The organism is Kribbella sp. NPDC048837 (genome assembly GCF_055586945.1).
The window spans coordinates 621,625-676,442 of the sequence record NZ_JBVJHF010000003.1 but is presented as its reverse complement, the minus strand read 5'-3'; the positions used below and the strand labels follow the sequence as shown (position 1 = coordinate 676,442).

Genomic DNA, 54,818 nt, shown 5'->3' with positions numbered 1-54,818 from the left:
GTCGGTACTCGTCGCAGCGCTCGCCGACGGCTCGATCGAGGTGGTGGATCTGACGTCGCCGCTGTCCGCGTCGACGCCGGTGATCCAGCTGCCGCCGGAGTTCGGGCAGACGGCGCGGTTCGCACTCGACGAGATCAGCAGGTACGACGACCGCGGGCCGGCGTGGTACTGGAACAACTTCACCAGCGGCGAGCACACCGGCACCCACTTCGACGCGCCGAACCACTGGGTCACCGGCAAGGACCTCGCCGACGTGGCGTCGGTCCCGGTCAACCGGTTGATCGCGCCGGCCGTCGTACTCGACTTCACCGCCGAAGTCGAGAAGAACCCCGACTTCCTCGTCGAGGTCGACCACCTCAAGGCCTGGGAGGCGGAGAACGTCCCGCTGCCCGATGGTGGCTGGCTGTTCGTACGCACGGGGTGGGATGCGCGGTCGCACTCGCAGGAGGCGTTCCTCAACGCCGACGAGACCGGGCCGCACACGCCGGGCCTGTCGCCGGAGTGTGCGCGCTGGGTCGCGCAAGAGTCGCCCGTCCTCGGCCTCGGTGTCGAGACCGTCGGCACCGACGCCGGGAAGGCGCACTCGTTCGACCCGCCGTTCCCGTGCCACTCCTACCTGATGGGCAGCGACAAGTACGGGTTGACGCAGTTGCAGAACCTCGCCGCGCTGCCGCCGACCGGCGCTGTCGTCATCGCCGGACCGTTGCCGATCGTCAGCGGTTCCGGCGCTCCCGCACGAGTGCTCGCGCTGGTCGAACGCCGATGAACGTCGCGGTCGCCGTCGGTCGCGCGCTGGCGGCCGCCGGCGTCCGCCAGGTGTTCGGCGTGATCGGGTCGGGCAACTTCCACCTGACGAACGCGATGGTGGCCGGCGGCGCGCGGTTCGTCGCCGCGCGGCACGAGGGCGGCGCGGCCACGATGGCCGACGCGTACGCGCGGATGAGCGGGACGGTCACCGCGCTCTCGGTCCATCAGGGCTGCGGCCTGACGAACGCGATGACCGGGATCGCCGAGGCCGCGAAGAGCCGGACGCCGATGGTCGTCGTGGCGGCCGACGTCACCGAGCCGCGGTCGAACTTCTACGTCGACCAGGACGCGCTCGCCCGTTCGGTGGGTGCGGTGCCGGTGCGGATCACCTCGGCGGAGACCGCGGTGGCGGCGGCGCAACAAGCGGTCGCGACGGCCGTTCGTGAACGCCGTACGGTGCTGCTGAACGTTCCGCTTCCCGTGCAGGCGTTGGAGATTCCCGCCGAGGCAACGGCCGTCGAACCGCCGGTACGCGACGCGGTCGTGCCGGACGCCTCCGAGGTCGCGACCCTGACGGACCTGCTGCGTCGCGCGGAGCGACCGGTGTTCGTCGCGGGACGCGGGTCCCGTGGACATCGACAGGCCCTTGAATTGCTGGCGGAACGCTGTGGCGCGCTCCTCGCGACGTCGGCCGTCGCGCACGGTCTGTTCAACGGCAACCCCTGGTCGCTCGGGATCTCGGGAGGCTTCGCCTCGCCCCGGACCGCCGAGCTGATCCGCGAGGCCGACCTCATTGTGGGTTGGGGATGCGCGCTGAACATGTGGACGATGCGGCACGGTCAGCTGATCGGACCCGACGCGACCGTGGTGCAGGTCGACGACGACGCGTCGGCGCTCGGCGTGCATCGCGAGATCCAGCTGGGCGTCACCGGCGACGTCGAGCTCACCGCGACGATGGTGCTCGACGCGTTCGGCGAGCAGCGGGTGGGCTTTCGCACGACCGAGCCCGGCAGTGTGCGCTGGCGGGACGTCGCGTACGACGACACGAGTACGGCGGAGCGGATCGACCCACGGACGCTCAGCATCGCGCTCGACGACCTCCTGCCGGCCGAACGCGTCCTCGCCGTCGACTCGGGCAACTTCATGGGCTACCCGAGCGCCTACCTCTCGGTGCCGGACGAGAACGGCCTCTGCTTCACCCAGGCGTTCCAGTCGATCGGGTTGGGGCTGGCCACCGCGATCGGTGCCGCGCTGGCGCAGCCGGACCGGCTGCCCGTCGCCGCACTCGGCGACGGCGGTGCGCTGATGAGCGCCGCGGAGCTGGACACCGTCCGCCGGCTCGGCCTGCCGATGCTGGTGGTCGTGTACAACGACGAGGCGTACGGCGCCGAGGTGCACCACTTCGGTCCCGGTGGGTACCCGCTGGACACGGTGACGTTCCCGCCGACCGATCTCGCCGCGATCGGCCGGGGCTACGGCTTCAAGGCTGCGACCGTACGCACCGTCGGCGATCTCGCCGCGGTCACGGAGTGGTTGGACGGACCACGGTCGGCGCCGATGCTCGTGGACGCGAAGGTCGTCGCGGACCACCCGTCGTGGTGGCTGGAGGAGGCGTTCCGCGGCCATTGACGCCCTCCGGGCTACGCTGGCTTGACCTTGACCCTGGGGTCAAGGTTTAGCGTCGGGGTGAAGGAGGCGGGATGCGGATCAGCGATCTGGCGGCCGAGGCCGGAGTGACGGTCAAGGCGGTGCGGTACTACGAGTCGCAGGGGCTGCTCAAGCCACGCCGGGAGGCCAACGGCTACCGGTCGTACGAAGCGGACGACGTGGTCGTGGTCCGCGAGGTGAAGGCGCTGCTGAGCCTCGGGCTGACCGCGGAGCAGACGTACCCGTTCATCGAGTGCCTGCGGGCCGGCAACGAGCGGGCGGATGTCTGCCCGGCGTCGCTGACGGCGTACCGGACCCGGATCGCCGACGTGGACCGGCGGATCGCGGAACTCACCGACCTGCGGGCCCGGCTGACCGACCTCCTGACCGATGCCGAGAGCTGGAGGACGAACCAACGATGAGTGATCTGCGGACGGTCGACGAGTCGACCTTCGACGAACTGGTACTGCGCGCCGACAAGCCAGTGCTGGTGGACTTCTGGGCCCAGTGGTGCCCGCCCTGCCACCAGATCGCACCGGTGCTCGCCCAGATCGGTGCCGAGCGCAACGATCAGCTGACCGTGCTGAAACTGAACTCCGACGAGAACCCGGCCGTCTCGGCCCGCTACCGGGTGATGGCACTGCCGACACTGATGCTGTTCCACCGCGGCGAGGTGATCTGGTCCGTCGTCGGCGCCCGCCCGAAGCACAAACTCCTCAAGGAACTCGACGACGCCCTGCTCGCCGCGGTCTGAGTCGACCAGCCGACGGCGATCAGCGATCGCCGTCGGCTGTTGACGATTAGCTGTCTAGGATGCTAGCAATATAGCCATGGTGAGTGAGCGCGACAAGAAGGTGCAGTTCAACGTGTACCTGCCGCCGGAGCTGGTGCGGCGGGTGAAGCACAAGGCGATCGACGAGACGGCGAGTCTGTCCGCGCTGGTCGAGCAGGCGCTGACCGAGTTCCTGGACAAGCATGGGGAGGCCCGAGGATGAACGACGTGGTGATCAGGCCGTTGCGGTTCACGGCGGACGTGGATGCGATGCGCGCGTTCCTGGAGACGCTGGGGCTGCGGTCGCGGATCGAGTCCGAGCGCGGCGGCTGGACCGTCCTGCTGGCCGGCCGGGGAGCGGTCTCGCTGCACGATGCCGCCACCAGCGACACCCGCAGTCCGTCCGGGCGGACCAACCTGACGTTCGAGGCGGCGGACATCGACGAGCTGAAGGTGACCCTCGAGAGCGCCGGGTACGACGATGCGACGGTGTGGGACGAGGCGTTCGGGCGGGTGCTGTCGGCGACCGGACCGGACGGGACGAAGTTATGGATCGACGATCGCCACGACGACCTCTACGGTTACAAGGTGCATGAGACCGCCCCGGACAAGCGGTGGTCGGTGACTCCGCGCCTGTCCGGCGCCGACCAGGCCGCCTGGGAGCGGGTCCTCGAGGTGATCGGGACCGACCAGCGGGTCTACTTCGGCCCGGGTACGGCGTACGCCGTCCGCCTGGAGCTCACCACCACCGAGGATCTGGACGACGTCCTGCGGCGACTCGTCGACGCCGGGTACGCCGCGAACCGGACGGGCGACCGGCTGGAGATCGTGGATCCGGACGGGGAGACGGTGGTGGTGCACGGGTGATCGAGGTACGAAGGGCCGAGCTCTCCGAGGTCGAGGCGGTGCGGCACATCGGGGTGACGACCTGGCCGGTCGCGTACGCCGGCCTGGCGTCCGAGGAGTTCATCAACCACGGAGTCACCCAGTGGTGGTCGCCGGAGGCCGTCGAATGGGGGATCCGCAACGGGATCACCCTGGTCGCGGCCGACGGCGACGACCTGGTCGGGATGGTCGGTCTCGGGCGTGAGGGCGACTCGTGGGTGATGTGGAAGCTGTACGTGCTGCCCGAGCATCAGGGCAAGGGCGTCGGCAAGGCACTGCTCGACGCCGCGATCGCCGCGCTTCCGGACGGTACGACGCAGCTGCTGCTGGACGTCCTGGTCGGCAACGAGAAGGCGATCGGCTTCTACCGGGCCCACGGGTTCACCGAGGCCCACGAGACACCGGACCGGGATCTCGGCGTCGAGCTGATGTGGATGGTCATTGACCTCCACCGGACGTGAAGTTGGAAGATTCCGCCATGACGAGGCTGCGCGACGACCCGGACTTCCGGCGGTACTGGCTGGCCCGGGCGCTGTCGATCACCGGGTCGATGGTCACCGCGATCGCGTTGCCGGTGCTCGTCTACCGGTTGAGCGGTTCGACCCTTCTGACGGCGTTGGTGACCGCGCTCGAATCAGCGCCGTACCTGCTGACCGGTCTGTTCGCGGGCGCCCTCTCCGATCGGTGGAACCGGCGCCGGGTGATGGTGACCTCGGATCTGGTCAACGCGGTGCTGATCGGGTCGATCCCGGTCGCCCACCTGCTCGGCGTGCTGACCGTCGCGCAGGTGCTCGTGGTCGCGTTCACCGTGCAAAGCGTCTACACGTTCTTCGACGGAGCGAACTTCGGCGCCCTGCCGGTGCTCGTCGGCCGGGCCAAGGTGGCGCAGGCGAACTCGGCGGTCTGGACGGCCTCGAGTCTGATCGAGTTGTTCGTCCCACCGCTGACAGGCTTGACCTTGGCGGTGCTGAGTCCGGCCACGCTGCTCACGCTCGACGCACTGAGTTTCGTCGCCTCGGCCCTCGCCGTACGCGGGATCATCCGCGCCTTGTCCGAGCGGCGCGACGGACTGCCGCCGCTGCGTCCGCGAGTGGTCCTGGCCGACATCGCCCAAGGCCTCCGCTACCTGGTCCGGCATCCGGGCGTGCGGACGATGACGCTCGTCGGCAGCCTGCAGTCGTTCGGCGGCGGTGGATTCATGGCGCTGATCGTGGTCTGGTGCGACCAGGTCCTGCACGTCGGTACGTCGGGACTTCGGTTCGGACTCGTGTGGGGCACGTGGGGGATCGGCGGCCTGATCGCAGCCGTCGGCCTGCCCAAGTTGCTGAAACGGCTGCAGCCGGCGGCGATCACGCTCTACGCGCTCCCGGTCTCGGCGCTGGCCGGCGTCCTCTCGCCGTTGGCGCCCGGGTGGATCGCGGCCGCGCTCGCGTTGCTGGTGTGGGGATCGGCGTACATGTTGGTGATCGTCAACGCGATCTCGTACCGGCAGCAGGTCACTCCGGAGCAGTTGCTCGGCCGGGTCAACACGGCGGCGCGGATGTTGTCGTGGGGCGTCGGCTGGACGCTCGGCTCGGTGCTCGGCGGCATCCTCGGCAAGCAGTTCGGTATCCGGGCCGGCATGGTGCTGATGGGGCTGGCCGGCTTCGTCGCCGTACTGGTCGCGTGGACCTCACCACTGCGACGTGCCGCCGGCGGACTCGATCCGGAACCCGACCAGGCCGCGGTTTGACCGGCCCCTTGCATGCCCGGACGGTGAGTATCCGCTAGGTTCTGCGCGTGGGCGTACGGGTTCTCGGTCCTCGTGACCTCGCGGCGGCGCGTGCGGTCATCGCCCGCGACCCAGTCGTGAACGTGTTCGTGGACAGCCTCGTCCAGGCGTCCGGACTCGACCCGCGCCGCGGCGCGGAGGTCTGGGGGTACGTCGAGAAGGGTGCGCTGGAGGCCCTGTGTCACGCCGGCGGCAACATGGTGCCGGTCGGCGCGGACGATCCCGCTCTGCGCGCGTTCGCGGCGTACGCGCTGCGCCGGGGCCGGAACTGTTTCCAGATCCTCGGCCAGGCACACGCCGTCGACCAGTTGTGGCGCATCCTCGAACCGCACTGGGGACCCGCCCGCGAGGTACGGGACAGTCAGCCGTTCATGGTGATCGAGGGCTCGCCGCTGATCGAGCCGGATCCGCTGGTGCGCGCGGTCGAGCCGGTGGAGCTGCCGGTGCTGTACCCGGCGTGTGTGGCGATGTACACCGAGGAGGTCGGCGTACCGCCGCAGACCGGGCCGGACGGGACGTTCTACCGGTCGCGGGTGGCCGAGCTGATCCGGGCCGGGCGGGCGTTCGCGCGGATCGAGGACGGCCGGGTGGTGTTCAAGGCCGAGGTCGGGTCGGTCGGCACCGGGGTCTGCCAGATCCAAGGGGTCTGGGTGGATCCGGAGTTCCGTGGCCGCGGGCTGGCCGCGCCGGGGATGGCGGCGGTGGTCGAGCTGGCCCGGCAGATCGCGCCGGTGGTGACGCTGTACGTGAATGGGTTCAACCTGCCGGCGCGGGCGGCGTACGAACGCGTCGGGTTCCGCACCATCGAGACGTTCGCGACGATTCTTTTCTGACTACCGGCGAGTAAGCTCCGGCGCATGGCGTCTCGGAGCAAGACCACCACCGGCCTGGCCGTCCTGTTCGGCGTTCTCGGCACCTTGCATTTCGTGAAACCGCGGCCGTTCGAGCAGATCGTGCCCAAGGCGTTGCCCCGGAAGAAGGAACTCGTTTACGCCTCCGGCGTGGCAGAACTGGCGTGTGCGGCCGGTTTGCTGCACCCGCGCACGCGACGGGTGGCGGGGCTGGCCAGCGCGGGACTGCTGGTGGCGATCTTTCCCGCGAACGTGCAGATGGCTGCTGACCTGCAGCGCAACGGATCCCCGGCCGCTCAAGCGATCGCTTGGGCCCGGTTGCCGTTGCAGATCCCGTTGATCCGCTGGGCGCTGAAGGCCGCCCGCGAGGGCCGGGCCGCGTGAGGCTGTGGATAACGTGGTGAGAGCATTACCGCCGGGCCGATATTCTCTGTTCCGTCCGATGTTGTTTTCCTGACCCCTTGCACGCTTGGAGACTCCCGTGATTCTGCGCCTGTCGTCGCTGTTCCTTCGCACCCTTCGCGAGGATCCGGCGGACGCGGAGGTCCCGAGCCACAAACTGCTCGTCCGCGCCGGGTACATCCGGCGGGCCGCGCCCGGCATCTACACCTGGCTGCCGCTGGGTCTGCGGGTGCTGCGCAACGTCGAGCGGATCGTGCGCGAGGAGATGGACGCGATCGGCGCGCAGGAGCTGGTGTTCCCGGCGCTGCTGCCCCGCGAGCCCTACGAGGCGACCGGCCGCTGGACCGAGTACGGGCCGAACATCTTCCGGCTGAAGGACCGCAAGGGCGCCGACATGCTGCTCGGTCCGACGCACGAGGAGATGTTCACGCTGGTCGTGAAGGATCTGTACTCGTCGTACAAGGACCTCCCGCTGTCGATCTACCAGATCCAGAACAAGTACCGCGACGAGGCGCGGCCGCGGGCCGGCGTGCTGCGCGGGCGCGAGTTCGTCATGAAGGACTCGTACTCGTTCGACGTCGACGACGAGGGCCTCGCCGCGTCGTACGAGCTGCACCGCGAGGCGTACATCAAGATCTTCGACCGGCTCGGCTTCGACTACGTGATCGTCAAGGCGATGTCCGGTGCGATGGGCGGCTCGCGGTCGGAGGAGTTCCTCGCGATCGCCGAGAACGGTGAGGACACCTTCGTCCGCTCGCCCGGTGGGTACGCCGCCAACGTCGAGGCGGTCGTGGTCCCGCAGGCCGCGCCGGTCGACGCGTCCGGTGTGCCCGCGTCCGAGGTGGTCGACACTCCGGACACGCCGACCATCGACACCGTGGTGGACGCGCTGAACGCGAAGCACGCGCGGACCGACGGGCGTGAGTGGACCGCCGCGGACACGTTGAAGAACGTGCTCGTCATGCTGGTGAACCCCGACGGCACGCGTGAGCCGCTGGCGATCGGCGTACCGGGGGACCGGGCGATCGACGAGAAGCGGCTCGGTGCGCAGGTGGAGCCGGCCGAGGTGGTGGCCTTCGAGGAGGCGGACTTCGAGAAGTACCCGTCGCTGGCGAAGGGCTACATCGGCCCGGGCGTGCTGGGATCGGAGAACACCTCCGGCATCCGCTACCTGCTCGACCCCCGGGTCGCCGAAGGGTCCGCCTGGGCGACGGGTGCGGACAAGTCCGGCTTCCACGTGATCAACCTGGTGTACGGCCGCGACTTCACCGCCGACGGCACGATCCAGGCCGCCGAGGTGCGCGACGGTGACGAGGCGCCGGACGGCTCGGGTCCGCTGGCGAGCGCGCGCGGGATCGAGATGGGGCATATCTTCCAGCTCGGCAGGAAGTACGCCGAGGCGCTCGACCTCAAGGTGCTCGACCAGAACGGCAAGCTCGTCACGGTCACGATGGGCTCCTACGGTGTCGGCGTCACCCGCGCGGTGGCCGCGATCGCCGAGGGCAACCACGACGAGCTCGGCCTGGTCTGGCCGCGCGAGATCGCGCCGGCCGACATCCACCTTGTTGCCACCGGCAAGGACAGTGAGGTGTTCGAGAAAGCGGCGGAGATCGCGGCCGAGCTCGAGTCCCGCGGGCTCAGCGTGATCTACGACGACCGGGAGAAGGTCTCGCCGGGGGTGAAGTTCAAGGACGCCGAGCTGCTGGGCATCCCCACGATCGCCGTCGTCGGCAAGGGTCTCGTCGACGGCACGATCGAGGTCAAGGACCGTCGCTCCGGCGACCGCGCCGACATCCCCGTCGCCGACATCGTCGACCACTTGGTCAGCACCGTCCGCGGCTGACGTCCGCTTCGCACTGCAGCAGGCCGTTCTCCTGAGGGAGGACGGCCTGCCGCCGGTTTCAGGGGCGGACCCAGACGGTCCAGCGTTCCAAGCGGAGGTAGTCGAGGCGTTGGTAGACGGGCTGGCCGTCGTCGGAGGCGATCAACGCCGCGGGGTGGTCGGGGTGGTGGATGGTGGCGGCCCAGGTGACGGCGGCGCCGGCGCCGCGGCCGCGGGCGGCCGGCATCACGGCGACGTTCTCGACGATGGTGAGGCCGGCGGCGTGATGCCCGGTCGAGGTGGCGAGCGGTACGTCGCCGTCGTAGCCGACCCAGACATCGGAGCCTTCGAGGAAGGACGCGCCATAGACGGCGCCGGGCTGGAAGGGCTGGAGCTCGGGCAGTGGGTAGCCCTCGACCAGGACGCGCTCGGCGTCGGCGAGACCGGCGGCGTCGGTGACCTGGCGGATCTCGAGATCCGTGATCGGGGGAGCGGTCGTGCTGACCGGGAAGCGGACCATCAGCGGCGGGTGGCCGGCCAGCGCCAGACCGTGCTCGCGGAGATCGCGGGTCGGCCAGGCGCTGACGAACAGGTACGGCACGTTGTTCGGGAGTTCGCGGTTGGCGTCGGCGATGATGTCGGCCGGGTCGACGGGCTGCTTCGGGACGACCCAGTTCGTGAGCGCTCCGCGGTCGCCGAGGATGCCGCCGGCCCAGGTGTCGCCGTCGTACCACGGCTTGCCGGCCCGGCGCGGGCCGTCGACCGCCCAGGACGCGTGCGCCAGGACGGCCTGGCGGACGAGCGAGTCAGCCTGATCGAGGTCCGGTTCCCAGCCGGTGGCGAGGGTCTCGCCCTCGGGTGGCAGGATCGACGACGCCATCTGCCCACTGTGGCACCGGCGACGTGGTTTGTCTCTCATTCCACCGTGTAAGGGTTGAGCGGAATAATGCCCTTACCTGATCATCGGGGCGTGAGGATCTCCCGCCGTGCCTGATGTTTCGTTGTGGACCCTGCTCTTCCTGGTGATCGCGGCCTTCGCGGCCGGCTGGATCGACGCGGTGGTCGGAGGCGGCGGGTTGCTCCAGCTGCCCGCGATGCTGCTCGGCCTGCCGAACGCGTCCCCGGCGCAGATCCTGTCGACCAACAAGATCTCGTCGTTGTGCGGTACGGCGACCAGCGCGGTCACGTTCGGCGTGAAGGTCCGCCCCGACAAGAAGACCGTCGTACCGATGGCGATCCTGGCCGGGCTGGGAGCCGCGGCCGGGGCGCTGGTGGCGACCAAGATCCCGATGTCGTGGTTCAAGCCGATCGTGCTGGTGCTGCTGATCGCCGTCGCGATCTACACCGCGCTCAAGCCGTCACTGGGTGCCCGGACGGCACTCCGCTTCGACGGTCGGGACCACTACGTCGCGGCGAGTGCGGTCGGCGTATTGATCGGCTTCTACGACGGCGCGGTCGGCCCGGGCACGGGGTCGTTCCTGATCTTCGCGCTGGTCGGCTTCCTCGGTTACAACTTCCTCCAGGCCAGTGCGAAGGCCAAGATCGCGAACGTCGCCACCAACCTCGGCGCGATCATCATCTTCGCGCTGCACGGCTCACCGCTGTGGCTGCTCGGCCTGATCATGGGCGCGGCCAACATGCTCGGCGGGCTGCTCGGCGCCCGGACCGCGGTGGCGCGCGGCAGCCGCTTCGTCCGGGTGATCTTCCTGGTCGTGGTCTCGGCCCTGATCCTCCGCCTGGCCTACGACGTCTTCCACGGTTAGTGCTTGCTGAACGTGGGCGCCCATGGAGCGTTGTCGAGGCCGATGCGCCGGATCGCGGTGGCGGTCCGGGCGGCGAGGTCCTGCAGCGCGGCGATCTCGTCCGGGCCGGGCTGGTAGCGGTGGGACCAGTACGCGCCGATGGCGGCGACCGGGGTGGGCGACCCGACCGGGACCATGACGAGACTGCGGACGAACGTCGGGAGGTAGGCGTCGAGCGGGATGCGGTCGTCGACGGTGATGTCGGGGACGACGGCGGTGGCCTCGTGCAGCATGGCCCAGCCGCTGATGCAGGCGGTGATGGGGAACCGCTGCCCCTTCCACAGCGGCGCGATCGCGTCCTCGTCGGCGTAGAAGCAGCGGTCGTCCTCGCGGAGGACGAACGTCGCTCCGTGCGCGCCGGTCCGCTGCCGTGCCTCGACCCGGACGACCTGTCCGACCTCGTCGAGTGATCGGGCTGTTTCGAGCCCTATCAGTTGCGTCATGCCGCCATTCTGCGGCGGTTCCGCGCCAGACGGTAGGGTCCCGGCATGGTGGACTACAACGGTCGCATGGGCAGCGTGTACGTCGCCGGCCGGGGGATGGCCCCCGACGAAGTCCGGCGGTGGTCCGCGGCGCTCGCGGCGTACCTCCCGGCGGAACGACCACTTCAGATCCTCGACCTCGGCAGCGGGAGCGGCCGCCTCACTCCCGGACTGGCCGAGGAGTTCCACGGCCCGGTGTACGGCGTGGAGCCGTCGGACCGGATGCGGGAGACGGCGGAGCGGACCGCGGCGCACCCGGCGGTGACGTACCTGAAGGGCAGCGCCGAGAACATTCCGTTGCCTGAGGCAACGGTCGACGGGGTGCTGATGTTCCTGTCGTTCCACCACTTCCCGGATCAGTTGAAGGCTCTCCAGGAGGTCCGCCGGGTGCTGCGACCCGGGGGAGTGGCGTTCCTCCGGAGTCAGTTCTCCGACCTGATGCCGGATCTGTTCTGGTACGACTACTTCCCGTCCGCGCGGACGGTCGACGCCGGCATGTACCTCTCGGTCGCCGAGGCCCAGGCGCTCGCCCGTGAGGCCGGTCTCGAACCGGCCGAGGATGTCGTCAGCGTGACCGCCGATACTCCGCGGACGCTGCGCGAGAGCTACGACCGGCTCAGCCTGCGAGCGCTGTCGACGTTCGAGTACCTCCCGGAGGACGAGCTCGAGCCCGGCTTCGAGCGCTTCGCGGCCGACGCCGAGCGTGACCCGGACCGTCTGATGCCGGTCCACTCGGCCGCGATGCTGGTCCTCACGCGTCCCAGCTGATCACAGCGCCGCGCCGGCTTCGGTGACGCGCAGGGCCTCGGTGACCGGATCCCCGAGGAGTAGGCGGGCGCCGGCCCGGTCGGCCAGTGCTTGGCTCGCGCCTGCTCCCGCCAGGGCGAGTGGCGCGGCCGACGCGAGCCGGCGCAGTTCGCCGACGATCGGGGTCAGCCGTTCCGGGACGGTGGCCGCGATGACGACCAGGTCGGGGCCGGTGTCGGCGGCGATCCGGATCAGGTCGGCGATCGGGGTGTTGGCGCCCAGGTAGCCGATCCGCCAGCCGTTGCGCGCGAGCACGATGCCGAACACCATCGGCGCCAGGTCGTGCAGCTCGTCCGGCGGGCACGCGATGAGCGCCAGCGGTCCGCGCCCACCACCCCAGCCCCGGGCCAGTCCGGCGAGCCGCCCGCGGATCACGTGGCTCGCGAAATGCTCCTGCCCGACCCCGACGACACCCTGCGCGACGCGCTCACCCAGGTCGTGCAGGTAAGGGATCACGACCTCGCGCAGCACGGTCTCGACGGTGAGCTCGTTCAGCAACTGATCCAGCGCACCCTGCGCACCGGGCTCGTCCATCGCATCGAGCGCCGCACCGAACGCCGCGGAAGCCGGGTACGACGATCCGCCCGGCACCTCACGCATTTGCTCGAGGACCGGGTCCTCCGCCAGGGCCACGCGCGCGGCCTGAGCTGCCGAGAGTCCCTTGGCCAGCTCCGCCTGCATCCGGCGTACCCGGCGCTCGTCGTTCGCGGAGTACAGCCGGAAGCCGCCGGCCGACCGGACCGGGGTCAGCAGCCCGTACCGGTTCTCCCACGCCCGGAGTACGTGATCGCTGACGCCGACCCGGCGGCTCAGCTCACCGATCCGGAGCAGGCCCGGTACCGAATCCATGCGGACACTCTACATTCCTTAGACGAACATTAGACAGATCCGGGCAAGATCGCCTACCGTCTCTAGACACACCTTAGACAATCTCGGACGAAGGGTCGCCGATGAGAGCTCAGCTCCTGCCACGTGTCCTCGGTCTGCTCACGCTCGGGTACGGCGCCTACACGGCCGCCCGCCCGGAGTCGCTGATCCGGGCCGCGGGGCTGACCGACGAGCTGGCGGAGTGCCGGTCCGGCCGAGTGCTCGGCACGGTGATCGGAGTCCGGGACCTGCTGTCCGGCGCGGCGATGCTCGTCGCCCCCTCGGGTCGCCCGTTGCAGGCGGCGATCGTTGCGCGGGTCGCGTGCGACCTCAGCGACATGGCCGGCTTCGGCCTCGCCGGACCACCACGAACGCGCGCCAAAGTCGCCGGAATCGCCGCCGGCTGGGGTCTCCTCTGCGCCTCCTCCTTCCCGGCCGCCCGGACCCGCCGATGACCGGCCCCACCACCCGGCCAACGGTCGCGGTTGTCGGTGCCGGGGTCTCCGGCCTGACCGCGGCGTACCTGTTGTCGCGCACGCACACCGTCACCCTGCTCGAGGCCGAGCCCAGGCTCGGCGGTCACGCACATACCCACCTCGTCACCGACGCGGCCGGCGTCGCCCTGCCGATCGACACCGGCTTCATCGTTCACAACGACCGTACGTATCCCCTGCTCCGCAAGCTGTTCACCGAGCTCGGCATCGCCACCCGGCCGACCGGGATGAGCATGAGCATCAGCGATCGCAGCACCGGCATCGAGTACGCCGGAGGGCTCGGCGCCGTCGGCGTCTTCGCCCAGCGACGCCGCGTCGCCGACCCCCGCTTCCTCGGCGTCCTCGGCCAGGTCGCCAGGTTCCACCGACGGGCGGCCGCCTTCCTGGCCGCGACCGGCGACGCTGACCTGACCAGCCTCGGCGACTTCCTGGAGTCCGAGGGCTTCTCGCAGGAGTTCCGCCGGCTGTACGCCGTACCGCTGGTGTCCTGTGTCTGGTCGACCGGAGCGCAGTCGTCGCTGGAGTATCCGGCCCGCTACCTGTTCAGCTTCCTCGAGCAGCACGGCATGTTGTCGTTCCGCGATTCGCCGCGCTGGTCCACGGTCGTCGGTGGTTCGCAGACCTATGTACGGGCGATCGCCGACCACCTCGACCACATCCGCACCGGCCGGCCGATCCGCGGCATCACCCGCGGAGTCGACGACGTACGCGTGACGGACGCAGCCGGGGAAACGACCGCCTTCGACCGCGTGGTCATCGCCACCCACGCCGACACCGCGCTCGACGTTCTGGCCGATGCGGATCCGGCCGAGAAGGAGGTGCTCTCCGCCTTCCAGTACGCGCGCAACGAGACAGTGCTGCACACCGACGCGACCCTGTTGCCGAGGGCGGTGAAGGCCCGCGCGGCCTGGAACTTCCTGACCCCCGAGCCGACCGCCGGCGATCGGCCACCGGTGGTGACCTACTGGATGAACCGGCTGCACGGCCTCGACAGTGACACCCAGTTCCTCGTCACGCTGAATGCCCGCGAGCGGATCGACCCGGCGGCCGTCCTCGCGGTGATGGACTACCGCCACCCGGTGTACGACGCGGCCGCGGTCGCCGCTCAGACAAGACTCTCGTCCTTGAACACGCACCGCACAGCCTTCGCCGGCGCGTACCACGGCTGGGGCTTCCACGAGGACGGCTGCCGCTCGGGCGTCGCGGCCGCGGCCGCGTTCGGAGTCCGATGGTGACGATGCTGAGCGACCTGCCGACGATGCCCGCGCTCGTCGTCGGCCAGGTCTGGCACCGGCGCCGGATCCCGGTCCGGCACGCGTTCCGGCACCGTGCGTACCAGTGGCTCGTCGACCTTGACGAGCTGCCGCAACTCCCGCCCTGGCTGCGGCCGTTCGCCAGGTTCGACGTACGCGACCACCTGGGCGGCGTGGGGCCGGCGGGGATCAAGGCCGCCGTCGAGCGCTACCTGGCTCATCAGGGCGTCGACCTCGGATCCGGCGGGCGGGTGGTGATGCTCGCGAACGCCCGGTTCCTCGGCTACGTCTTCGACCCGCTCACCGTCTTCTGGTGCTTCGCCGCCGACGGCTCGCTGCGCTGCCTGGTGGCCGAGGTGCACAACACGTACGGCGAGCGCCACGCCTACCTGCTCCGGCCCGAGCCCGACGGTACGGCGGAAGCCGGCAAGGAGTTCTACGTGTCACCGTTCAACGCCGTCTCCGGCCGCTATGCCTTCCGGTTCGTCGTCGCACCGGAGCGCCTGTCGATCTCCGTCACCCTGCACCGCCAGGGCCGGCCGGTCTTCGAGGCCGGCTTCGGTGGCCGGATCCGCTCCGGGTCCACGAGGTCGGTGGCCCGGACGGTCCTCACCCGGCCGGCGATGCCGCAACGTGTCTCGATCCTGATCCGCGCGCACGGGATCTGGCTGTGGCTGCGCCGGTTGCCGGTTCAGCCCCGGCCCGCGCACCACCCACCGGAAGGAGTCCGATGACCTCGATCACCACCGCGCGCGTCCACGAGCTGCCAGGCCCGCTACGTCCTCGGGCCTGGCTCACCCGGACCCTGGTGGACCGCGTCGTCGCGGGTCTGCCGGTCGGGGTGCTGTACCCGGACGGCGAGGTCCGGGGCGGCGGCGGCCCGGACGATCCCGCCCTGCGGATCGTCCGGCCGTCCGCCTTCTTCGAACGTCTCGGCCGCAATCCGAAGATCGGCCTGGGCGAGGCCTACACGGCCGGCGACTGGACTGTTGCCGAAGGCACCGATCTCGGCGAGCTGCTGACGCCGTTCGCCGCCCGGCTGACCACCCTGCTGCCGGCTCCGCTGACCCGGCTGCGGCGCGTGGTGGACCAGCGCATCCCGGGCCGGCTGCGCAACACCCCGTCCGGCGCGCGGACGAACGTCAGTGCGCACTACGACCTGAGCAACGACCTCTTCGCCCGCTTCCTCGACCCGACGATGAGCTACAGCAGTGCGATCTTCGACGGCGCACCGCCGTACGCCGGGCAGCGTCTGGAGGACGCGCAGCGTCGCAAGATCGACCGGATCCTCGACCTGGCCGGCGTGGCCGAAGGCACCCGGCTGCTCGAGATCGGCACCGGCTGGGGCGCGCTCGCGATCGCCGCCGCTCGGCGGGGTGCACACGTCACGGGCGTGACCTTGTCCGGCGAACAGCTCGAGTCGGCGACGCGGTGGGTGGCCGAGGCCGGTCTCGACGACCGGGTGGACCTGCGGCTGCAGGACTACCGATCGGTGTGGGGTGAGTTCGACGCGATCGTCAGTGTGGAGATGATCGAGGCGGTGGGGGAGGAGTACTGGCCGGCGTACTTCGCCACACTCGACCGCCTGCTGGCTCCGGGCGGGACGATCGCGGTGCAGGCGATCCTGATGGACCACGACCGCCTGCTGGCGACCAGGAACTCGTTCAGCTGGATCCAGAAGTACATCTTCCCGGGCGGACTGATCCCGTCCCGGCAAGCGATCGACGAGTGCCTTGCGGCGAACACGCGGCTCCGGGTCGTCGCCGATGATCGCTTCGGCCCGCACTACGCGGAGACGCTGCGCCGGTGGCGGCGACGCTTCGAGGAGGAGTGGCCGCGGATCCGGCCGTTCGGCTTCGACGAGACCTTCCGCCGGATGTGGGAGCTCTACCTGGCCTACAGCGAGGCCGGGTTCGCGTCCGGCTACCTCGATGTCGGGCAGTTGCAGCTCACGAGGACGTCGTGATGAGCGCGCTGGCCGGCAAGGCAGTGTGGGTCGTGGGCGCCTCCAGTGGGATCGGCGCCGCTCTGGCCGACGAGCTCGTCACGCGGGGTGCGCGGGTCGCGATCTCGGCCCGGCGGGCCGACCGGCTCGCGGACGTGGCCGGCGACCGGATGTCCGCCGTACCGCTCGATGTGACCGACCGGGACGCGGTCGACGCCGCCGCCGACCGGGTCGCCGACCTGATCGGTACGCCGGATCTGGTCGTGTTCAGCGCGGGTGCGTGGGAGCAGCTGGACGCCGCCGCCTGGGACCGGGATCGCTTCGCCCGGCAGATCGAGGTCAACCTGCTCGGCCTGAACAACGTCCTCGGCGCGGTGCTGCCACCGATGCTCGAGCGGGGCCACGGCGGGATCGTCGGGCTGGCGTCCGTGGCCGGGTATCGCGGCCTGGCCGGTGCGGAGGCGTACGGCGCCACCAAGGCCGCGCAGATCAACCTGTTGGAGGCATTGCGGATCGCAGTCGGCCGGAGGGGTGTCGACGTGGTCACGGTGTGTCCCGGGTTCGTCCGGACCGAGCTGACCGAGGCGAACTCGTTCCCGATGCCGTTCATGATCGAGGCGGACCAGGCCGCCCGGTCGATCTGCGACGGACTGGAGCAGGGCCGGGCCGAGATCGTCTTCCCGCTGCCGATGGCGGTGCTGATGAAGCTCGCCCGCCTGCTCCCGGTCCGGCTCTGGGCGACCGTGATGCAACAGGTCACGCGTCCCACAGGACGTTGAGCGCGGACGGCTTCCGGAAGACGAGGCCGCGCGGCGGGGGAGAGCCCGGCGCGAGGCGCAGGCCGGGCAGCCGCAGTACGGCGTCGACGGCGGTCAACGTCTCCAGCCGGGTCAGGTGCATGCCGAGGCAGACGTGCGGCCCGCTGGCGAAGGCGAGGTGGCGCCGCGCGTTCGTACGCCGTACGTCGAAGTCGTCGGGCGACTCGAAGACCGCGGGATCACGCCCGGCGCCGGCGAGGGACACGGTGACGAAGTCGCCGCGGCGGATCGACACTCCCGCCAGTTCGACATCGCGGGTCGCGTAGCGATCGACCACGGCGGCGGCCGGCTCCAGGCGGAGCGACTCCTCGATCGCGTTGGGCAGCAACGACCGGTCGGCGAGCACCGCGTCGAGCTGGTCCGGATGGGTCAGCAGGTGCCAGAGCGCGTTGGTGATCATCCCCTCGGTGGTCTCGATCCCGCCGAACATCAGCACCGCCGCGTTCGCGACCACCTCGTCCACGCCGAGCCCGGCCTGCGCCGCCGCGGCGATCAGCGCGTCCGGCGAATCGATGCCCGAGGCAACATGCTTGTGCAGCTCCGCGAACGCCGCCGCGCCCTCGGCGGTGACCGGCCGCCCGGCCGCGACGCCCGACACCGAGTCGGAGATCGCGGTGTACCAGCCCAGCACCGTCGAGGCGGACGTGGGCGGCAACCCGAGCGAGAGCGCAACCACCGCCACAGACAGCGGCCCGGCCAGCGTCGTCCGAAGATCGGCCGCTCCGGTATCACGGATGGCGCCCATCAACTCCTCGACGGTCTGCTCCACCGGCCCGGTGAACCGCCGTCGCGTCTCAGCCAGCCCGAACGGCGACTCGAACGGGTCGCGGTGCGCGGTATGCGCGGCACCATCGAGAGAAAGCATCGAAGGACCAACCACCTGGGCGGTCGAGAAGCGTGGGTCGTCGACAGTGAACGTCTCCGGATCCCGCAGCACCGCCATCACCAGCGCCCGCGAAGCCACCACCCACCCCCCGAGCGCCCCAACCCAACCGATCGGCCGGAGCGCAGCCAGTGCGGGATGGGGATTCTCGGTCAGTTCCTCGAGTGAGCTCATCGTCGTTCAGCCTAGGCCCGCCGCGTGAACGAGCTGTGGTGATGGGCAACGGTGAGACGCACACTGAGGCCATGGACTGGTCCGGGGTACTCATCGCCGTCCTGGCGCTCGCCGGTGTGCTGGTCGGCGCCTATCTCGCGCGTGTCGACAGCTACGAGCAGTGGCGCCGTGACCGCCTCTACGACCTGTACCTGGAACTCGTTCCGATCCTGCGCCGCGCCCAGGGAGCGGTTGGATCGGAGCTTGCCTTGGCGTCGAACAAGGTCGCCGACGAACTGCGGCCACTGATGCCGCGCGCGGAGATCCTCTGCTCGGCCGAGACGCTGGCCGGCATCGAGGGTGTCTTCACAGCCATGGTCAAAGGCGGTGTTCCCTGGTACGTCCGGGGCGCGGATCGAGCCGGGTATCCGGGAAAGCAGCAACTGGGTGCCCGATCGGCGATGGCCCGGCGGATCGAAGAGCTGAAGGCGTCGATGGTGCGTGATCTGCAGTCGAAAGGGCGGCGGTCGGTGCGACGGCTCGTACGCTCGTTGAAGCCCCCTCGCAGGCCTGCGCCCGACACGTCGATGGGATGAGACCAGCGAGTAGACTGGTATTGCTGAGACAGATTGGATGTCAACGACTCAGCGGGCGTCCGGGTTACGGATCCGCCAGGATCGCCCTCTAGGGTGTGGGCCATGTCTGAGAACCTGGTGCTGCTGCCTGCCGTCGATGTGGCGGACGGTCAGGCGGTCCGGCTGGTGCAGGGCGAGGCCGGGAGCGAGACGTCGTACGGCGATCCGCTGGCGGCCGCGACGGCCTGGCAGGAGGCCGGCGCGGACTGGATCCACCTGGTCGACCTGGACGCGGCGTTCGGCCGCGGCAGCAACCGTGAACTGCTCGCCGAGGTGACCGGCAAACTCGACGTCCAGGTCGAGCTGTCCGGCGGCATCCGCGACGACGACTCCCTGGCGGCGGCGCTGGCGACCGGCGCGCGCCGGGTCAACATCGGCACCGCGGCGCTCGAGGACCCCGAGTGGTGCGACCGGATCATCCAGCAGTACGGCGACCGGATCGCGATCGGCCTCGACGTCCGCGGCCGGACCCTGGCGGCCCGCGGCTGGACCAAGGAGGGCGGCGACCTGTACGAGGTGCTCGAGCGGCTGGAAGCGGCCGGCTGCGAGCGGTACGTGGTCACCGACGTCACCAAGGACGGCATGCTCCAGGGCCCGAACCTGGAGCTGTACCGCGACCTGTGTGCGCGCACCGAGAAGCCGATCATCGCTTCCGGCGGTGTCTCCAGCCTGGACGACCTGCGGGCGCTCAGCACGCTGGTCCCCGAGGGCGTGGAGGGCGTCATCGTGGGTAAGGCCCTGTACGCCGGTGCGTTCACCCTGACCGAGGCACTCGAGCTCACGCGTGGAGGCGACAAGTGAGTCTGGCCGACAAGCTCAAGGACAAGAAGGTCCTGGTCACCGGCGTCACCGGATTCGTCGGTGAAGCCCTGTTGCACCGGATCCTCGGTGATCTGCCCGGCACCACCGTGGTCGCGATCATCCGTCCGAAGGGCTCGCTGACCGGCACCGACCGGATGGCGCAGCTGCTGAAGAAGGACATCTTCAAGCCGTTCTACGGCGAGGGCACCGAGCACGCCGACGCCGAGGCGCTGTCCGCGGCCCGGATCCAGGTGATCGACGGCGACCTGGCCGACGTACCGGCGCTGCCGACGGATCTCGACATCGTCGTGCACTGCGCCGGCGACGTCAGCTTCGACCCGCCGATCCACGAGGCGTTCACGACCAACGTGCTCGGCACCAAGAGCCTGCTCGAGCGGATCGTCGAGACCGGACGCCCGGTCCACTACGTGCACATCAGCACCGCCTACACGGCCGGACGCCGGCGCGGCGCGATCCCGGAGGCGTCGGTCGAGCACACCGTCGACTGGCGGACCGAGGCCGAGGCCGGGATGGCGATGAAGTCCCGGATCGAGGAGCAGTCCCGGTCCGCGCCGATGCTGGTCAAGTTCCGCAAGGACGCCGAGAAGCTGCACCGCCGCGCCGGTCACCTGACCGCCGCGGCCGACACCGAGCGGCGGCGGACCGAGTGGGTCGCGAAGAAGCTGGTCGAGACCGGCACCGAGCGGGCCCGCAGCCTCGGCTGGACCGACTGCTACACCTTCACCAAGGCGCTCGGCGAGCGCGTGGTCGAGGAGTTCGCGGCCAAGCTGCCGACGTCGATCGTCCGGCCGGCCATCATCGAGTCCGCGGTGCAGAGCCCGCACCCGGGCTGGATCGAGGGCTTCAAGATGGCCGAGCCGCTGATCCTGGCCTACGGCCGCGGTGAGCTGCCGGAGTTCCCGGCCAGCCCGGACTCCGTGGTCGAGATCATCCCGGTCGACCACGTCGTCGGCGCGATCTGCGCCGTGATGGCGACCGAGCCGGAGCTGTCGAAGCCGGAGTACTACCACGTCAGCTCCGGCGCCCGGAACCCGCTGACCTTCGAGCAGCTGTACGCCGGAGTCCGCGCGTACTTCTCCAAGCACCCGTTCGACCTGGGCGAGCGCGGGGCGGTTCGGCTGCCGGTGTGGAAGTTCCCCGGCGGCGACTCGGTCGAGAGCATGCTCCGGTACGGCGAACGCGCGCACAAGCTGGCCGACGCCGTGATCACCCGGGTCCCGCGCAGCGAGCGGACCCGGAAGTACGCCCGCGAGCTGGACGTCCAGAAGCGGCGGCTCGACTTCCTCCGCCGCTACATGGATCTGTACTCCGAGTACGCCCAGGCGGAGCTGCAGTTCATCGACGACAACGTGCTCGCGCTGCACAACGCGCTCGAGGGTGACGACCGGGAGAAGTTCTGGTGCGACACCTCGATCGTGGACTGGCAGCACTACCTGCAGGAAGTGCACTGCCCGAGTGTCACCGACTCGCTCCGGCGGCTCGACGTCGTCCGGAAGAAGCGGAACAAGGCGCTGGCCGAGTCCGCGGGCGTGCTGAAGAAGGTCGAGCCGTCGCAGGACGCGGAGATCATTGCCGCGTTCGACATGGACGGCACGCTGCTGTCGTCGAACGTGATCGAGACCTACCTGTGGATGCGGCTGCCCGAGCTGGACAGCCACCAGCGGGTCGGCGAGATCGGTTCGATGCTGCGCCGGCTGCCGAAGCTCATCTCGGCCGAGCGCAAGGACCGCGGCACGTTCCTGCGCACGATCTACCGCCGCTACGAGGGCGCCGACCTGGAGCAGCTGAACCAGATCGTCGACGAGGTCCTCGCCGAGCACGTGCTCGAGCGGCTGAGCGGCGCCGCCGTACGCCGGATCCGGGAGCACCGCGCGGCCGGGCACAAGACGATCCTGATCACCGGCGCGATCCGGCCGCTGACCCGGCCGCTCGAGCCGCTGTTCGACGAGATCGTCGCGGCCGAGCTGGCCGTCGACGACCGCGGCCGCTGCACCGGCTTCCTGACCGGGCCGCCGCTGGTCGGTGAGTCCCGGGCCGCGTGGATCAAGCACCGCGCCCGCGGTACGAACATCGACCTGTCCAGGTCCTACGCCTACGCCGACAGCCACTCGGACCTGCCGATGCTGACCACCGTCGGCAATCCGGTCGCGGTCTCGCCGGACGTGTCGCTGTTCCGGGCCGCCCGGGCCGCGCGCTGGCAGATCGTCGACTGGAAGACCCCGTCCACTTCGTCCCGACTGGAGCTCCCTGGGGTGAACGCCCGATGATGCTCGCGCTCGAGATGTACCGCTCGCCGGCCAAGTTCCTGGCGGCCAAGGCAGTCGGCGGCCGCATCCCCGGCATCCTGACCGGTCCGGCCGCACCGCTGCGCCTCGTCACCATCAACGAACCGAAGGCCGACCGGCAGGGCTGGGCGCGGATCCGCCCGATCCTGTCCGGCATCTGCGGTTCCGACCTCGGCATGGTGACCGGCAGTACCAAGATGTACTTCTCCGCGCTCGTCTCGATGCCGTTCGTGCCAGGCCACGAGATAGTCGGCGAGCTGCTCGACGACTGCGAGGACCTGCCCAAGGGCACCCGCGTGGTGATGGACTCGGTGCTGACCTGCGCCGCCCGCGGCGTCGAGCCGTGCGAGAACTGCGCGTCCGGCTCCACCAACCGCTGCGACCGGATCACGGTCGGCCACGTGACGCCCGGTCTGCAGACCGGCTTCTGCAGCGACACCGGTGGTGGCTGGGGCAACGTGATGGTCGCGCACCGCAGCCAGCTGTACGCCGTACCGGACGGGCTGACCGACGAGCGCGCCGTCCTCGTGGAGCCGTTGGCCGGCGCGGTGCACGCCGCGCTGCGAGCCAAGGTCCAGCCGGGCCAGTCGGTCCTCGTCAGCGGCGCGGGCGCGGTCGGCCTGTTCGCGACGCTCGCCCTGCGGGAGCTGACCCAGGCGGGCCGGATCACCGTGGTCGCGAAGCACGCCAAGCAGCGCGAGCTCGCCCGGGCGTTCGGTGCCAGCGACGTCGTCGCGCCCGACGAGGTGTTCCGCGGCGTTCGCCGGTCGACGGGCGCGTTCCGGCTCAAGCCCGAGCTCGGCGCCAAGGAGTTCCTGCTCGGCGGCGTGGACATCGCCCTCGACGCGGTCGGCAGCAAGGACTCGATCGACACCGTGCTGCGGGTGACCAAGGCCGGCGGCCGGGTGGTGCTGTCCGGGATGCCGGCCAGTGGCGCCGACCTGTCGCCGATCTGGTTCCGGGAGCTGGAGCTGACCGGCACCTACGCGTCGGCCCGCGAGGAGCCGAACGACCAGCCCGCCTTCGAGACCGCGCTGGAGCTGGCCGCCAAGGCTCCGCTCGACGGGATCGTCGGGGCGAAGTACCCGCTCTACCGCTGGCGCGAGGCGATCGACCACGCGCATTCGGCCGGCCGACTCGGCACGGTCAAGGTTGCTTTCGATGTGAGGGCCTCATGAGGGCCGTGACACAGGCGCAGTACGTACGACGAGAGGGTTTCTGACATGTCTCGGCCAGGTTTTGTGCTTGAGGTGGACGACCGCACGCCGCCGCTGCTGGTGCACAACGGTGAGGGCTTCCTGCTGGAGCGGTTCCCGCTCGGCACCCGGGTGGTGTACCCGCCCGAGGCGCTGCCGCCGGTGCGGGACGTCGAGGAGTCGATCCAGAACGCGCTGCTGAACCCGATCGACTCCGAGCCGCTGCCGGAGCTGCTCCGGCCCGGGATGCGGCTGACGATCGCGTTCGACGACATCTCGCTGCCGCTGCCGCCGATGAAGAAGCCCGACATCCGCCAGCGGGTGATCGAGGCCGTGCTGACGATGGCCGCCGACGCCGGCGTCGACGACGTCGAGCTGATCTCGGCCAACGCGCTGCACCGCCGGCTGACCCCGAACGAGCTGCGCGAGATCGTCGGCGAGCGGGTCTTCCGGTCGTTCTTCCCCGACGGCAAGCTCTACAACTTCGACGCCGAGGACACCGCGAACCTGACCCACCTGGGCCAGACCAAGCACGGCGAGGACGTCGAGATCTCCAAGCGGGCGGCCGAGTCCGACCTGCTGGTCTACGTGAACGTGAACCTGGTGGCGATGGACGGCGGCCACAAGTCGACGTCGATCGGGCTGGCGTCGTACAAGTCGCTGAAGCACCACCACAACAGCCACACGATGATCCACTCGCGGTCCTTCATGGACCACAAGGCCTCGAAGATGCACCACTCGGCCTGGCGGATGGGCGCGGTGCTGACCGAGCACGTCAAGGTCTTCCAGATCGAGACCACGCTGAACAACGACATCTTCGGCGGCCCGCTGGAGTTCCTGCAGAAGCGCGAGTGGGAGTGGTCGATCAAGGACCAGGCCTCGATGCTCGGCACCAAGCGGGCACTGGCGGCGGCGCCGAGCAAGCTGCGGCACAAGATCTTCACCGATGTCCGGTCGAGCTACGGGCTGACCGGGATCCACGCGGGCTCGATCGAGCCGGTGCATGAGAAGACGATCGAGAACGTGCACCGCCAGCACCTGGTCGAGGTGCAGGGCCAGTCCGACGTCGCGATCATGGGCGTGCCGTTCGTCGGCCCGTACAACGTGAACTCGGTGATGAACCCGATCCTGGCCGCCTGCATGGGCCTGGGCTACTACTTCAACTCGTACCGGGGCAACCCCGTGGTCCGCAAGGACGGCGCGGTCATCCTCTACCACCCGGTGCCCTACGAGTTCAGCCAGCTGCACCACCCGTCCTACGTCGACTTCTTCGAGGAAGTGCTTGCCGAGAGCACCGATCCGGCCACGATCGAGGCGAAGTTCGAGAAGCAGTACGCCGAGGACCCGTGGTACATCCACCTGTACCGGACGTCGTACGCCTACCACGGTGTGCACCCGTTCTACATGTGGTACTGGATCTCCCACGCCCTGGACCACTGCGGTGACATCGTCTGGGTCGGCGCGGACCGCAAGACGGTCGAGCGGATGGGCTTCCGGTCCGCTTCGACGCTGCAGGACGCGCTGGAGATGGTCAGCCACTCGGTCGGCCGGTCGCCGTCGATCACCTACCTGCACAACCCGCCGCACCTGCTCGCGGACGTGCGCTGATGGGGACCGGCCTGGTGAAGTTCAGCCGCGACACCGCGCGCGACGTGAAGCAGGTCGCCCGCGGGTGGCGGTGGGGCCGGCGTCCGCAGGTGCCGCGGTCGGCCGAGCCGTACGTGATCCCGAAGGAGAGCACGGTCTTCCCGACCAGGTGGGCCCGCACTCCGGCCGCGATCGCGGTCCGCGAGGTGCTGCAGAAGGGCGCGCTGAACTCGGTCCTGCGGTTCGAGGTGAATCCGCAGGTGAGCGGTCTCGACTCGCTGCTCAAGGTGAACGGCCCGGCCCTGATCGTGGCGAACCATTCGTCGCACCTGGACACCCCGCTGCTGCTCTGCACGCTGCCCGACGACATGCGGCGCAAGACCGCGGTGGCCGCGGCGGCGGACTACTTCTTCGACACCTGGTGGCGGGCGACCGCGTCGGCGATCGTGTTCAACACGTTCCCGATCGAGCGCCGCGGCGGCAAGCTCAGCTCGACCCCGGGTGACCTGCTCGGCGACGGCTGGAACGTGGTCGTGTTCCCGGAGGGGACGCGCTCGCCGGACGGCTGGATGGAGCGGTTCCGGATGGGAGCGGCGTACCTGGCCGTCGAGCACGGTGTGCCGGTGATCCCGGTCGGCATCAAGGGCTCGTTCGCCGCGATGCCGCGTGGCCGCGGCTGGCCGGTGCCCGGCCGCCCGACGGTCGCGGTCCGGTACGGCGATCCGTTGCGGCCGGCCGAGGGGGAGAGCGCCCGCGAGTTCGCGCCGAAGATCTCCGCGGCGGTCTCGGCCCTCCTCGACGAGGAGTCGACCACCTGGTACGAGGCGCGCCGCCGCGTGGCGGCCGGCGCGTCCCCGTCCCAGTCCGGCCCCGACGCCGCCCGGTGGCGCCGGGTGTGGGAATCGACTGCCCCGATCAAGCCTGCCGGTAGCAGGCGCCGGGCCTGGAAGTAGTCACCGCTGGTTGCGTCCGGAGATCGCTTCGGACGCAACCACAGCGAGTGCTTCGTACCCCGCGTCGTTCGGGTGCAGGTGGTCACCCGAGTCGTACGCCGGGTCGAGCCGCTGCTCGTCCGCCGGGTCCCCGACGGCCCGGGCGAAGTCGGCGACGGCGTCGTACTGACCTGACGTGCGGATCCAGGTGTTGACCTGGTCGCGGATCGCCTCCGCCCGCGCGAAGTCGGCCGGTTGCATGTAGTCGGCCTTGAACGGCGTGATCGTCGCCCCCACGATGCGAACACCGTGGGCGTGGGCGGACCGGATCATGCTGCGGTAGCCGGCCACGATCTCGTCGGCGGTGACCCTCGGCGTGCTGCCGCAGCCGAAGTCGAACTCACTGTCCCAGATGTCGTTCTCGCCTTCCTCGACGACGACCGTGCGGACACCCGGCCGGCCGAGCGCGTCGCTCTCGAACCGGGAAGTGCCCTGCGCGCCGAAGCACGGCAGCTCGTGGAGCAGCAGGTTCCCGCTGATGCCGACGTTGGCCACCCCGAGCCGGCGCGACCGCAGCCGGTCGGCGAGGGCATCGGAGTACCGGTGATCCGCACCGATGGTCGAGTTGTGCCCGTTGGTGATCGAGTCGCCGAACGTCACGACCGTGCCCGTCGCGCCGGTTACGTCGACGCCGGTGAGGTAGTAGACCGAGTGGCTGGTCGTCCCTCCGGCCACGTCGTCGTTCAGGTGGTCTCCGGCCATCGCGTACGTCGTGGTGAGCCCGTCCTCGTGGAAGGTCGCCGGCCCGGTGGAGCCGTCGACGTACAAGGAGACGACGAGTCGCTCGCCGGCGACGGTCGCCAGCTTCACCGGGTCCGAGGCGATCGTCCGGCCGGGGGCGATGGTCGTGTGCGGCGAACCGTTGAAGGTCGTGGTGAGGTGCCGGTCGCCGAGGGTCACGCCGGTGACGTGGAGCGGCTTGGTGCCGTAGCGGTTGGAGAGCCGGATCCGGAGCGAGTGACCGCCGGTGCTGAGCCGGATCGTCTGCCGGATCGTCTGGTGGTCGAAGCCCGCGGTGGACCAGTTCCCGGTGCCGGCGGTGGGTCGCTGCATCGCGGTGGTCCAGGCGGCGGACCAGCCGGTATCTCGTGGATGCGCCGCGGCCGATGCCGGGATCAGGGAGGAGGCGGCCAGGACGAGTGCGGCAAGCGCTGTGGTCTTCATGCAGTGGATAGTTACAGAGCCTCTAGTTGCAATGCAACTAGATTTCCGGAGAACGCGGGATCGCGGGGTCCGACTCGGTACCCTTTCCGCGTGACTCTTGCCGTGCGTGTGATCCCCTGCCTGGACGTCGACGCCGGGCGGGTGGTCAAGGGCGTCAACTTCACCGGCCTGCGCGATGCCGGCGACCCGGTCGAGATGGCCCAGGTGTACGACGCGGAGGGCGCCGACGAGCTCACCTTCCTCGACATCACCGCGTCGTCCGGCTCGCGGGAGACGACGTACGACGTGGTCGGGCGGACCGCCGAGCAGGTGTTCATCCCGCTCACCGTGGGCGGCGGGGTTCGCGAGGTGACCGACGTCGACCGGCTGCTCCGGGCCGGCGCGGACAAGGTCGGCATCAACACCGGCGCGATCGCCCGGCCGGAGGTGATCCGCGAGATCGCCCACCGCTTCGGCAACCAGGTGCTCGTGCTGTCCCTCGACGTCCGGCGGGCCGCGGACCAGCCGAGCGGGTTCGAGGTGACCACGCACGGCGGCCGGAAGTCGGCCGGGCTGGACGCGATCGAGTGGGCCCAGCGCGGGTGTGAGCTGGGGGCGGGGGAGATCCTGCTGAACTCGATGGACGCCGACGGGACCAAGCAGGGGTTCGACCTCGAGCTGATCCGGGCGGTGCGGGCGGTGGTCGACGTACCGCTGATCGCCAGCGGGGGAGCGGGGGCGCCGGAGCACTTCCCGCCCGCCGTCGAGGCCGGCGCGGACGCGGTGCTCGCGGCCAGCGTGTTCCACTTCGGGGACTTCCGGATCGCGGACGTGAAGAAGGCGTTGCGCGACGCCGGGGTCGTGGTCAGGTGAGCTCCCCGGTGACCGATCGGTCCGAGCAGGGCGAGCGGCTGGTCGCCGACATCGAGCAGGAGCTGTCGGCGCTGTTCCGGCGGTCGCGCTCGGCGTCGCTGCGGCTCGCGCGGCGCGTGCACCCGGACATGGATGCGGCCGGCTACGCGCTGATCTCCCAGATCGAGCTCGGGACGGCGAGCGGCGGTGCCGGCGTCCGGGCGTCCGAGGTGGCGCAGGCGCTCGGCCTGGACAAGTCCACCGTCAGCCGCGGAATCACCCAGCTTGAGAACCTCGGCCTGATCGAACGCGTCGGCGACCCGGACGACGGCCGGGCCCGGCTGCTCCGGCTCACCGCGACCGGGGCCGAGAGCTTCGGCGCCATGCGGGCCCAGCGGCAGACCGAGTTCCGCGCCATCCTCGACCGCTGGAACCCCACCGACCTGGCCGACCTCGGCCGCCTCCTGGCCCGCCTCAACTCCGACCTCGGCTGACGGCCCCGGCTGAACGGCGGCCCCGGCCGGTCGGGGTTCAGCGGACGGCCCGGCCGTCGGTGTCGTTGCCGGTGTCGCGCCACTGCGACCAGGTGAGGTCGGTGTCGTTCCAGGCGAAGTACGGCTGGGCGAGTGACGGCACGACGTACGTGTTGTTCTCGAAGCGGTTGTTGTTCCGGGTGTAGACCGCGGTGTCGCCGATGTCCTGGACGGCGCCGCTGACTTGGCCGTCGGCCATCGTGACGCGGTTGTCGTGGACCCACACGTTCCGGACGATGTGCGGTCCGTGCGGCGCCGGCTTCTCGTCGGCCCGGCCGCCGCTCTCGATCAGGGCGATCCCGTTCGCGTTGCCGCCGACGGTGTTTCCGGCGACCTCGACGAGTCCCGTCGTCCCGCCCGAGGACTGGATCTGAATCCCGGCCTCCCAGGCCCAGCCCTTGTGCAGCAGGCCGTTCCCGGAGATCTCGTTGTCCCGGATGACGGCGTCGTAGCTCATCTCGTGCTGGATGCCGGCTCCCCAGTTCCCGGTGATCCGGTTGGCCGAGTACTCCGTGTGGATGTTGCCGCCGTCGGTCCACAGCCCGGGACCGTGGTTGTCGTGGACGTAGTTGTGCGTGACCGTGTGCCGGCCGGTCCGCCAGCTCTTGCTCCCGCCGGCCTCCCAGTCCGGCGAGTAACCGGCCGTTCCGTTGTTCGCGATCTCGTTGCCGCTCACCACCGATCCGTTGCCCCAGGCACCGAAACCGAGCTGCCCCTGGTGGTGCACGAAGTTCGCGCTGACGACGGCTCCGTCGGCCAGGCCGAGACCGACGCCGTGGTTGAGGCGCACCTCGTTGTGCCGGATCTGCCAGCCGGCACCCATCCCGTACGGCGTCGTCCGGCGGGACTCGACGGCGGCGACCTGGGCCTCGTTCGCAGCTTGCTCGAGCACGAGGTTGGCGACGGTGACGCGGTCGGCGGTCGCCCGGATGAGGCTGGGCGCGACGGCCTGCTCGACCAGGTGGAGCGCCGGATCGTCGCCGATCGTGATGGTGTTGGTGCGGTAGTCGGCGTGGACGGTACCGGCGCTCACGGCCGCCGCGGAGTCGACGCGCGTCAGCCGCTGCTTGTCGACGAACACGTCCTCGGCGTACGCGCAGGTCGGTACGGATTCCTGGCACTCGCCGTGGTCGTCCGGTGCCGGCGGCAGGAATCCCCTGGTCGACCAGACGCTGCCGGTCTGCCGCCAGCCCGTCAGTATCTTCGACCCACTGACCACCGCCCCCGGGGAACCGATGAACGCGTCACCGTCCTTCGGCTCCAGGGGTTGTTCCAGCCGGTAAATGCCGGGGGAGAGGCAGTACGTCGTACCCGCCGGATGCGCGTCGAGGACCGAGTGAAGGTCCTCGGCGGGACCGACCACGACGCCGTCACAGGCTCTCGGAACCGGGCCAACGGGGCCGGTCGGACCGACAGAGCCGGTGACGCCGGGCAGGCCGGACGGTCTGGCGGGAATCGATCCGCCGCCTGCGTCGAAAGGCCACGCCAGTGCCAGCAACCCCACCACCGCGCACCCGGCCACGATCCAGCGCCGCCGCCCCCGTGTCGGTCTCACGGTGACGTCCCGCCACCGAACCAGGGCCGGACCGTGGTCACCGCCACCCCGATCCCGAAGGCGGTCCACAGCAGCGCCGCGACCTGCGGTCCCTCCAGTTGGGGATCGAAGAAGCAGGACACCAGCACGGCCGAAGTCACCATCAGCGTGAGCACGGCGACCTGCCGTCTGGTGTGCAGCCCTTCGCGCGCCAGGCGCCGGCAGCCGGCGACCATGCGCCAGTACCAGCCCACCCACAGGGCGATCCACAGCGAGATGCCGACCACCCCCATCCTGGCCAGGATGTGCAGGTGCGAGTTGTGCGGGCTCCGCAGGGAGTCCTTGCCCGCGTCGAGGATGCCGACCTCGCTGGCCAGGTTCTGGCCGAAGCCGGAGCCGTCGACGAGATGCCCGTCCGCGATCTGTTTGTCGAGGATCCGCGTCCAGAGCTGCTCACGTCCCTCGACGGTGCCGCCCAGGTTGCCGGGGGACTCCTTCCCGCCGAGGCTGACGACGTTGGCGATCAGCTGGGTGGCGGAGAACTCCCGCCCCTGCAGTCCGCCGAGCGGTATCTTCAGCGACAGCAGCGAAGCCGCTCCCAGGCCGACGGCCATCACGAGGACGACGCGGGCGGCCAGACCCACGCGGTTGCGGAGGAACGCCAGCCCGACCGCCCCACCGGCCATCACGCCGAGCAGGCCGCCGCGATTCTGGGTGGCGGCGAGGGCGATCACCACCAGCGCCATCACGCTCCAGACCGTGCGGCTGCGAGCGCTCCGCGTGCCGGGCAGGAGCCACATGCACCCGAGCACGAGCAGCGCCGCGATCGCCGCGCTCCCGGATTTGTGCGACAGCACCGATACGTCAGTGAACGGCACGACGGGGGCGCTGTCGGACAGTGGATAGAGCACGACGGCGAACGGCAGCCAGAGCAGCAGCCACGGAGTCAACCGGGTCAGTTGGGTGATCCACCGGTCGATGAGTTCCGGCGACCTGGCCAGGGCGGCCGCCACGAAGAACGCGAACAGGCAGTACAACCAGAGCACCGCGTCCCGCAGCGCATCCAGGTGGTAGGTGGCGACGCCGGGCAGCATCCGGATGAATCCCCAGGCTGCGAACGCGACCAGCAGGGCGAAGATGGACTCGTCCCGCAGCGGCATCTTGAGGAAGCGGGTCGCCACGACGGTCGCGGCCGCGCCGACCCCGAGCACCATCTCGCCGACGAACATCGGGCTGCCGGGCAGATGGAGATAGGCGAAGGCCCGGTCGAACAACAGGTAGCCGCCCAGGAGCGGCCCGAGCAAGCGGCCGTACAGGACCCAGAGCCGGCCGGATGCCTGCGTCGGCGGAGCGCGCAGGGCGCTGCCGAGCGCACGTCGACGACCGGCGGGCGACGACATCCCGGATCAGCCTCGCGGCAGGCGTGCCGACGTACGGCGGTTCTTCGGCGGCCGGAACGCCAGAAGCTCGGCGGACTGCACCGACTCCTGGCCGACCCGGCGAGCGGTCCGCTCCCGCATCCGGCGGACGAACTTCGGCCCCCGGCCGGTCCGCCGGTAGACATAACCGGCGAGATCCGGCTCGACCCGCTCGAGACGTTCGACCACGCTGACGTGGTCCTGGACCGCCTCACCGGGGCCGAGGACGACGACGGTCGCGTCGGAGTCCTGCACGAGCTCGACCGCGTTCGCCGCTGTCAGCACGGCCGGGCTGTCGATCAGCACGTACTCGAAGGACTCCTTGGCCTCGGCGATCAGCTTCTCCACCGCCTCGGCGTACGCCACGCCGCTGGTCCGCCGGACCCGGGCGGGACCGGCCCGCAGGACGGTGACGTCGGCGTTCAGCGGGCTCGGCTCGATGCACTCGGAGACCGGACGGCACCCGGCCACGACCTGCTCGAATCCGTCGGCCTCCGGGCTGCCCGGCAGGAGGAGGCCGGTGAGGCCGCTCTCGGCGGAATCGGCGTCCACCGCCAGGACCGGCGTACCGTTCTCGGCCACCGCGAGGGCGAGGTTGGCCACGACCGCACTCCGAGCGGTGCTGCTGTCGGCCGAGACGAAGACGACGGCCAGCCGGTCGTCCCGGGCGGCACGCATCCGCTCGACCGACCCCGCGGTGAACCGGAACGCCTCGGCGGTCGGCGACTGCGGATCGACGGCCATCGGCAGCGGGTGTGCGGCGGTCGACAGGACGGTCCGGATCCGGTGGTTCCGGGCCGACGGGATGTCCCCGAGCAGCGGCGCGTCGTAGATCGCGAACGGGTCGAGCCGGTCGTCGAGGCACCGCCGGCGACTGACCCGCAGGTAGGCCAGCACGGCACCCAGGACGAACCCGGCCAGCAGCCCGATGGCCCCGGCGCGCTTCGCGTTGCCGTTGATCGGCACCTGCGGTTCGGCGGCCCAGACGACGGTCGGATGGGTGGCCAGGTCCAGCTCCAGGTCGACCAGGGTCTTGGTGCGCTGGTTCTTCAGATCGGTCAGCTGACCTTCGGTCCGGGCGTCGTTGATGGCGCGCTCGACCGCGGCGAGGTCGGCCGCACCTTGCGCGGCGATGGCGGCGGATCGGGCGTCGTCGAACGCCTGCAGCGCCGCGTTGACACCGGCCTGGGCCACCCTGGCGTCCGGCCAGGTGAAGGTGAGGGCGACGATGCTGGAGCCGAAACTGCCCGGGGTGGCCTGCTCCGGCGGGGTGATCTCCAGCGACTTGTGGTCGCCGGCGAAGTCTTCCTGGGTCAGCACGTTCTCGTTCAGCGACATGTTGGCGATGATGGCCGCGCGATTGGCGACCTCCCGGGACTGCAGCAGCAGCACCTGACTGTCGAAGTACTGGGGGCGGGCCTCGCCCGCGGCCGGCGTGCTCTGCGGCACCGTGACGGTGGCGTACGCGCGGTAGAGCTCGGTCTGCGTCAGTGAGTACGCCGTCGCGGCCGCGGCGGTCAGCACCGCGATGACCAGGACCATGACCCAGTGGCGGCGTACCGCACCGACGACTGTCGGCTCGAAGTGTGCTTGATCGATTCTGGTGGCCTTCATGGCCCCCACCTCAGTCCCTCCCTGGACTTCGGTGCACCGCCGCAGCAAATGCCCCCCTCGGGAAAGGATAGACGGAGAGTCGCCATGATGGACCCGCTTCCGCCAAAAACTGACTCTCCGTAAACGAAACCGGCCTGTCCGCCATATGGTTGCAGAAACCAACTAATCGGGTATATAGTTGGGTTATGCAACTAGCTCAGGAACCCCTCGTCCCGGGGGTGGAGCGGGACGCGCCGGCGCAGGAGCTGCTCGAGGGAGTCAGTTCGCTGATCCGGGCGGTGCGCTGTGTGGAGCACCGGCACCTGATGCCCGACAGCGGGCTGCGGCGATCCGACGCGAGTGTGCTCAAGGTCCTGCTCAAGGGCGGCGAGCAGCGCGGCGGAGAGATCGCCACCAAGCTCGGCGTCGACGCCTCGGTCGTGAGCCGGCAACTGGCCGCCCTGGAAGCCGACGGACTGGTGAGCCGTCGGCCGGACCCGGCCGATGCCCGGGTCGGGCTGGTCAGCCTCGCACCCCCTGGGAAGGCCCGGCTGGAGGCCCTCTACTCGTCCTACACCCAGCATCTTCGTGCCGCCCTGGCGGACCTCGACGACGACCAGCTGCTCGCCGCCGCGCAGACCATGCAGCGGCTCGCGCACGCCATCACCGAGGTCAACCAGGTCGTGAGGCGCACTACTTCGACTGGAGACTGATGACTGTCACCGAGACCCGGCAGCAGCACTTGCCCGCTGCACCGGAACTCACCCATCGCGAGATCCTCGAGATCCTGATCGGCCTGCTCGCCGCGCTGTTCACGGCGATGCTGAGCTCGACGATCGTCAGCAACGCCCTGCCGACGATCATCGCCGACCTCGAAGGCACCCAGACGCAGTACACCTGGGTGCTGACCGCGAGCCTGCTGGCCACCACGGTGTCGACCCCGATCTGGGGCAAGCTCGCCGACCTGATGAGCAAGAAGCTGCTGGTGCAGCTGGCGATCTCGCTGTTCGTGGTCGGCTCCGCGCTGGCCGGCCTGTCCCACACCGTGCCGTTCCTGATCGGCGCCCGCGTCCTGCAGGGCCTCGCGATGGGCGGTCTGATGGCGCTGGCGCAAGCCATCATCGGCGCGGCCATCCCGCCGCGCAGCCGCGGCCGGTACTCCGGCTACATGGGTGCGGTGATCGCGGTCGCGACTGTCAGCGGCCCGCTCATCGGCGGCGTCATCGTCGACACCTCCTGGCTCGGCTGGCGCTGGTGCTTCTATGTCTGCGTCCCGCTCGCCCTGATCAGCCTGGTGATCCTGCAGAAGTACCTGCACCTGCCGCTGATCAAGCGTGAGGTCCGGATCGACTACCTCGGCGCGATCCTGATCAGCGTCGCGGCGAGCCTGCCGCTGCTCTGGGTCACGTTCGCCGGTCAGGACTTCGCCTGGATGTCCTGGCAGTCGGCGCTGTTCGTCGGTGGCACGGTGCTGTTCGGCCTCCTCGCCGTACTGGTCGAGAACCGGGTCGCGGAGCCGCTGGTCCCGCTGAAGGTCGTCCGGCAGCGGACCACCGCGCTGGCGATCGTGGCCAGCCTGGCGGTCGGGGTCGCGATGTTCGGCAGCGCGCTGTTCCTCGGGCAGTACTTCCAGATCGCCCGCGGCTACAGCCCGACCGAGGCCGGTCTGCTGACGATCCCGATGATGCTCGGCTCGTTCCTCGGGTCGGTCGGCTCGGGGCAGATGATCACCCGCTACGGGAAGTGGAAGCGGTACCTGGTGGCCGGTGGGTTCCTGCTGGTCGCCGGCCTGGTCGTGCTCGGCACGATCGACCACACCACGCCGTACTGGTACGTCGGTCTCGGCATGCTCGCGATGGGGCTCGGCATGGGCATGACCATGCAGAACCTGGTCCTCGCCGTGCAGAACACCGTCGACGTCCGCGAGATCGGCGCGTCGAGTGCCACGGTCGCGTTCTTCCGCAGCCTCGGTGGTGCGGTCGGCGTCGCCGCGCTGGGCGCCGTACTCGCCGGGCGCGTGAAGGACCTGATCATCCAAGGGGTGCTCGCCGGACCGGGCGGTGCGGAGGCCGCACGGAAGCTGCAGGAGGGTGGATCCAGCAGCACCAGCCTGCTGGATGTCGGTCACCTGCCGCCGCAGCTCGCCGAGCTGGTCCGGCAGTCGTACGGCGATGCGACCGGGCGGATCTTCCTGATCGCGGCGGCCTGTGCCGTGGTCAGCCTGATCGCCGTGTTCTTCATCAAGGAGGTCCCGCTCCGCAAGACCGTCGCCAAGGTCGACGAGATCGAGGACCTGGTCGACAGCGGGGTGCACGACTAGAGCTCAGGTGGCTCCAGGCCATCCAGCGAGCGGGTGCGGATGATCGGTGAACCGATCAGCCACAGGACGGAGAGCAGGCCGCCGGCGGCGGAGACGAGGAGGGTTTCGCGGACACCGATCCAGGTGCCGAGGAACCCGCCGACGACCGCGCCGAGCGGCCTGATCCCGTAGTTGATGCTGGTGAACGCGCCCGCGACCCGGCTGCGCATGTGGTCGTGGATGACCGCGGCCTGCAGCGAGTTCAGCGGGATGTCGAAACACATGACCGCGAAGCTCGCGACGAACTCGGCGCCGGCGAGCGCGCTGGCGCGGACCCAGACCGGTCCGTCGGCCAGCACCACGAGCGCCATCGCGCCGGGGAAGACGATCGATCCGGCCGCGATCACCCGGCCGGCCCCGAAGATCCGGCTCAGCGGTGCCGCCGCGACCGCGCCGAGGAGACCGCCGACGGAGCCGATCCCGAAGGCCAGGCCGATCGTTCCGGCCGAGAGCCCGAGCTCGCGGCTGGCGAAGAGCACCAGCAGCGCCATGGCCATCAGGTTGAAGAAGTTGACCGTGGTCGCGCAGCCGAGACTGCGCCGCAAGTACGGGTGCCGGAGCAGGTAGCGCATGCCTGCCCGAGCTCGGGTCAGCAACGGCTCCGACGCCTCGTCGGCCTCGCCGGGCGTGGTCTTCAGCCGGCTGAGCTGGATCGCCGAGAACACGAACGACAGTGCGTCGACGACGATCGCGACCGGTGCCGTCAGCCACTGCACGAGCAGGCCGGCCACCGCCGGGCCGCCCATGAACGAGATCGACCGGGTCGCGGACAGCTTGCTGTTCGCCTCGAGGAACTGGTCCCGCTCGACCAGGCGGACGAAGAACGACGCGTAGGCGGTGTTGAAGAGGACGTGCGCCGTACCGGCCAGGATCGCGATCGCATAGAGCTGGCCGAGTCCGAGCAGGTCCAGCCAGTACGCCGCCGGCAGCGTGAGCAGGAGAACGGTGCGGGCCAGGTCGGCCGCGATCATCAGCGGGCGCTTGTCCCGGCGATGGTCGACCCAGGTGCCGATGAACAGCGAGGCGATGTTCGGCAGCCAGACGGCCGCGGTCAGGAAGCCGACCTGCGCGGGGGAGGCGTCGAGCAGCGTGACGGCGATCAGTGGCAGCGCGAGCTCGGTGATCCGGTCGCCGAACTCGGACACGGTCTGCGCGGACCAGAAGGTCCGGAACCGCCGGTCGCGCCACAGGCTGGTGGTCGTGGTGACTGTGCTCATGATGGTCCCCCCAGGACGGGTTCAGGTTGTTGCTTTAGACAAAGAAAAACAAAAAGAGCCGGAGAGAGGTGAACGGATCCGGATCAGGTTGTTGCTTCGGGCAATGACATGCGGAGGTGGCGGACCGGCCGCGCGTCCGGCGGCGCGCCGTCCGTGCCGCGCTGGACGTACGGCGCGAGTACCTGCTCGATCTCCTGCTCGATCGCGTCGGCCTCGTCGACGGTGACGATCAGGCGGGTGTTCGCGGACCCGGCCACGCGGTGCCACTCGGGATCGAGGACGGGCTCGGTCTCGGCGAGCCAGTGCTGGGCCTGCTCCAGGGCCTGGCTCATCATCTCGGCGAGCAGCAGCCGGCCGGCCTCGAGGCCCTCCGGGGTGTCCGGCATCGTGACCCGGAACCCGCGGGCGACCGCGTTCCACCAGCGTTGCCGCCGGTCGGAGCCCTCCGGTGGCGGACCGTCGACCACGAGACCGAACGACGCCAGGTGCCGCAGGTGCCAGCTTGTGACCGAGGGAGAAGCACCGACGTGTTCGGACAGTTGGGTCGCCGTCGCGGGACCGTTCTTCTGCAGCCAGCTGAGCGCGGCCAGCCGGACCGGGTGCGCCAGCGCCCGCATCGCCTGGGGGTCGGTGATCTCGAAATCGCCGTACGGATTTCTGAGAGACATGTTTCGAGAGTAATCTCTCAGATCTCCTGGAAGCAACCCCTGTCGCCGCTCCGGGTCCGGCGGGACACTTGGGCGGGAGGTGCGACCGGATGCGGGACGACAGGGATCCGACGGCGGATATGTCCGCCCTCTACCGGCAGACCTGGCCGCGGCTGATCGGTGTGCTCGTGTCGATCGGTGGATCGCCCGCGGACGCCGAGCAGGTCGCCCAGGACGCGTACGTGAAGCTGATCGCCCGCTGGGACGCGATCCGCCGGTACGACGACCCGGAGACCTGGGTGCGCGCCGTCGCCGTGCGGACGATGATCAGCCGGTTGCGTCGGCGGCAGGTGGCGATCCGGGCGCTGGCCCGGCTCACGGGCCGCGCGGACACCGTGCGTGGGTCGGGTGGTGCCCCGCCGGACGTGGCGGCCGCGCTGGCCCGGATCACGCCGGAGCAGCGGGCGATCGTCGTACTGCACGACGTCCTGGAGCTGCCGATCGAGCAGATCGCCGTGGACCTGCAACTCGGGCCCGGTGCGGTGAAGTCCCGGCTGGCGCGGGCGCGGCGGGCCTTCGCGCCGTTGGCGGCGGTGACCGGGAATGCGTGACCTGCTGGTCGAGTACGTCGACGCGCGGACGCCGGAAGAGGCGCCGCCGTTCGAGGAGCTGGAAGGGGCCGTCCGGGAGCGGCGCCGGCGGCGTTACGTCGTGTCGGCCGCGGTCGCGGCGATCGTGATCGTGGCCGGGATCGCCGCCGGCCTCGGCCTCCCGGAGGCCGAGCGTGAGCCGACGTTCAGCCCCGACGCGCCCCGGTACCTGGTCGACGGGCCGGCGCCAGAGCAGTACAAGATCGGTACGACGCTGATCCTGCTGCGGGGCGAGATCGCGGTCACCTCGGTGCGGCAGGATCCGGACCGCCTGTCGGTGCTGACCGTGGCGGTCGAACCCGACGAGGTCGCGATCGAGCCGTGCCTGCCGAACACGGTCGTCCGGATCCTGTCCCAGGACGCGTACTCGGTCCGGATCGCGGCGTACCGGTACGGCGTCGGCCCGGACCAGAACGAGGGCCACCAGTGCACGAACCCCGGTCCCGCGCCGACCACCCTCGACCTCGACCTGCAGAGCGCGCTCGCGAACCGCACGGTGTACGCCGGAAGCACCGGTGAGCGAGTCGTGCTGAAGGGACGCGGCTGCCTCAGGCCGGCTGGATCGTTCGCCGCCAGATGTCGCTGATCAGGTCCGGCCGCATGCCGACCGAGGTGTAGAGCGCCACGGCCGGCGTGGGGTTGCTGCTGTCGACGTGCAGGATCGTGCCGGATCGTCCCGCCGCGGCGTCGACGGCGAAGGCGTCGTACAGCAGGAACTTGGCGAGCCCGCGGCCACGCGCCTCCGGTACGACGGCCAGCCGGCCGACGTACCCGCAGTTGTCGGTGCTGACGAAGTTGTCGTTGCACTCGGTCACGGCGACGGCGCGCCCGTCGAGCTCGACCGTGGTCAGCTGCGACCAGTCGAACGTCGACCGGCTCTCCCGCGACTCCGCCCACTCCGGGTACGGCCGCGGCTCGGCGCCACGCTGCCCACGGAACGCCTCCACGAGTACGGCGTGCGCCGCCCGGCGACTCTCGTCGTCGAGGGCGCCACGGCGTACGACGGCACCGTCAGGAACCGCGGGTGGCGGCACCGCGCCGTGGAAGGTGATGCGCATGCGGTGGACCGACGTACCGATCGTGAAGCCGTGGGCGGTGAGGATCGGCGGCATCAGCTCGTCCTGCCGGATGACACCGATGCTCACCACGACCTCGCCGGATCCGGCCCGGTCGGCCCGCTGCATCCCCTGCTCGAGCAACCACTCCACGATCGCCGGGTCCTCGCTCAACGCTTCGAGGTTCACCCGGTCGCCGGTCGACATCGCGGTCGCCGAACCGGCGAACTCACCGGCCGCGTCGAGCACGATCCAGCCGTCCGTCGCCGGGTTGAACCCGGGATCGCGCAGATAGTTCGCGACGTCCTCGGGACTGTGCTTCGCGAACCCGAGCAACGCCCGCGTGTAGTCGCGGGACCGCTCGGCGAGCATGGCGGCGTCATCGAGCCGCATCGGCCGGGAGGTGTGGCCGTCGGGCAGCGTCATACGGCGTCGACCTGGATCCGCAGCACATCCATCACCAGCGCGGCCCGCATGCCGACCGACAGGTAGAGACCGAGCGCCGGCGTCGGGTTGTTGGTGTCGACGTGCAGGATCGTGCCGGTTCGCCCGGCCGCCGCGTCCAGAGCGAACTGGTCGCGCAATAGGAACGTCGCCAGTCCCTTCCCGCGGGCTTCCTTGAGGACGCCCAGCCGGCCGATGTACCCGCAGTCCTCGTCCTCGACGAACTGGTCCGTGCATTCGCGGAACGCGACCGCCCGGCCGTCCACTGCGAGCAACGTCGTCATCGACCAGTCGAAGGACGTCTGGCTCTCGTGCGCCGCGCGCCACTCCTCGAACGTCCGTGGCGTGAAGCCGAACTGCCCCTCGAACGTCTTCGTCAGCAGGCCGTGCGCAGCACGCTGGCTGTCCTCGTCCGGAGCGCCCCGCCGAACCGTGACCCCGGCCGGAACCTCGGGCGCGGCGACCGGGCCGTCGTGATCGATCCGCATCCGGTGGTACGTCGTCGCGGGCTCGAACCCCGCGTCCGTCAGCTGCTTCCGGCGGCCCTCGTCGGGACGGTAGGCGAGACCGTCGAGCTGCACCGACGCGTGTCCGTACTGGGTGGCGAACTCGCCCGCCCGGCGCGTGATCCGGCCGAGGAGGTAGCTCCAGACCAGCGGGTCGGCGGTGACGGCGTCCAGGTCGAGGTGGCGATGGTCGCCCCGGCCGGCGACCATGCCGAAGCCGGCCGGGCGCTCGCCCTCGAAGACCAGCCAGCCGTCGGTCGCGGGCTCGAACCCGGGATCGGTCAGCAGGTCGACCGTGTCGTCCAGGGTGAAGTCTGCGAAGCCGAGGACGGCGGTGTTGTACTCGGCCACCAGCTCGAAGACCGCCTCCGCGTCGTCCTTGGTCGGCGGACGGACGGTGTGCGTGTCGGGCAGTACGGCGGTCATTCACACATCGTGGTGAACGACCGCCGTACTGTCGAACGGATTAGCTCAGCAGGCCTTGTCCCACTCGAGGTCGCAGGTGGTCTGCGTCGTCCGGAGGCTCTTCGGCGCGACCGCGGCCGGCGGCGCCTGGTCGGACCAGGAGGCCAGCGTCACGCCGACCGCGTCCTCGATCGAGCGCGGGCTGACCAGGTAGTTGTTGCTCAGCATCGAGAAGACCAGCTTGCGGCCGTCCTTGGTGCTGACGTACCCGGACAGCGCGGTCACGCCGGTCAGCGAACCGGTCTTGCCGTGCAGGTTGTTGGCGGCCGGGGTGTTCTGCATCCGGCTACGCAGCGTGCCGCCGACGAACCGTTCGGGGTTGCCGGCGATCGGGAGGGCGTCGTACCACTGCTGCCACCACGGCTCCTTCTGAGCCCCGATCAGTACGTCGGTGACGCTGTCGGCGGTCACGTTGACCTTGCGGGACAGGCCCGATCCGTCGGAGAGGCGGATCCGGCTGGTGTCGACGCCGATGCTCTTGGCGTAGTCGGTGACGACGCCGAGGCCGGCGGACCAGCTGCCGTCGGCTTCGACGACCGCGCCCATCGTCTTGACCAGCGTCTCGGCGTGCATGTTGTTGGACAGCTTGAGGAACGGCGTCATCAGTTCGCCGACCGTCATCGACTCGTCCCGGGCGAGCTGGTGGGCGGTCGCCGGGGTGGCGGCGTTCTTGATCCGGCCGTCGACCTGGATGCCCTGGGCGGCGAGCGCGCGGCGGAACACGTCGGCCGCGTAGAGCTCCGGCTCCCAGACCGTCACCCACTCCTGCCCGACCGACGCGCCGAGCGGCACCGAACCGGTCACCCGGACGATGTTGGTGCCGTGGTCGCGCTCGATGCTCAGCGTGTTCGCCGACCCGGCCGCGCCCGTGGTCGCGGTGCTGACCAGCTTGATCACGCCGTTCGCCGGGACCAGGTTCAGTGTGACCGGGGCGCCGGCCGCCGCTCCGGGCCGGCTCTCGACGATCGCCGTACCGGAGTCGTAGTCGGTGTTCGGGGCGAGCGTGAGAGCGGAGATCTGGGCGTTGTAGTAGAACGGCTCGTCGTCCCAGGACCAGGTGTCGCCGAGGCGGACGTGGTCGAAGTACGTGTCGTCCGCGATCAGGTCACCGTCGACCTGGCGGACACCGGCCGTGCGCAATTGCTTGGCCAGTCCGACGTAATCGGACTCCAGTGCGGTCGGGTCGCCGTACCCCTTCAGGTACAGGTCGCCGCGCAGCTTGCCGCCGCGGACGGACGCGGTCGCCAGCACATCGGTGTGGAAGCGGTACGACGGGCCGAGCACGTGCATCGCGGCCGTCGACGTGAAGAGCTTGGTGTTCGAGGCGGGCAGCATCCGCTGGTCGCCGTTCCGGTCGTACAGCGTCTCGCCGGTGGTCGCGTCCCGGACCACGAGCGCGACCTGCGAACCGTCGTACCGGCTGTCGTTCAGCAGGCTGTCGAGCTGCTGCTGCAGCGGCGTCGCCTGTACTCCGGCCGGCGCTCCGGCCGACTGCGTCATCACACCGCCGACGGCCGCCGCCACTGCGGCGACAGTGGCGACGACCCCGCGCCCCGACACTCTCGGTAAATACTTCACGAGAAACTCCCTCAACCAGGCGGAAATCAACTAGCGGGAGTCTCCACCCCTCGCGGCCCCGGGTCCAGTGATCAGCGCGATTGACCTCTCGCCGTCCAGGTGAATCGATGGAAGAGGTGCAGTGAGCTTCCGGGTCAGGGAGTTGCCGGGGGAGACCCCGGCCCTGACCCGGGAACCACCCGTCCGGGGCGTGGCGCGGTGCCACGGCGCTGCAACCTGCCTCGTACCCTCGTAGAGCACAGCGACACGGACGGGGAGCACGAAGCAGGCGATGGCGAAACCACCAGAGCAGGTGTCCGGGAACCGGCGGCGACGACGTCCGGTCTGGCTGGACCTGCGCCGTACCGGCCGTGGCCTGCAGGCGATGCTCCTCGGCGGCCTCGCCTCGCTGGTCTCGCTGATCATCACGTTCTGGACGCTGCCGCAGATCAGCAGTGACGGCCGGCTGCCGATCCTCCGCCTGGTCGTGCTGCTCGCGGTCTTCAGCATGCTGATGCGCTGGGTGCTGTCCGGGGTGGCGATCCTGATCGGCTCGATCGGCGTCCTCGTCGGCGGCCTGCTGTCGCAGTTCGGCGTCATCTACCTCGGCATCACCGTGGATCCGGGCGTGACCCTGCACGGCGGCGTCGAGGCGCCCGTGGTGGTCGCCATCTGGATGGCGGCGGTGAGCGCCTTCGTCGGCTGGGTCGCGTACGCCGGCAGCGACGACGCGTACGTCGCCGAGGTGATGCGGGTCGTGCACCGCAAGGCCCGCAGGATCGAGGCGGCGCCGAAGACCGGGCTGCTGATCATCCAGATCGACGGCCTGTCCGCACCACTGCTGAACTGGATGGTCCTGGCCGGCAACCTGCCGAACCTGGGCGGCTGGATCCGCGACGGCAAGCACTCGATGGTCGAGTGGCACACCGGCGTCCCGGCGACCACTCCGGCCAGCCAGGCCGGCATCCTGCACGGTGGCTCGAAGCACATCCCGGCGTTCCGGTGGTACGAGAAGGAGACCGGCCGGGTGATGGTCACCAACCGTGGCCGGGACGCCGCCGAGATCGAGGACCGGATGTCGACCGGGCGCGGGCTGCTCGCCGACGGCGGCGTCAGCATCAGCAACAACTGGTCCGGGGACGCGGACCGGTGCGAACTGGTCTTCAGCCGGGCCGCCCTGCCGAACAGCCGCAGCCGGGGTTACGTACGGTTCTTCTCCAGCCCGCAGGGTGCCGCGCGCGGTCTCGTGCTGTGTTTCGCCGAGATGGTCAAGGAGCTGCACCAGGCCCGGCGCCAGCGGGTCCGGCACCTGGTCCCGCGGGTCAAGCGTGGCGGCGCCTACATCTTCCTGCGCGCGATCACCAACGTTCTGCTCCGCGACCTGAACGTCTCGCTGGTCACCGACGAGCTGGTCAAGGGCACCCCGGTGATCTACTGCGACTTCGTCGACTACGACGAGGTCGCGCACCATGCCGGCCCGACCCGGGCGGAGTCGCTGCAGACGCTCGAAGGCCTGGACCGGGTGCTGGGCGCGCTGCAGCGGATCATCGACATCCTGCCGCACGCGTACGAGATCGTCGTGCTGTCCGACCACGGGCAGAGCCAGGGCTCCACCTTCCTGCAGCGGTACGGCCGCACCCTGACCGAGGTGGTCGACGACCTGGTCGACACCACCAAGGAGCCGGTCGCGGCGGTCGGCAAGTCCGAGGGCTGGGGGCCGGTGAACACGTTCCTGACCGAGCTGTCGCTGCGCCGCAGCGTGGCCGGATCGGTGACCCGGAAGGCGCTGCACGGAAAGGCCAAGAGTGGCGAGGTGGAGCTCGGGCCGAAGGACTGCGAGCCGCCGGTCGCCGCCGACGAGCAGATGGTGGTCACCGCCTCGGGCAACCTGGCGCTGCTCTATCTCGCGACGACGCCCGGCCGGGTCCCGCTCGAGGAGATCGAGGTGCTGCACCCGAAGCTGATCCCCGGCCTCGCGACCCATCCCGGCGTCGGCTTCGTGGTGGTCGACTCGCTCGCCGAGGGACCGGTTGCGATCGGGCGGGCCGGGGTTCACGTGCTGCGGTCCGGCCGGATCGAGGGCGAGGACCCGCTGACGCCGTACGGGCCGTTCGCGGCCGCGTCGATGCTGCGACAGGCGGAGATGCCGCACAACGGCGACGTCGTGGTGGTCAGCCGGCTGGACGAGTACACCCATGAGGTGGCCGCGTTCGAGGAGCTGGTCGGGTGCCACGGCGGGATCGGCGGCTGGCAGACCGAGGCGGTCCTGGTGCACCCGAGTCGTTGGGTCCTGGACGAGCCTCCCGTAGGCTCCGACGCGGTCCATACACTGCTGATCAGCTGGCTGGAGAAGCTGGGCCACCGCAAGGACCTGCGGAAACCGGTCGAGTCGAGCGTGGAGGCCTGAGGCGTGCGGATCACCTGGTGGGGGCATGCCACCACCACGATCGAAGCGAACGGCACGCGGCTCCTGACGGATCCCGTGCTGACGTCGCGGATCGCGCATCTGCGCCGGCGGCGCGGACCGTCCCCGCTGCCCGAAGCGGGCAGGTGTGACGCCGTGCTCATCTCGCACATGCATGCCGACCACCTGCATCTGACCTCGTTGCCGCTGGTCGCGCCGGACGCCGCCCTGGTGGTGCCGCGCGGTGCCGCCAAGCTGATCCACCAGGACAGTGGCGCGGCCGTCTCGGACCGTTGTATCGAAGTTGCCCCAGGCAATCAGGTGCGGATCGGCTCGCTCGACATCACCGCGATCACGGCCCATCACGACGGGCGCCGGCTGCCCTGGTCGTCGCACGCCGGGCCGGCCCTCGGCTACCGGGTGGAGGGCGCGCCGAGTGTCTGGTTCGCGGGTGACACCGACCTGTTCGACGGCTTGGCCGCGGAGGTCGGTCCGGTGGACCTGGCACTCGTACCGGTGGGCGGCTGGGGTCCGTCGCTCGGTCCTGGACACCTCGATCCGGTCCGCGCGGCGGAAGCGGTGCGGCGGGTCGAGGCCCGGATGGCGATCCCGGTTCACTTCGGGACGTTCTGGCCGATCGGGTGCGACTGGCTGAAGCCCGAGCTCTTCCTGCCACCGGGGGACAGGTTCAAGGCCGCGATGACCGAGGCGGCGCCGACGGTGCAGGTGGAGGTCCTGGAGCCGGGTCAGTCGACCGAGGTGGTCGCATGACCGGCGACACGAGGTTCGACCTCTGGTATCTCTTCGCGTTGGCCGGCGCGGTGCTGGTGGGTGCGGTGCTGCCGGTTCTGCCGACGGGCGCCGCGGTGTCGGCGGGCGCCGTACTCGCGTCGCACAGCAACCCGATCGGGCTCTTCGGGGTGTTGATCGCCGGCGCGGCCGGCGCGTACATCGGCGACCTGATCGTGTACGCCGGCTGCCGATTCGGTGGTGAACGGCTGGCCAAGCGGGTCGGGTGGCTGCGCGACAACGCCTCCCTCGATGCCCTGCGGCTCAGGCTGTCCGAGCACGAGATCGGCGTCCTGCTGACCTCCCGGCTGATCCCGGGCGGCCGGGTGCCGGTGCTGCTCGCGGCCGGCCTGGCCGGGTACCCGTGGGAACGGTTCGCGCTGGTCGACCTGACGGCATCGTCGCTGTGGGCAGCCGTCTACATGGCGATCGGCCTGGTCGGGTACGCGCTGTTCGACGAGCCGTGGCAGGGCGTGCTCGCCGCGATCCTGCTCGTAGTACTCGTGACCGTGAGCAGCAGCCTGGTCCAGCGTGTCCGGCGCACACGGGCGGCCGGGAAGTCAGACGCCGAATGACGCGCTGCGGAGCCGCTCGATCAGCTCCGCGTCCCCCTCGAGCTGTACGTCGGCGACCCGCTGACGCCCGAAGCAGAACAGCACCAGCTCGCCCGGCTCGCCGGTCACCGTCACCGAGCCCAGCGCGGTCGGCCGCTTCGCGACGGACGTCGCACCGTCCGGGCGCCTGAGCACCAGGCCGCTCGGCGCCTTCCGGGTCATCGACTTCGACGCGAGCCGGACCGCCTTCCACAGGCCGGCCTGCTGCTCGCCGGGCAGTGTGCGCACGTCGTACGACGACTGGGCCCGGCGGACGTCCTCGTGGTGGACGAAGTACTCGGTCGTGTTCAGCTGGTGGCCGAACTTCGGGACCGCGTAGATCGAGACCGGCGGCGGCCCGTTGCGGACCTTGCCGACCACCTCGGCGAAGCTGTAGCGCTCCTTGGCCCGCCGCATCCGCCGCTCGGTGGCGTCGGCCAGCGCGGAGATCATGATCCCCGGCCCAGCCATCGGATCGGCCTCCCGGACATACAGATGAACGGCGAGGTCGTACGTCGACCATCCCTCACACAGCGTGGGCTGATCCGGCCCGAGCTGGTCGAACAGATCACACAGAGCAAGTCGCTCTACCCGGCTGTAGTCGGTCACATACTCGATCGTAATCGCGAACCCAACCCTCCTTCCCGTCCTTCCCTCCGCCACCGGCGGAGGGAAGGAATAAAGAAAACAGGAGGGGGCGCTGGAATGGCAGAATGTCAATCGTTGTCATGCTTATGCATGGTGTTCGCACCTGACTGTCCTGGAGAGCGTCTTGCCCATGCCGAAGGTCCCCGACAAGGGCAGCGTCACCCGGAGAGGGTTCGCGGTACTGCGGGTGGCGATCTGGGAGGAGCCGTGGATCTTCGCCTTCTCCGTGCTGGCCGCCATGCTCTACGGCGCGATGACGGTGGCCGGCGGCTGGGCGCTCGGCTGGGCGACCGACCACGTGCTCCGGCCGGCCTTCGAGAGCGGTGACACCACCTTCGGCGCGATCGCCTCGCTGATCGGGCTGTTCCTCGGCATCGCGGTGCTGAACGCGATCGGCGTGGTCGGGCGGCGGCTCGGCGCCGGCGTCATGCAGTTCCGGCTGCAGGCGACGTACCGCCGCCGCGTCACCCGGCAGTACCTGAAGCTTCCGCTCGAGTGGCACCACCAGCACTCCACCGGCATGTTGCTGTCCAACGCCAACGCGGACGTCGAGTCGACCTGGTTCGTGATCGCTCCGCTGCCGATGGCCATCGGCGTGATCGCGATGCTGGGGTTCGCGACCGTCGCGATGTTCGCGGCCGACGTCTGGCTCGCGCTGGTCGGCTGCCTGGTGTTCCCGCTGGTGTTCGTCGCGAACGTGATCTTCCAGCGCTACCTGCAGCCGCTCGCCACCCGGGCGCAGCAGTTGCGCGCGGATGTCTCCGAGGTCGCGCACGAGTCGTTCGACGGTGCCCTGGTGGTGAAGACGCTGGGGCGCGAGGCCGCCGAGACCGAGCGCTTCCGGGGTCCGACGTACGCGCTGCGGGACGCGAACATCGCGGTGAACAAGGCCCGCGGCCTGTTCGACCCGGTGATCGACGGCCTGCCCCGGCTGGGGGTGCTCGCGGTGCTGCTGGTCGGGGTCTACCGGGTCCAATCCGGCGGCGCCGACGCGGGTGACGTGGTCCAGGTCGCGTTCCTGTTCACGCTGATCGGGTTCCCGATCCGCGCGCTCGGCTGGGTGCTCGGCGAGCTGCCGCGGTCCGTCGTCGGCTGGGACCGGGTGCAGCGGGTGCTGACCGCCACGGGCGGGATGGAGTACGGCGATGCCCGGCTGACCTCGCCGAAGGCGGCCCGGCTGCAGGTGGCCGGCGTCCGGTTCGGGTACCTGCCGGAGCGCGATGTCCTGGCCGGGGTGGACTTCACCATCGAGCCCGGGCGAACAGTCGCGGTGGTCGGGCCGACCGGCGCCGGGAAGTCCACGCTGACCACTCTGCTGACCCGGCTGGTCGATCCGGAGGCGGGTGCGGTCAAAGTCGACGGCGTCGACCTGCGCGAGCTGGCCCGGGACGAACTCGCCGGCTCGGTCGCGCTGGTGGCGCAGACCGCGTTCCTGTTCGACGACACGATCCGCGGCAACATCACCCTCGGCGGTGAGTACGGCGACGAGGACGTCTGGGACGCGCTGCGGATCGCTCAGGGCGACGGCTTCGTGAAGGCGCTGCCCGACGGTCTCGACACCAAGGTCGGCGAGCGCGGTACGACGCTGTCCGGCGGCCAGCGGCAACGCATCGCCCTGGCCCGCGCGCTGGTACGGCGTCCCCGCCTGCTGATCCTGGACGACGCGACGAGTGCGGTGGACCCGCAGGTCGAGGCACGGATCCTGGCCGGGCTGCGGTCCGCGGTCCAGGGCTCCGAAGCCGCGACCACCGTCCTGGTGATCGCCTACCGGAAGGCGACGATCTCGCTGGCCGACGAGGTGCTGTTCCTGGACGACGGCCGGATCGCGGCGCACGGCACCCACCCCGAGTTGCAGCGGACGTCGGCCGCCTACCGGGAGCTGGTCGACGCCTACGAGAAGGACGCGGAGCGCCGCCAGGAAGAAGCGGACCTGGCCGCCGAGCTCGACGACATGGACGCGGAAGGAGCATCCGCGTGAGCGGGGCAGAAGCATCGCGGCTGGACCACGGGGACGACGCGGGTGGTCTCGAGACTCTGAAGCAGGGGCTGAAGGTCTCGCCCGAGTTGGCTCGAGGCTGGGTGGTGACCGGGATTCTCGCGTTGACCATGACGGCGGGGCGGATCGTCGTACCGATCGCGGTGCAGCAGACGATCGACAAGGGTCTGTCCGGGCCTGGCGGGCCGGACATCTCCTACGTCGCGTGGATGTGCCTGGTCTGCACGCTGGCCATCGTGGTCACGGCGGGAGCGTCGTACCTGACCACCGTGCGGCTCGCGATCAACTCCGAGAACGGGCTGGCGACGATGCGGATCAAGGCGTTCCGGCACGTGCACGACCTGCCGGTGCTGACGCAGAGCACCGAGCGCCGCGGCGCGCTGGTCAGCCGGGTGACGTCGGATGTGGACACGGTGTCGCAGTTCCTGCAGTTCGGCGGGTTCATCTTCCTGGTCAGCATCGGGCAGATGCTGCTCGCGACCGTGGTGATGTTCTTCTACTCCTGGCAGCTCGCGCTGGTCGTGCTGGCGTGCTTCATCCCGCTGTTCGCCAGTCTGAAGTACCTGCAGCGCGCGATGTCCAAGGCCTACGGTGTGGTCCGGGCGAAGGTCGGCGAGATGCTGTCCGCGATCTCGGAGCCAGTGGTCGGCGCCCAGGTGGTCCGCGCGTACGCCGTCGAGACGCGGACCCAGGAGCGCATCGACGCCTCGATCGAGGACTACCGCCGGACCGCGACCAGGGCCCAGGCGCTCACCGGTGTGACGTTCTCGATCGGCGGTCTGGCCGCGGGCCTGGCCAACGCCGGTGTGCTGTCGGTCGGTGTGCTGCTGGGTGTCGACAAGCAGGCGACGCTGGGGGAGCTCCTCGCGTTCATGTTCCTGGTCGCGCTGTTCTCGGACCCGGTCCAGATCGCCACCCAGGTGCTGACCGACGCGCAGAGTGCGTTCGCCGGCTGGCGGCGGGTGCTCGGCGTGATCGCGACACCGGCCGACGTGGTCGACCCGGGGGAGTCGGGCGTGAAGCAGCCGCGCGGGCCGATCACGGTCGAGTTCGCGGACGTGGACTTCGCGTACCCGGAAGGTGAGCTGGTCCTGCGCGATGTCGACGTACAGCTCGAGCCGCACCGGCGGGTCGCGGTGGTGGGTGAGACCGGGTCGGGCAAGACGACGTTCGCGAAGCTGCTGACGCGGTTGATGGATCCGACCGCGGGCTCGGTCCGGCTGGACGGCGTGGACGCGCGGGAGATCTCGTTCGAGTCGCTGCGGGAGCGGGTCGTGATGGTGCCCCAGGACGGGTACCTGTTCGACTCGTCGCTGGCCGAGAACGTGCGGTTCGGCCGGCCGGAGGTGACGGACTCGCAGTTGCTCGACGCCTTCGAGTCACTCGGGCTGACGGACTGGCTGGAGTCGCTGCCGGACGGCCTGGAGTCACCGGTCGGTCAGCGGGGCGAATCGCTGTCCGCGGGCGAACGTCAGCTGGTCGCGCTGGTCCGGGCGAACATCGCTGACCCCGATCTGCTCGTGCTGGACGAGGCGACGTCCGCCGTCGACCCCGGCACCGAGGTCCGGGTGAACGCAGCGCTGGAGCGCCTGATGGCCGGGCGTACGTCGGTCACCATCGCGCACCGGTTGTCCACCGCGGAGGCGGCCGACGAGGTGCTCGTCTTCGACAACGGGGAGATCGTCGAGCGCGGTCCGCACGCGGAGCTGGTCGGCGCCGGCGGCGTCTACACCCGGCTGCACGACAGCTGGATCGCGCAGCGCAGCGCGGTCTGATCAGGCACACGCGGCGGCCGGGACCTGGGGAGGAGCGGTCCCGGCCGCGCGCGGTTCGGCTGTCAGACAGCCGGGGCGGCACCGTTCTCGCGGCCGGCACCCGGCTGCGGCACCAGCAGGAACTCGACACCGCCCTTCTCGTCGACGGCCGCGTCCAGAATCTTGTCGTCGAGCGCGTTGGCGGCGTTCTGCTCGAGGAACACGCGCGCACCGGCTTCCTCGACCACCTGGTCACCGGGCCGCGGTGCTTCCGTCGTCGTCACCGCGAGCGCCGGATCCGCCGGGTTTTCCTGCGAGATCCGCACCCCGGCCCCCTCCGGCGCACCCTCGACTCCAGTGATGCTCTTGATCACCAGCGTCGCGTTCTCAGTCAGGGTAAGCACAACCACTCCAAACGTTCGGTGTCATCGAGTCCGCCCCGTGCCCGATCCCGCCCGGACCAAACACCACCGGTGTGAGCCGCCCCGGTAAGTCGCGTGCGGACTGTCGGCGGAGTGGTGTGTGATCGGGGTATGGCGATTGCTTTGGGGACACCGGACATCGATGGCTTGGGCGCGGTGGTGCGGGCGCTGCGGGAGTGGCAGTCCGACGACGGCCCGATGCAGCTGCATCCGGGCGACCTCGGCTGGTTCTGGCGGTTCGGCGGCGAGCAGACGGCGGCCGCGACCCGGACCTGGAGCCGGGACGGCGAGATCGTTGCCGTCGGTCTGCTCGACGAGCCGGACCTGCTGCGGGTCGCGTTCGCGCCGGGCACCTTGCGCGACGAGGAGCTCGCGCAGCGCCTGGTGGAGGACGTGTCCGCACCGGAGACCGGCGTACTGATCGAGGGCAAGGTGTATGTCGACGCCCCGAACGACGCGCTGGTCCAGGAGTTGCTGTTCAAGGACGGTTGGGAGGCTGGCGAGCCGTGGGTGCCGCTGCAGCGGGACCTGAGCGAGCCGGTGCCGGATCCCGGCGTCCGGGTCGACGTCATCGGCGCGGAGGAGGCGCACGAGCGGACCAACGTCCAGCGGGCGTCGTTCGACGGCTCGACGTTCACCGATGCGCGCTGGCATGCGATGGCCGACGGCGAGCCGTACGCCGACGCCCGCTGTCTCGTCGCCCGCAACGAGCTGGGCGAGTCCGTTGCGGCCGTGACCGTGTGGTCGGCGGGCGAGGGACGGCCAGGTCTCCTGGAGCCGATGGGCGTCCACCGGCTCCACCGCGGCCGCGGCTACGGCCAGGCGATCACCATCGCCGCCGCGCGTGCGCTGCAGGACCTGGGGTCGTCCAGCGCGATCGTGTGCACCCCCGCCTTCAACGTCGGCGCCGTCGCCACCTACCAGTCCGCCGGCTTCGAGCCACGTCCCGAGATCCGGGACGTCCACCGCAACGCCTAGGCGGCAGCGTCGTCGGCTGCGCGGAGCACGCGGAGGATGTTGCCGCCGGCAAGTTTCGCCAGCTCGGTGTCGTTCCAGCCGCGGTCGGCGAGGGCCCCGAACAGGGCCGGGTACGACGCGACGTCGGTCAGCCCGGTAGGAAACTCCGGGCAGCCGTCGTAGTCGCCGCCGATCCCGATGTGGTCGATGCCGGCGATCCCGCGGACGTGCTCGACGTGCTCGACCACGTCCTCCAGCGTGACGACGGGCTTCGGCACGTCGTAGGAGTCGGTCAGCTTGGCCTGGTCCGCCGGGTTCAGCGGGTTCAGGTCCGGCTCCGCCTCGCGGGCGCCGGCGACCCAGTCGACGTACGCCTGGGAGACGAAGTACGGCACGAACGTCACCATGCAGACGCCGTCGTTGCCGGCCAGCGTCTCGAGCACGTCGTCCGGGGCGTTCCGCGGTACGTCGCAGATCGCGCGGGCCGACGAGTGGCTGAAGATCACCGGCGCGCTGGTCACCCGCAGCGCGTGTCGCATGGTGTCCGCGGAGACGTGCGAGAGGTCGACCAGCATGCCGATCCGGTTCATCTCCCGGACGACCTCCTCGCCGAAGTCGTTCAGCCCGCCGAGCACCGGCTCGTCGGTGGCCGAGTCCGCCCAGGACACGTTGTTGTTGTGCGTCAGAGTCATGTACCGCACGCCCAGTGACCGCATCACCCGGAGCACGCCGAGCGACTCACCGATCGAGTGGCCGCCCTCCATGCCCATCAGCGAGGCGATCCGCCCGGCCTTGATCGCGGTCTCCACCTCGTCGGCCGACGACGTGAGCTGCAGCTCCGCGGGGAAGCGCTCCACGAGCCGCCGGACGAAGTCGAGCTGCTCGAACGTACGCCGTACCGAGTGGTCGTCCTGCGGCACCCAGAGCGACCAGAACTGCGCGCCGACGTGCCCCGCCCGGAGACGGGGCAGGTCCGTGTCCAGCCCCGGCACCGAGCCGCTCAGGTCGTGCGCGTCCAGGTCGTAGCCGCACAACTCGTAGAACGCGATCGGCAGGTCGTTGTGGCCGTCGATCACCGGGTGGTCACGTAGCAGTTCGTCGATCCGCGTCATCGGTCCATCCTCGCAGGACGAGGGCGTGGTCAGAAGGCAACCCTGGATCGGCGACAATGGGTGAGTGAGTATCGACGAGCTGACCTTCGACGCGGCCGGGCTGATCCCGGCGGTGGTGCAGCAATACGACACGCGCGAGGTCCTGATGGTGGGCTGGATGAACGCCGAGGCGGTCCGCCGGACCGCGGAGACCAAGCGGAGCACGTTCTGGTCCCGCAGCCGGCAGGAGTACTGGGTCAAGGGGGAGACCAGCGGCCATCGTCAGCACGTCAAGCAGATCCTCGTCGACTGCGACGCCGACACGCTGCTGGTCCTGGTCGACCAGGAAGGCCCGGCCTGCCACACCGGCACCCGCAGCTGCTTCGAGAACGGCGAGATCGAGGTCAAGCCGTGAACTCACCCGACATCGAGACCTTCCGTGAGTACGCGAAGGACCGCCGGGTCATCCCGGTGACGCGCCGGCTGCTCGGCGACGCGGAGACGCCGATCGGCGTCTACGGCAAGCTCGCCGCCGAGCGTGAAGGCACCTTCCTGCTCGAGTCGGCCGAGAACGGCGGCGTCTGGTCGCGCTACTCGTTCATCGGCGTCCGCTCCGCGGCGACCCTGACCGAGCGCGACGGCGAGGCGATCTGGACCGGCAACCCGCCGGTCGGCCTGCCGCAGACCGGTGACCCGCTGCGGGCGCTCCGCGAGACGCTGGAGATCCTGCACACGCCCCGGCTGCCGGGCCTGCCGCCGCTGACCGGCGGCATGGTCGGCTTCCTCGGGTACGACGCGGTCCGCCGGCTGGAGCGGTTGCCGGACACAACGACCGACGACCTCGGCCTGCCCGAGCTCACCTTCCTGTTCGCCACCGACCTGGCCGCGCTCGACCACGAGACCGGCGAGATCTGGCTGATCGCGAACGCGGTCAACTGGGACGACTCCGACGAGCGCGTCGACGAGGCGTACGCCGACGCCGTCCGCCGGCTGGACGCGATGGAGGCCGATCTCGCCCGGCCGACCCCGTCGTACGTCGTCCGCGCGGACCGGACCGCGGAGCCGGACCCGTACCGGCAGCGCTCCAGCGCGGAGTACCGGGAGGCCGTCGAGCACGCCAAGGAGGAGATCCGGGCCGGCGAGGCGTTCCAGATCGTCGTCTCCCAGCGGTTCGAGCTGCAGACCACGGCGTCCGCGCTCGACATCTACCGGGTGCTGCGTCGCTCGAACCCGAGCCCGTACATGTACCTGGTCCGCCTGGACGGCTTCGACATCGTCGGCTCGAGCCCCGAGGCGCTGGTCAAGGTCACCGACAACAAGGTGATCCTGCACCCGATCGCCGGCACCCGCCGCCGCGGCACCACGCCCGAAGAGGACCACGCGCTCGAGCAGGAGTTGCGCGCCGACGCCAAGGAACGCGCCGAGCACCTGATGCTGGTCGACCTCGGCCGCAACGACGTCGGCCGGGTGTGCGCGCCCGGCACGGTCGAGGTGGTCGACTTCATGGACGTCCGCCGCTACAGCCACGTGATGCACCTCGAGTCGACCGTCACCGGACAGCTCGCGGCCGGCAAGACCGCGTTCGACGCGCTCACCGCCGCGTTCCCGGCCGGAACCTTGTCCGGGGCACCGAAACCACGGGCGATGGAGATCATCGACAAGCTCGAGGTGACGCGCCGCGGGGTGTACGGCGGTGTCGTCGGCTACCTCGACTTCGCCGGTGACGCCGACACCGCGATCGCGATCCGGACCGCGGTGCTGCGCGGCTCCACGGCGTACGTGCAGGCCGGCGCGGGGATCGTCGCCGACTCCGACCCGGCCGCCGAGGACGCGGAGTGCCGGACCAAGGCGGCCGCCGTACTCAACGCGATCGCCGTCGCAGGAACGTTCAGCGACGTATGAAGCCACAACGACTGGTCGACGTCCTCGCCCTGGCGGCGCTGGTGCTGCTCGGGTTGTCGGCGTACCTGACGTGGTCGTCGGCCGATCCGGGCAGCGGGCGGCCGGTCGTGGACTTCAACGGCTACACAGTCACCAAGGCACCGGTGACCCTCGCTTTGGCGTCGGTGGTCGCGATCGTCGTTACGAAACTGGCCGGGACAGCATTGCGTCGCGTGCTGGGTGCACTGGTGCTGCTGATGGGTGCCGCCGCGATCGCCGTGGCGCTGCGAGTTCGGCCGGACGTGGACGAGCTGAGCCGCATCCGTCCCGAGCTGAGCCAGGCGGTCACCGACCGGGTCACGCTGCACGGTGGGCCGGCGCCCTGGTTCGCG

General features: G+C 70.2%; 55 protein-coding genes (2 of these 55 only partly in view). 39 read left to right on the top strand and 16 right to left on the bottom strand.

Annotated features, from left to right (window positions below):
* From ACZ6O0_RS18820 to ACZ6O0_RS18770, 11 genes are all read left to right on the top strand, one after another.
* On the top strand, nt 1–766 hold the 3' portion of the coding sequence (locus ACZ6O0_RS18820) for a cyclase family protein (RefSeq protein WP_465766188.1). The gene continues 20 nt to the left of window position 1, outside the view; only the last 766 of its 786 coding nucleotides appear in the window; its start codon lies beyond the left edge, outside the window; it ends in the stop codon at nt 764–766.
* Nucleotides 763–2,376 (top strand): thiamine pyrophosphate-binding protein, encoded by a 1,614-nt coding sequence (locus ACZ6O0_RS18815; RefSeq protein WP_465766187.1) that lies wholly within the window; start codon nt 763–765, stop codon nt 2,374–2,376. Before ACZ6O0_RS18820 ends, ACZ6O0_RS18815 begins: the two co-directional genes overlap by 4 nt.
* 71 nt (nt 2,377–2,447) lie before the next feature.
* Nucleotides 2,448–2,816, top strand: coding sequence for a MerR family transcriptional regulator (locus ACZ6O0_RS18810; protein WP_465766186.1), 369 nt, complete (start codon nt 2,448–2,450; stop codon nt 2,814–2,816).
* Entirely contained in the window at nt 2,813–3,148 is a 336-nt protein-coding gene (trxA, locus tag ACZ6O0_RS18805; RefSeq protein WP_360371021.1) for a thioredoxin, read from the top strand. The genes ACZ6O0_RS18810 and trxA overlap by 4 nt, the downstream gene beginning before the upstream one ends.
* Before the next feature lie 76 nt (nt 3,149–3,224).
* A complete protein-coding gene (locus tag ACZ6O0_RS18800) occupies nt 3,225–3,389 on the top strand; it encodes a ribbon-helix-helix protein, CopG family (protein WP_465766185.1) in 165 nt (54 codons plus the stop codon).
* Complete coding sequence (locus tag ACZ6O0_RS18795) at nt 3,386–4,033, top strand: VOC family protein (RefSeq protein ID WP_465766184.1); 648 nt, start codon at nt 3,386–3,388, stop codon at nt 4,031–4,033. Before ACZ6O0_RS18800 ends, ACZ6O0_RS18795 begins: the two co-directional genes overlap by 4 nt.
* Nucleotides 4,030–4,512, top strand: a complete 483-nt coding sequence (locus ACZ6O0_RS18790; protein WP_465766183.1) for a GNAT family N-acetyltransferase — start codon at nt 4,030–4,032, stop codon at nt 4,510–4,512. Before ACZ6O0_RS18795 ends, ACZ6O0_RS18790 begins: the two co-directional genes overlap by 4 nt.
* Nucleotides 4,513–4,529: 17 nt before the next feature.
* Nucleotides 4,530–5,783 carry an MFS transporter gene (locus tag ACZ6O0_RS18785; RefSeq protein WP_465766182.1) on the top strand — a complete coding sequence of 418 codons (1,254 nt, stop codon included), beginning with the start codon at nt 4,530–4,532 and terminating at the stop codon, nt 5,781–5,783.
* A gap of 47 nt (nt 5,784–5,830) precedes the next feature.
* Nucleotides 5,831–6,655: a GNAT family N-acetyltransferase gene (locus ACZ6O0_RS18780; protein ID WP_465766181.1), complete on the top strand. Its 825-nt coding sequence runs from the start codon at nt 5,831–5,833 to the stop codon at nt 6,653–6,655.
* 24 nt (nt 6,656–6,679) lie between these two features.
* Nucleotides 6,680–7,057: a DoxX family protein gene (locus tag ACZ6O0_RS18775; protein ID WP_465766180.1), complete on the top strand. Its 378-nt coding sequence runs from the start codon at nt 6,680–6,682 to the stop codon at nt 7,055–7,057.
* 97 nt (nt 7,058–7,154) lie between these two features.
* Nucleotides 7,155–8,918 carry a proline--tRNA ligase gene (locus tag ACZ6O0_RS18770; RefSeq protein WP_465766179.1) on the top strand — a complete coding sequence of 588 codons (1,764 nt, stop codon included), beginning with the start codon at nt 7,155–7,157 and terminating at the stop codon, nt 8,916–8,918.
* 58 nt (nt 8,919–8,976) lie between these two features.
* On the opposite strand, the gene ACZ6O0_RS18765 is transcribed toward ACZ6O0_RS18770, so the two are convergent.
* On the bottom strand, nt 8,977–9,777 hold the full coding sequence (locus ACZ6O0_RS18765) for a hypothetical protein (RefSeq protein WP_465766178.1): 801 nt from the start codon (nt 9,775–9,777) through the stop codon (nt 8,977–8,979).
* Nucleotides 9,778–9,883: 106 nt separating this feature from the next.
* Between ACZ6O0_RS18765 and ACZ6O0_RS18760 the strand changes: the two genes are divergently transcribed.
* On the top strand, nt 9,884–10,660 hold the full coding sequence (locus tag ACZ6O0_RS18760) for a sulfite exporter TauE/SafE family protein (RefSeq protein ID WP_465766177.1): 777 nt from the start codon (nt 9,884–9,886) through the stop codon (nt 10,658–10,660).
* Here ACZ6O0_RS18760 and ACZ6O0_RS18755 read toward each other — a convergent pair.
* Nucleotides 10,657–11,142 (bottom strand): GAF domain-containing protein, encoded by a 486-nt coding sequence (locus tag ACZ6O0_RS18755; RefSeq protein WP_465766176.1) that lies wholly within the window; start codon nt 11,140–11,142, stop codon nt 10,657–10,659. The two genes, ACZ6O0_RS18760 and ACZ6O0_RS18755, sit on opposite strands and share 4 nt — an antisense overlap.
* 45 nt (nt 11,143–11,187) lie before the next feature.
* On the opposite strand from ACZ6O0_RS18755, the gene ACZ6O0_RS18750 reads away from it, so the two are divergent.
* Complete coding sequence (locus tag ACZ6O0_RS18750) at nt 11,188–11,949, top strand: class I SAM-dependent methyltransferase (RefSeq protein WP_465766175.1); 762 nt, start codon at nt 11,188–11,190, stop codon at nt 11,947–11,949.
* Here the strand turns inward: ACZ6O0_RS18750 and ACZ6O0_RS18745 are convergent, their stop codons facing one another.
* Nucleotides 11,950–12,837, bottom strand: a complete 888-nt coding sequence (locus tag ACZ6O0_RS18745) for a MerR family transcriptional regulator (protein WP_465766174.1) — start codon at nt 12,835–12,837, stop codon at nt 11,950–11,952. It abuts the gene before it with no gap.
* Nucleotides 12,838–12,938: 101 nt separating this feature from the next.
* On the opposite strand from ACZ6O0_RS18745, the gene ACZ6O0_RS18740 reads away from it, so the two are divergent.
* Genes ACZ6O0_RS18740 through ACZ6O0_RS18720 form a run of 5 tightly spaced genes read left to right on the top strand, consistent with a single transcriptional unit; the run spans nt 12,939 to nt 17,326 of the window.
* Nucleotides 12,939–13,310, top strand: a complete 372-nt coding sequence (locus ACZ6O0_RS18740) for a hypothetical protein (RefSeq protein ID WP_465766173.1) — start codon at nt 12,939–12,941, stop codon at nt 13,308–13,310.
* Nucleotides 13,307–14,584: an NAD(P)/FAD-dependent oxidoreductase gene (locus ACZ6O0_RS18735; RefSeq protein WP_465766172.1), complete on the top strand. Its 1,278-nt coding sequence runs from the start codon at nt 13,307–13,309 to the stop codon at nt 14,582–14,584. The genes ACZ6O0_RS18740 and ACZ6O0_RS18735 overlap by 4 nt, the downstream gene beginning before the upstream one ends.
* Complete coding sequence (locus ACZ6O0_RS18730) at nt 14,578–15,336, top strand: DUF1365 domain-containing protein (protein ID WP_465766171.1); 759 nt, start codon at nt 14,578–14,580, stop codon at nt 15,334–15,336. The genes ACZ6O0_RS18735 and ACZ6O0_RS18730 overlap by 7 nt, the downstream gene beginning before the upstream one ends.
* Complete coding sequence (locus ACZ6O0_RS18725) at nt 15,333–16,568, top strand: class I SAM-dependent methyltransferase (protein WP_465766170.1); 1,236 nt, start codon at nt 15,333–15,335, stop codon at nt 16,566–16,568. The genes ACZ6O0_RS18730 and ACZ6O0_RS18725 overlap by 4 nt, the downstream gene beginning before the upstream one ends.
* Nucleotides 16,568–17,326: an SDR family NAD(P)-dependent oxidoreductase gene (locus ACZ6O0_RS18720; protein ID WP_465766169.1), complete on the top strand. Its 759-nt coding sequence runs from the start codon at nt 16,568–16,570 to the stop codon at nt 17,324–17,326. Before ACZ6O0_RS18725 ends, ACZ6O0_RS18720 begins: the two co-directional genes overlap by 1 nt.
* Here ACZ6O0_RS18720 and ACZ6O0_RS18715 read toward each other — a convergent pair.
* A complete protein-coding gene (locus ACZ6O0_RS18715; protein ID WP_465766168.1) occupies nt 17,304–18,422 on the bottom strand; it encodes a cytochrome P450 in 1,119 nt (372 codons plus the stop codon). The genes ACZ6O0_RS18720 and ACZ6O0_RS18715 overlap by 23 nt on opposite strands.
* Nucleotides 18,423–18,493: 71 nt before the next feature.
* On the opposite strand from ACZ6O0_RS18715, the gene ACZ6O0_RS18710 reads away from it, so the two are divergent.
* The 6 genes from ACZ6O0_RS18710 to ACZ6O0_RS18685 all read left to right on the top strand — a co-directional run bounded on the left by ACZ6O0_RS18710 (nt 18,494) and on the right by ACZ6O0_RS18685 (nt 25,879).
* Complete coding sequence (locus tag ACZ6O0_RS18710; RefSeq protein WP_465766167.1) at nt 18,494–18,997, top strand: hypothetical protein; 504 nt, start codon at nt 18,494–18,496, stop codon at nt 18,995–18,997.
* Nucleotides 18,998–19,099: 102 nt separating this feature from the next.
* Nucleotides 19,100–19,837: a bifunctional 1-(5-phosphoribosyl)-5-((5-phosphoribosylamino)methylideneamino)imidazole-4-carboxamide isomerase/phosphoribosylanthranilate isomerase PriA gene (gene priA / locus ACZ6O0_RS18705; protein WP_465766166.1), complete on the top strand. Its 738-nt coding sequence runs from the start codon at nt 19,100–19,102 to the stop codon at nt 19,835–19,837.
* Nucleotides 19,834–22,125 carry an HAD-IB family hydrolase gene (locus ACZ6O0_RS18700; protein ID WP_465766165.1) on the top strand — a complete coding sequence of 764 codons (2,292 nt, stop codon included), beginning with the start codon at nt 19,834–19,836 and terminating at the stop codon, nt 22,123–22,125. The genes priA and ACZ6O0_RS18700 overlap by 4 nt, the downstream gene beginning before the upstream one ends.
* Nucleotides 22,122–23,321: a zinc-dependent alcohol dehydrogenase gene (locus tag ACZ6O0_RS18695; protein ID WP_465766164.1), complete on the top strand. Its 1,200-nt coding sequence runs from the start codon at nt 22,122–22,124 to the stop codon at nt 23,319–23,321. Before ACZ6O0_RS18700 ends, ACZ6O0_RS18695 begins: the two co-directional genes overlap by 4 nt.
* Nucleotides 23,322–23,393: 72 nt before the next feature.
* A complete protein-coding gene (larAH, locus tag ACZ6O0_RS18690; RefSeq protein WP_465766163.1) occupies nt 23,394–24,947 on the top strand; it encodes an NPN-dependent hydroxyacid isomerase, LarAH14/15/16 family in 1,554 nt (517 codons plus the stop codon).
* Nucleotides 24,947–25,879, top strand: a complete 933-nt coding sequence (locus tag ACZ6O0_RS18685) for a lysophospholipid acyltransferase family protein (RefSeq protein ID WP_465766162.1) — start codon at nt 24,947–24,949, stop codon at nt 25,877–25,879. The genes larAH and ACZ6O0_RS18685 overlap by 1 nt, the downstream gene beginning before the upstream one ends.
* On the opposite strand, the gene ACZ6O0_RS18680 is transcribed toward ACZ6O0_RS18685, so the two are convergent.
* Complete coding sequence (locus ACZ6O0_RS18680) at nt 25,880–27,082, bottom strand: SGNH/GDSL hydrolase family protein (RefSeq protein WP_465766161.1); 1,203 nt, start codon at nt 27,080–27,082, stop codon at nt 25,880–25,882.
* Nucleotides 27,083–27,172: 90 nt separating this feature from the next.
* Here ACZ6O0_RS18680 and hisF point away from each other — a divergent pair, with 90 nt between their 5' ends.
* Together hisF and ACZ6O0_RS18670 are read left to right on the top strand one after the other, a co-directional pair.
* Nucleotides 27,173–27,934, top strand: coding sequence for an imidazole glycerol phosphate synthase subunit HisF (gene hisF, locus ACZ6O0_RS18675; protein WP_465766160.1), 762 nt, complete (start codon nt 27,173–27,175; stop codon nt 27,932–27,934).
* 8 nt (nt 27,935–27,942) lie between these two features.
* Nucleotides 27,943–28,407 carry a MarR family winged helix-turn-helix transcriptional regulator gene (locus ACZ6O0_RS18670; protein WP_465766159.1) on the top strand — a complete coding sequence of 155 codons (465 nt, stop codon included), beginning with the start codon at nt 27,943–27,945 and terminating at the stop codon, nt 28,405–28,407.
* A gap of 37 nt (nt 28,408–28,444) precedes the next feature.
* On the opposite strand, the gene ACZ6O0_RS18665 is transcribed toward ACZ6O0_RS18670, so the two are convergent.
* From ACZ6O0_RS18665 to ACZ6O0_RS18655, 3 genes are read right to left on the bottom strand one after another with little or no spacing between them, the layout of a single operon-like run.
* Nucleotides 28,445–30,001, bottom strand: a complete 1,557-nt coding sequence (locus tag ACZ6O0_RS18665; protein ID WP_465766158.1) for a right-handed parallel beta-helix repeat-containing protein — start codon at nt 29,999–30,001, stop codon at nt 28,445–28,447.
* Nucleotides 29,998–31,380 carry an O-antigen ligase family protein gene (locus tag ACZ6O0_RS18660; protein ID WP_465766157.1) on the bottom strand — a complete coding sequence of 461 codons (1,383 nt, stop codon included), beginning with the start codon at nt 31,378–31,380 and terminating at the stop codon, nt 29,998–30,000. The genes ACZ6O0_RS18665 and ACZ6O0_RS18660 overlap by 4 nt, the downstream gene beginning before the upstream one ends.
* Before the next feature lie 6 nt (nt 31,381–31,386).
* Nucleotides 31,387–33,012: a Wzz/FepE/Etk N-terminal domain-containing protein gene (locus tag ACZ6O0_RS18655; protein ID WP_465766156.1), complete on the bottom strand. Its 1,626-nt coding sequence runs from the start codon at nt 33,010–33,012 to the stop codon at nt 31,387–31,389.
* A gap of 185 nt (nt 33,013–33,197) precedes the next feature.
* Here ACZ6O0_RS18655 and ACZ6O0_RS18650 point away from each other — a divergent pair, with 185 nt between their 5' ends.
* On the top strand, nt 33,198–33,704 hold the full coding sequence (locus ACZ6O0_RS18650) for a MarR family winged helix-turn-helix transcriptional regulator (RefSeq protein WP_465766155.1): 507 nt from the start codon (nt 33,198–33,200) through the stop codon (nt 33,702–33,704).
* Complete coding sequence (locus ACZ6O0_RS18645; RefSeq protein ID WP_465766154.1) at nt 33,704–35,311, top strand: MDR family MFS transporter; 1,608 nt, start codon at nt 33,704–33,706, stop codon at nt 35,309–35,311. The genes ACZ6O0_RS18650 and ACZ6O0_RS18645 overlap by 1 nt, the downstream gene beginning before the upstream one ends.
* Here the strand turns inward: ACZ6O0_RS18645 and ACZ6O0_RS18640 are convergent.
* Entirely contained in the window at nt 35,308–36,567 is a 1,260-nt protein-coding gene (locus ACZ6O0_RS18640; RefSeq protein ID WP_465766153.1) for an MFS transporter, read from the bottom strand. The genes ACZ6O0_RS18645 and ACZ6O0_RS18640 overlap by 4 nt on opposite strands.
* Before the next feature lie 83 nt (nt 36,568–36,650).
* Nucleotides 36,651–37,235, bottom strand: coding sequence for an ArsR family transcriptional regulator (locus ACZ6O0_RS18635; RefSeq protein WP_465766152.1), 585 nt, complete (start codon nt 37,233–37,235; stop codon nt 36,651–36,653).
* Between the two features lie 89 nt (nt 37,236–37,324).
* Here ACZ6O0_RS18635 and ACZ6O0_RS18630 point away from each other — a divergent pair, with 89 nt between their 5' ends.
* Together ACZ6O0_RS18630 and ACZ6O0_RS18625 are read left to right on the top strand one after the other, a co-directional pair.
* Complete coding sequence (locus tag ACZ6O0_RS18630; protein WP_465766151.1) at nt 37,325–37,825, top strand: RNA polymerase sigma factor; 501 nt, start codon at nt 37,325–37,327, stop codon at nt 37,823–37,825.
* Complete coding sequence (locus ACZ6O0_RS18625) at nt 37,818–38,450, top strand: hypothetical protein (RefSeq protein ID WP_465766150.1); 633 nt, start codon at nt 37,818–37,820, stop codon at nt 38,448–38,450. The genes ACZ6O0_RS18630 and ACZ6O0_RS18625 overlap by 8 nt, the downstream gene beginning before the upstream one ends.
* Here ACZ6O0_RS18625 and ACZ6O0_RS18620 read toward each other — a convergent pair.
* From ACZ6O0_RS18620 to dacB, 3 genes are read right to left on the bottom strand one after another with little or no spacing between them, the layout of a single operon-like run.
* Nucleotides 38,413–39,345, bottom strand: a complete 933-nt coding sequence (locus ACZ6O0_RS18620) for a GNAT family N-acetyltransferase (protein ID WP_465766149.1) — start codon at nt 39,343–39,345, stop codon at nt 38,413–38,415. The two genes, ACZ6O0_RS18625 and ACZ6O0_RS18620, sit on opposite strands and share 38 nt — an antisense overlap.
* The gene (locus ACZ6O0_RS18615) at nt 39,342–40,295 is read right to left on the bottom strand and encodes a GNAT family N-acetyltransferase (RefSeq protein WP_465766148.1); all 954 of its coding nucleotides are present in this window, start codon (nt 40,293–40,295) and stop codon (nt 39,342–39,344) included. Before ACZ6O0_RS18615 ends, ACZ6O0_RS18620 begins: the two co-directional genes overlap by 4 nt.
* Before the next feature lie 45 nt (nt 40,296–40,340).
* Complete coding sequence (gene dacB / locus ACZ6O0_RS18610) at nt 40,341–41,912, bottom strand: D-alanyl-D-alanine carboxypeptidase/D-alanyl-D-alanine endopeptidase (protein ID WP_465766147.1); 1,572 nt, start codon at nt 41,910–41,912, stop codon at nt 40,341–40,343.
* Between the two features lie 271 nt (nt 41,913–42,183).
* On the opposite strand from dacB, the gene ACZ6O0_RS18605 reads away from it, so the two are divergent.
* From ACZ6O0_RS18605 to ACZ6O0_RS18595, 3 genes are read left to right on the top strand one after another with little or no spacing between them, the layout of a single operon-like run.
* Entirely contained in the window at nt 42,184–44,298 is a 2,115-nt protein-coding gene (locus ACZ6O0_RS18605; RefSeq protein WP_465766146.1) for an alkaline phosphatase family protein, read from the top strand.
* A 3-nt stretch (nt 44,299–44,301) separates the two neighbouring features.
* Nucleotides 44,302–45,066, top strand: a complete 765-nt coding sequence (locus ACZ6O0_RS18600; RefSeq protein WP_465766145.1) for an MBL fold metallo-hydrolase — start codon at nt 44,302–44,304, stop codon at nt 45,064–45,066.
* Nucleotides 45,063–45,659, top strand: coding sequence for a DedA family protein (locus ACZ6O0_RS18595; protein WP_465766144.1), 597 nt, complete (start codon nt 45,063–45,065; stop codon nt 45,657–45,659). Before ACZ6O0_RS18600 ends, ACZ6O0_RS18595 begins: the two co-directional genes overlap by 4 nt.
* On the opposite strand, the gene ACZ6O0_RS18590 is transcribed toward ACZ6O0_RS18595, so the two are convergent.
* Nucleotides 45,645–46,286 (bottom strand): TIGR03085 family metal-binding protein, encoded by a 642-nt coding sequence (locus tag ACZ6O0_RS18590; RefSeq protein WP_465766143.1) that lies wholly within the window; start codon nt 46,284–46,286, stop codon nt 45,645–45,647. The genes ACZ6O0_RS18595 and ACZ6O0_RS18590 overlap by 15 nt on opposite strands.
* A gap of 169 nt (nt 46,287–46,455) precedes the next feature.
* Here ACZ6O0_RS18590 and ACZ6O0_RS18585 point away from each other — a divergent pair, with 169 nt between their 5' ends.
* Together ACZ6O0_RS18585 and ACZ6O0_RS18580 are read left to right on the top strand one after the other, a co-directional pair.
* A complete protein-coding gene (locus tag ACZ6O0_RS18585; protein ID WP_465766142.1) occupies nt 46,456–48,303 on the top strand; it encodes an ABC transporter ATP-binding protein in 1,848 nt (615 codons plus the stop codon).
* Nucleotides 48,300–50,096, top strand: coding sequence for an ABC transporter ATP-binding protein (locus tag ACZ6O0_RS18580; RefSeq protein WP_465766141.1), 1,797 nt, complete (start codon nt 48,300–48,302; stop codon nt 50,094–50,096). The genes ACZ6O0_RS18585 and ACZ6O0_RS18580 overlap by 4 nt, the downstream gene beginning before the upstream one ends.
* 62 nt (nt 50,097–50,158) lie before the next feature.
* On the opposite strand, the gene ACZ6O0_RS18575 is transcribed toward ACZ6O0_RS18580, so the two are convergent.
* Nucleotides 50,159–50,479 (bottom strand): Fe-S cluster assembly protein HesB, encoded by a 321-nt coding sequence (locus ACZ6O0_RS18575; RefSeq protein WP_465766140.1) that lies wholly within the window; start codon nt 50,477–50,479, stop codon nt 50,159–50,161.
* A gap of 129 nt (nt 50,480–50,608) precedes the next feature.
* Here ACZ6O0_RS18575 and ACZ6O0_RS18570 point away from each other — a divergent pair, with 129 nt between their 5' ends.
* Nucleotides 50,609–51,475, top strand: a complete 867-nt coding sequence (locus tag ACZ6O0_RS18570; protein ID WP_465766139.1) for a GNAT family N-acetyltransferase — start codon at nt 50,609–50,611, stop codon at nt 51,473–51,475.
* Here ACZ6O0_RS18570 and ACZ6O0_RS18565 read toward each other — a convergent pair.
* On the bottom strand, nt 51,472–52,566 hold the full coding sequence (locus ACZ6O0_RS18565; protein WP_465766138.1) for a dipeptidase: 1,095 nt from the start codon (nt 52,564–52,566) through the stop codon (nt 51,472–51,474). The genes ACZ6O0_RS18570 and ACZ6O0_RS18565 overlap by 4 nt on opposite strands.
* Nucleotides 52,567–52,630: 64 nt before the next feature.
* Here ACZ6O0_RS18565 and hisI point away from each other — a divergent pair, with 64 nt between their 5' ends.
* The 3 genes in view from hisI to ACZ6O0_RS18550 are tightly spaced (each overlapping or abutting the next) and all read left to right on the top strand, a layout consistent with a single transcriptional unit that may run on beyond the window.
* Nucleotides 52,631–52,960 carry a phosphoribosyl-AMP cyclohydrolase gene (gene hisI / locus ACZ6O0_RS18560; RefSeq protein WP_465766137.1) on the top strand — a complete coding sequence of 110 codons (330 nt, stop codon included), beginning with the start codon at nt 52,631–52,633 and terminating at the stop codon, nt 52,958–52,960.
* The gene (locus tag ACZ6O0_RS18555; protein WP_465766136.1) at nt 52,957–54,447 is read left to right on the top strand and encodes an anthranilate synthase component I; all 1,491 of its coding nucleotides are present in this window, start codon (nt 52,957–52,959) and stop codon (nt 54,445–54,447) included. Before hisI ends, ACZ6O0_RS18555 begins: the two co-directional genes overlap by 4 nt.
* Nucleotides 54,444–54,818, top strand: the 5' portion of a protein-coding gene (locus tag ACZ6O0_RS18550; protein WP_465766135.1) for a Trp biosynthesis-associated membrane protein. Its footprint extends 168 nt past the window's final position; only the first 375 of its 543 coding nucleotides appear in the window; the start codon lies at nt 54,444–54,446; its stop codon lies beyond the right edge, outside the window. Before ACZ6O0_RS18555 ends, ACZ6O0_RS18550 begins: the two co-directional genes overlap by 4 nt.

Bases quoted from the DNA above. Each gene is read 5' to 3' on its own strand.
- ACZ6O0_RS18815 (WP_465766187.1), top strand. From the start codon at position 763: ATGAACGTCGCGGTCGCCGTCGGTCGCGCGCTGGCGGCCGCCGGCGTC.
- ACZ6O0_RS18810 (WP_465766186.1), top strand. From the start codon at position 2,448: ATGCGGATCAGCGATCTGGCGGCCGAGGCCGGAGTGACGGTCAAGGCG.
- trxA (WP_360371021.1), top strand. From the start codon at position 2,813: ATGAGTGATCTGCGGACGGTCGACGAGTCGACCTTCGACGAACTGGTA.
- ACZ6O0_RS18800 (WP_465766185.1), top strand. From the start codon at position 3,225: ATGGTGAGTGAGCGCGACAAGAAGGTGCAGTTCAACGTGTACCTGCCG.
- ACZ6O0_RS18795 (WP_465766184.1), top strand. From the start codon at position 3,386: ATGAACGACGTGGTGATCAGGCCGTTGCGGTTCACGGCGGACGTGGAT.
- ACZ6O0_RS18785 (WP_465766182.1), top strand. From the start codon at position 4,530: ATGACGAGGCTGCGCGACGACCCGGACTTCCGGCGGTACTGGCTGGCC.
- ACZ6O0_RS18775 (WP_465766180.1), top strand. From the start codon at position 6,680: ATGGCGTCTCGGAGCAAGACCACCACCGGCCTGGCCGTCCTGTTCGGC.
- ACZ6O0_RS18765 (WP_465766178.1), bottom strand. From the start codon at position 9,777: ATGGCGTCGTCGATCCTGCCACCCGAGGGCGAGACCCTCGCCACCGGC.
- ACZ6O0_RS18755 (WP_465766176.1), bottom strand. From the start codon at position 11,142: ATGACGCAACTGATAGGGCTCGAAACAGCCCGATCACTCGACGAGGTC.
- ACZ6O0_RS18750 (WP_465766175.1), top strand. From the start codon at position 11,188: ATGGTGGACTACAACGGTCGCATGGGCAGCGTGTACGTCGCCGGCCGG.
- ACZ6O0_RS18745 (WP_465766174.1), bottom strand. From the start codon at position 12,837: ATGGATTCGGTACCGGGCCTGCTCCGGATCGGTGAGCTGAGCCGCCGG.
- ACZ6O0_RS18740 (WP_465766173.1), top strand. From the start codon at position 12,939: ATGAGAGCTCAGCTCCTGCCACGTGTCCTCGGTCTGCTCACGCTCGGG.
- ACZ6O0_RS18735 (WP_465766172.1), top strand. From the start codon at position 13,307: ATGACCGGCCCCACCACCCGGCCAACGGTCGCGGTTGTCGGTGCCGGG.
- ACZ6O0_RS18730 (WP_465766171.1), top strand. From the start codon at position 14,578: ATGGTGACGATGCTGAGCGACCTGCCGACGATGCCCGCGCTCGTCGTC.
- ACZ6O0_RS18725 (WP_465766170.1), top strand. From the start codon at position 15,333: ATGACCTCGATCACCACCGCGCGCGTCCACGAGCTGCCAGGCCCGCTA.
- ACZ6O0_RS18720 (WP_465766169.1), top strand. From the start codon at position 16,568: ATGAGCGCGCTGGCCGGCAAGGCAGTGTGGGTCGTGGGCGCCTCCAGT.
- ACZ6O0_RS18715 (WP_465766168.1), bottom strand. From the start codon at position 18,422: ATGAGCTCACTCGAGGAACTGACCGAGAATCCCCATCCCGCACTGGCT.
- ACZ6O0_RS18710 (WP_465766167.1), top strand. From the start codon at position 18,494: ATGGACTGGTCCGGGGTACTCATCGCCGTCCTGGCGCTCGCCGGTGTG.
- priA (WP_465766166.1), top strand. From the start codon at position 19,100: ATGTCTGAGAACCTGGTGCTGCTGCCTGCCGTCGATGTGGCGGACGGT.
- ACZ6O0_RS18695 (WP_465766164.1), top strand. From the start codon at position 22,122: ATGATGCTCGCGCTCGAGATGTACCGCTCGCCGGCCAAGTTCCTGGCG.
- ACZ6O0_RS18685 (WP_465766162.1), top strand. From the start codon at position 24,947: ATGGGGACCGGCCTGGTGAAGTTCAGCCGCGACACCGCGCGCGACGTG.
- ACZ6O0_RS18680 (WP_465766161.1), bottom strand. From the start codon at position 27,082: ATGAAGACCACAGCGCTTGCCGCACTCGTCCTGGCCGCCTCCTCCCTG.
- ACZ6O0_RS18660 (WP_465766157.1), bottom strand. From the start codon at position 31,380: ATGTCGTCGCCCGCCGGTCGTCGACGTGCGCTCGGCAGCGCCCTGCGC.
- ACZ6O0_RS18655 (WP_465766156.1), bottom strand. From the start codon at position 33,012: ATGAAGGCCACCAGAATCGATCAAGCACACTTCGAGCCGACAGTCGTC.
- ACZ6O0_RS18650 (WP_465766155.1), top strand. From the start codon at position 33,198: ATGCAACTAGCTCAGGAACCCCTCGTCCCGGGGGTGGAGCGGGACGCG.
- ACZ6O0_RS18645 (WP_465766154.1), top strand. From the start codon at position 33,704: ATGACTGTCACCGAGACCCGGCAGCAGCACTTGCCCGCTGCACCGGAA.
- ACZ6O0_RS18640 (WP_465766153.1), bottom strand. From the start codon at position 36,567: ATGAGCACAGTCACCACGACCACCAGCCTGTGGCGCGACCGGCGGTTC.
- ACZ6O0_RS18635 (WP_465766152.1), bottom strand. From the start codon at position 37,235: ATGTCTCTCAGAAATCCGTACGGCGATTTCGAGATCACCGACCCCCAG.
- ACZ6O0_RS18630 (WP_465766151.1), top strand. From the start codon at position 37,325: ATGCGGGACGACAGGGATCCGACGGCGGATATGTCCGCCCTCTACCGG.
- ACZ6O0_RS18625 (WP_465766150.1), top strand. From the start codon at position 37,818: ATGCGTGACCTGCTGGTCGAGTACGTCGACGCGCGGACGCCGGAAGAG.
- ACZ6O0_RS18620 (WP_465766149.1), bottom strand. From the start codon at position 39,345: ATGACGCTGCCCGACGGCCACACCTCCCGGCCGATGCGGCTCGATGAC.
- ACZ6O0_RS18615 (WP_465766148.1), bottom strand. From the start codon at position 40,295: ATGACCGCCGTACTGCCCGACACGCACACCGTCCGTCCGCCGACCAAG.
- ACZ6O0_RS18605 (WP_465766146.1), top strand. From the start codon at position 42,184: ATGGCGAAACCACCAGAGCAGGTGTCCGGGAACCGGCGGCGACGACGT.
- ACZ6O0_RS18595 (WP_465766144.1), top strand. From the start codon at position 45,063: ATGACCGGCGACACGAGGTTCGACCTCTGGTATCTCTTCGCGTTGGCC.
- ACZ6O0_RS18585 (WP_465766142.1), top strand. From the start codon at position 46,456: ATGCCGAAGGTCCCCGACAAGGGCAGCGTCACCCGGAGAGGGTTCGCG.
- ACZ6O0_RS18570 (WP_465766139.1), top strand. From the start codon at position 50,609: ATGGCGATTGCTTTGGGGACACCGGACATCGATGGCTTGGGCGCGGTG.
- ACZ6O0_RS18565 (WP_465766138.1), bottom strand. From the start codon at position 52,566: ATGACGCGGATCGACGAACTGCTACGTGACCACCCGGTGATCGACGGC.